Annotated in this window: 53 protein-coding genes (2 of these 53 only partly in view); 21 read left to right on the top strand and 32 right to left on the bottom strand. The window is 72.3% G+C overall.

From position 1 onward, the window contains the following. The 3 genes from ACIBEJ_RS28585 to ACIBEJ_RS28595 all read right to left on the bottom strand — a co-directional run. Positions 1-1,732, bottom strand: the 5' portion of a protein-coding gene (locus tag ACIBEJ_RS28585; protein ID WP_397185913.1) for a M9 family metallopeptidase. The gene continues 494 nt to the left of window position 1, outside the view; 1,732 of the gene's 2,226 nt are visible here — the first part of the coding sequence; its start codon is at positions 1,730-1,732; its stop codon lies beyond the left edge, outside the window. Between the two features lie 208 nt (positions 1,733-1,940). Beyond that, a complete protein-coding gene (locus ACIBEJ_RS28590; protein WP_397185914.1) occupies positions 1,941-2,687 on the bottom strand; it encodes a class I SAM-dependent methyltransferase in 747 nt (248 codons plus the stop codon). A 262-nt stretch (positions 2,688-2,949) separates the two neighbouring features. Continuing rightward, the gene (locus tag ACIBEJ_RS28595) at positions 2,950-5,010 is read right to left on the bottom strand and encodes a SufS family cysteine desulfurase (RefSeq protein WP_397185915.1); all 2,061 of its coding nucleotides are present in this window, start codon (positions 5,008-5,010) and stop codon (positions 2,950-2,952) included. Between the two features lie 197 nt (positions 5,011-5,207). Between ACIBEJ_RS28595 and ACIBEJ_RS28600 the strand changes: the two genes are divergently transcribed. Then, complete coding sequence (locus ACIBEJ_RS28600; RefSeq protein WP_397185916.1) at positions 5,208-6,419, top strand: helix-turn-helix domain-containing protein; 1,212 nt, start codon at positions 5,208-5,210, stop codon at positions 6,417-6,419. Here the strand turns inward: ACIBEJ_RS28600 and ACIBEJ_RS28605 are convergent. Continuing rightward, the gene (locus ACIBEJ_RS28605) at positions 6,376-6,861 is read right to left on the bottom strand and encodes a methylated-DNA--[protein]-cysteine S-methyltransferase (protein WP_397185917.1); all 486 of its coding nucleotides are present in this window, start codon (positions 6,859-6,861) and stop codon (positions 6,376-6,378) included. The genes ACIBEJ_RS28600 and ACIBEJ_RS28605 overlap by 44 nt on opposite strands. A 16-nt stretch (positions 6,862-6,877) precedes the next feature. Further along, the gene (locus ACIBEJ_RS28610) at positions 6,878-7,690 is read right to left on the bottom strand and encodes a TetR/AcrR family transcriptional regulator C-terminal domain-containing protein (RefSeq protein WP_397185918.1); all 813 of its coding nucleotides are present in this window, start codon (positions 7,688-7,690) and stop codon (positions 6,878-6,880) included. Between the two features lie 69 nt (positions 7,691-7,759). On the opposite strand from ACIBEJ_RS28610, the gene ACIBEJ_RS28615 reads away from it, so the two are divergent. Beyond that, positions 7,760-9,397, top strand: coding sequence for a right-handed parallel beta-helix repeat-containing protein (locus ACIBEJ_RS28615; RefSeq protein ID WP_397185919.1), 1,638 nt, complete (start codon positions 7,760-7,762; stop codon positions 9,395-9,397). Here the strand turns inward: ACIBEJ_RS28615 and ACIBEJ_RS28620 are convergent. Continuing rightward, positions 9,394-9,792 (bottom strand): nuclear transport factor 2 family protein, encoded by a 399-nt coding sequence (locus ACIBEJ_RS28620; RefSeq protein WP_397185920.1) that lies wholly within the window; start codon positions 9,790-9,792, stop codon positions 9,394-9,396. The genes ACIBEJ_RS28615 and ACIBEJ_RS28620 overlap by 4 nt on opposite strands. Before the next feature lie 64 nt (positions 9,793-9,856). On the opposite strand from ACIBEJ_RS28620, the gene ACIBEJ_RS28625 reads away from it, so the two are divergent. Continuing rightward, a complete protein-coding gene (locus tag ACIBEJ_RS28625) occupies positions 9,857-10,420 on the top strand; it encodes a TetR/AcrR family transcriptional regulator (RefSeq protein ID WP_397185921.1) in 564 nt (187 codons plus the stop codon). On the opposite strand, the gene ACIBEJ_RS28630 is transcribed toward ACIBEJ_RS28625, so the two are convergent. Together ACIBEJ_RS28630 and ACIBEJ_RS28635 are read right to left on the bottom strand one after the other, a co-directional pair. Next, positions 10,417-12,186: an NAD+ synthase gene (locus tag ACIBEJ_RS28630; protein WP_397185922.1), complete on the bottom strand. Its 1,770-nt coding sequence runs from the start codon at positions 12,184-12,186 to the stop codon at positions 10,417-10,419. The two genes, ACIBEJ_RS28625 and ACIBEJ_RS28630, sit on opposite strands and share 4 nt — an antisense overlap. A 68-nt stretch (positions 12,187-12,254) precedes the next feature. Further along, positions 12,255-13,472 carry an MDR family MFS transporter gene (locus ACIBEJ_RS28635; protein WP_397185923.1) on the bottom strand — a complete coding sequence of 406 codons (1,218 nt, stop codon included), beginning with the start codon at positions 13,470-13,472 and terminating at the stop codon, positions 12,255-12,257. A gap of 59 nt (positions 13,473-13,531) precedes the next feature. Here ACIBEJ_RS28635 and ACIBEJ_RS28640 point away from each other — a divergent pair, with 59 nt between their 5' ends. Further along, a complete protein-coding gene (locus ACIBEJ_RS28640) occupies positions 13,532-14,521 on the top strand; it encodes a DUF5937 family protein (protein WP_397185924.1) in 990 nt (329 codons plus the stop codon). On the opposite strand, the gene ACIBEJ_RS28645 is transcribed toward ACIBEJ_RS28640, so the two are convergent. Genes ACIBEJ_RS28645 through ACIBEJ_RS28655 form a run of 3 tightly spaced genes read right to left on the bottom strand, consistent with a single transcriptional unit; the run spans position 14,465 to position 16,500 of the window. Beyond that, positions 14,465-14,953, bottom strand: a complete 489-nt coding sequence (locus ACIBEJ_RS28645; RefSeq protein ID WP_397185925.1) for an expansin C-terminal domain-related protein — start codon at positions 14,951-14,953, stop codon at positions 14,465-14,467. The genes ACIBEJ_RS28640 and ACIBEJ_RS28645 overlap by 57 nt on opposite strands. A 30-nt stretch (positions 14,954-14,983) precedes the next feature. Continuing rightward, positions 14,984-15,940, bottom strand: a complete 957-nt coding sequence (locus ACIBEJ_RS28650) for a terpene synthase family protein (protein WP_397185926.1) — start codon at positions 15,938-15,940, stop codon at positions 14,984-14,986. 14 nt (positions 15,941-15,954) lie between these two features. Further along, positions 15,955-16,500, bottom strand: coding sequence for an EF-hand domain-containing protein (locus tag ACIBEJ_RS28655; RefSeq protein ID WP_397185927.1), 546 nt, complete (start codon positions 16,498-16,500; stop codon positions 15,955-15,957). Between the two features lie 152 nt (positions 16,501-16,652). On the opposite strand from ACIBEJ_RS28655, the gene glnA reads away from it, so the two are divergent. Next, complete coding sequence (gene glnA / locus ACIBEJ_RS28660; protein WP_397185928.1) at positions 16,653-18,014, top strand: type I glutamate--ammonia ligase; 1,362 nt, start codon at positions 16,653-16,655, stop codon at positions 18,012-18,014. A gap of 4 nt (positions 18,015-18,018) precedes the next feature. Here glnA and ACIBEJ_RS28665 read toward each other — a convergent pair whose 3' ends face one another. Next, positions 18,019-18,783 (bottom strand): intradiol ring-cleavage dioxygenase, encoded by a 765-nt coding sequence (locus tag ACIBEJ_RS28665; protein ID WP_397185929.1) that lies wholly within the window; start codon positions 18,781-18,783, stop codon positions 18,019-18,021. Between the two features lie 148 nt (positions 18,784-18,931). Here ACIBEJ_RS28665 and ACIBEJ_RS28670 point away from each other — a divergent pair, with 148 nt between their 5' ends. From ACIBEJ_RS28670 to ACIBEJ_RS28695, 6 genes are all read left to right on the top strand, one after another. Beyond that, positions 18,932-20,470 carry an MFS transporter gene (locus ACIBEJ_RS28670; RefSeq protein WP_397185930.1) on the top strand — a complete coding sequence of 513 codons (1,539 nt, stop codon included), beginning with the start codon at positions 18,932-18,934 and terminating at the stop codon, positions 20,468-20,470. Between the two features lie 7 nt (positions 20,471-20,477). Next, entirely contained in the window at positions 20,478-21,080 is a 603-nt protein-coding gene (locus tag ACIBEJ_RS28675) for a TetR/AcrR family transcriptional regulator (RefSeq protein WP_397185931.1), read from the top strand. A gap of 334 nt (positions 21,081-21,414) precedes the next feature. Further along, complete coding sequence (locus ACIBEJ_RS28680) at positions 21,415-23,883, top strand: hypothetical protein (RefSeq protein ID WP_397185932.1); 2,469 nt, start codon at positions 21,415-21,417, stop codon at positions 23,881-23,883. Beyond that, the gene (locus tag ACIBEJ_RS28685; RefSeq protein ID WP_397185933.1) at positions 23,880-24,269 is read left to right on the top strand and encodes a hypothetical protein; all 390 of its coding nucleotides are present in this window, start codon (positions 23,880-23,882) and stop codon (positions 24,267-24,269) included. Before ACIBEJ_RS28680 ends, ACIBEJ_RS28685 begins: the two co-directional genes overlap by 4 nt. Then, the gene (locus tag ACIBEJ_RS28690) at positions 24,266-25,489 is read left to right on the top strand and encodes a hypothetical protein (RefSeq protein WP_397185934.1); all 1,224 of its coding nucleotides are present in this window, start codon (positions 24,266-24,268) and stop codon (positions 25,487-25,489) included. Before ACIBEJ_RS28685 ends, ACIBEJ_RS28690 begins: the two co-directional genes overlap by 4 nt. Beyond that, the gene (locus tag ACIBEJ_RS28695; RefSeq protein WP_397185935.1) at positions 25,486-26,058 is read left to right on the top strand and encodes a TetR/AcrR family transcriptional regulator; all 573 of its coding nucleotides are present in this window, start codon (positions 25,486-25,488) and stop codon (positions 26,056-26,058) included. The genes ACIBEJ_RS28690 and ACIBEJ_RS28695 overlap by 4 nt, the downstream gene beginning before the upstream one ends. Here the strand turns inward: ACIBEJ_RS28695 and ACIBEJ_RS28700 are convergent. From ACIBEJ_RS28700 to ACIBEJ_RS28715, 4 genes are all read right to left on the bottom strand, one after another. Continuing rightward, positions 25,999-26,574, bottom strand: a complete 576-nt coding sequence (locus tag ACIBEJ_RS28700) for a vitamin K epoxide reductase family protein (protein WP_397185936.1) — start codon at positions 26,572-26,574, stop codon at positions 25,999-26,001. The two genes, ACIBEJ_RS28695 and ACIBEJ_RS28700, sit on opposite strands and share 60 nt — an antisense overlap. Beyond that, positions 26,555-27,271 carry a DsbA family protein gene (locus ACIBEJ_RS28705; RefSeq protein WP_397185937.1) on the bottom strand — a complete coding sequence of 239 codons (717 nt, stop codon included), beginning with the start codon at positions 27,269-27,271 and terminating at the stop codon, positions 26,555-26,557. The genes ACIBEJ_RS28700 and ACIBEJ_RS28705 overlap by 20 nt, the downstream gene beginning before the upstream one ends. Positions 27,272-27,427: 156 nt before the next feature. Continuing rightward, entirely contained in the window at positions 27,428-28,462 is a 1,035-nt protein-coding gene (locus ACIBEJ_RS28710; RefSeq protein WP_397185938.1) for a M56 family metallopeptidase, read from the bottom strand. Positions 28,463-28,631: 169 nt separating this feature from the next. Further along, a complete protein-coding gene (locus ACIBEJ_RS28715) occupies positions 28,632-28,994 on the bottom strand; it encodes a BlaI/MecI/CopY family transcriptional regulator (RefSeq protein ID WP_397185939.1) in 363 nt (120 codons plus the stop codon). A 115-nt stretch (positions 28,995-29,109) separates the two neighbouring features. On the opposite strand from ACIBEJ_RS28715, the gene cutA reads away from it, so the two are divergent. Then, the gene (gene cutA, locus ACIBEJ_RS28720; protein ID WP_397185940.1) at positions 29,110-29,433 is read left to right on the top strand and encodes a divalent-cation tolerance protein CutA; all 324 of its coding nucleotides are present in this window, start codon (positions 29,110-29,112) and stop codon (positions 29,431-29,433) included. A gap of 19 nt (positions 29,434-29,452) precedes the next feature. Here the strand turns inward: cutA and ACIBEJ_RS28725 are convergent, their stop codons facing one another. Next, on the bottom strand, positions 29,453-30,664 hold the full coding sequence (locus ACIBEJ_RS28725; protein ID WP_397185941.1) for an MFS transporter: 1,212 nt from the start codon (positions 30,662-30,664) through the stop codon (positions 29,453-29,455). 129 nt (positions 30,665-30,793) lie between these two features. Here ACIBEJ_RS28725 and panB point away from each other — a divergent pair, with 129 nt between their 5' ends. Next, positions 30,794-31,615, top strand: coding sequence for a 3-methyl-2-oxobutanoate hydroxymethyltransferase (gene panB / locus ACIBEJ_RS28730; RefSeq protein ID WP_397185942.1), 822 nt, complete (start codon positions 30,794-30,796; stop codon positions 31,613-31,615). A 67-nt stretch (positions 31,616-31,682) separates the two neighbouring features. Next, positions 31,683-32,330 (top strand): NADPH-dependent F420 reductase, encoded by a 648-nt coding sequence (gene npdG, locus ACIBEJ_RS28735; protein WP_397185943.1) that lies wholly within the window; start codon positions 31,683-31,685, stop codon positions 32,328-32,330. Between the two features lie 24 nt (positions 32,331-32,354). Here npdG and ACIBEJ_RS28740 read toward each other — a convergent pair whose 3' ends face one another. The 6 genes from ACIBEJ_RS28740 to ACIBEJ_RS28765 form a co-directional block, all read right to left on the bottom strand. Beyond that, a complete protein-coding gene (locus ACIBEJ_RS28740) occupies positions 32,355-32,960 on the bottom strand; it encodes a DNA-binding response regulator (protein WP_397185944.1) in 606 nt (201 codons plus the stop codon). After that, entirely contained in the window at positions 32,957-34,042 is a 1,086-nt protein-coding gene (locus tag ACIBEJ_RS28745; protein ID WP_397185945.1) for a sensor histidine kinase, read from the bottom strand. The genes ACIBEJ_RS28740 and ACIBEJ_RS28745 overlap by 4 nt, the downstream gene beginning before the upstream one ends. Before the next feature lie 12 nt (positions 34,043-34,054). Then, entirely contained in the window at positions 34,055-34,780 is a 726-nt protein-coding gene (locus ACIBEJ_RS28750) for an ABC transporter permease (protein ID WP_397185946.1), read from the bottom strand. Further along, complete coding sequence (locus ACIBEJ_RS28755; protein ID WP_397185947.1) at positions 34,777-35,658, bottom strand: ABC transporter ATP-binding protein; 882 nt, start codon at positions 35,656-35,658, stop codon at positions 34,777-34,779. Before ACIBEJ_RS28755 ends, ACIBEJ_RS28750 begins: the two co-directional genes overlap by 4 nt. 19 nt (positions 35,659-35,677) lie before the next feature. Beyond that, positions 35,678-36,382, bottom strand: a complete 705-nt coding sequence (locus ACIBEJ_RS28760) for an alpha/beta hydrolase (RefSeq protein ID WP_397185948.1) — start codon at positions 36,380-36,382, stop codon at positions 35,678-35,680. A 232-nt stretch (positions 36,383-36,614) separates the two neighbouring features. Then, positions 36,615-38,036, bottom strand: a complete 1,422-nt coding sequence (locus tag ACIBEJ_RS28765) for a PLP-dependent aminotransferase family protein (protein ID WP_397185949.1) — start codon at positions 38,034-38,036, stop codon at positions 36,615-36,617. Positions 38,037-38,095: 59 nt separating this feature from the next. Between ACIBEJ_RS28765 and ACIBEJ_RS28770 the strand changes: the two genes are divergently transcribed. Beyond that, on the top strand, positions 38,096-39,265 hold the full coding sequence (locus ACIBEJ_RS28770; RefSeq protein ID WP_397185950.1) for a trans-sulfuration enzyme family protein: 1,170 nt from the start codon (positions 38,096-38,098) through the stop codon (positions 39,263-39,265). A gap of 43 nt (positions 39,266-39,308) precedes the next feature. Further along, entirely contained in the window at positions 39,309-40,223 is a 915-nt protein-coding gene (locus tag ACIBEJ_RS28775) for a serine/threonine dehydratase (RefSeq protein ID WP_397185951.1), read from the top strand. 241 nt (positions 40,224-40,464) lie between these two features. On the opposite strand, the gene ACIBEJ_RS28780 is transcribed toward ACIBEJ_RS28775, so the two are convergent. Then, entirely contained in the window at positions 40,465-41,595 is a 1,131-nt protein-coding gene (locus ACIBEJ_RS28780; protein ID WP_397185952.1) for a lipase family protein, read from the bottom strand. 127 nt (positions 41,596-41,722) lie between these two features. On the opposite strand from ACIBEJ_RS28780, the gene ACIBEJ_RS28785 reads away from it, so the two are divergent. Then, a complete protein-coding gene (locus ACIBEJ_RS28785; RefSeq protein WP_397185953.1) occupies positions 41,723-42,301 on the top strand; it encodes a hypothetical protein in 579 nt (192 codons plus the stop codon). Here ACIBEJ_RS28785 and ACIBEJ_RS28790 read toward each other — a convergent pair. After that, complete coding sequence (locus ACIBEJ_RS28790; RefSeq protein ID WP_397185954.1) at positions 42,242-43,204, bottom strand: LysR family transcriptional regulator; 963 nt, start codon at positions 43,202-43,204, stop codon at positions 42,242-42,244. The two genes, ACIBEJ_RS28785 and ACIBEJ_RS28790, sit on opposite strands and share 60 nt — an antisense overlap. A 73-nt stretch (positions 43,205-43,277) precedes the next feature. Here ACIBEJ_RS28790 and ACIBEJ_RS28795 point away from each other — a divergent pair, with 73 nt between their 5' ends. Next, positions 43,278-43,529: a hypothetical protein gene (locus tag ACIBEJ_RS28795; RefSeq protein ID WP_397185955.1), complete on the top strand. Its 252-nt coding sequence runs from the start codon at positions 43,278-43,280 to the stop codon at positions 43,527-43,529. Further along, positions 43,526-44,176 (top strand): cyclase family protein, encoded by a 651-nt coding sequence (locus ACIBEJ_RS28800; RefSeq protein WP_397185956.1) that lies wholly within the window; start codon positions 43,526-43,528, stop codon positions 44,174-44,176. Before ACIBEJ_RS28795 ends, ACIBEJ_RS28800 begins: the two co-directional genes overlap by 4 nt. A 1-nt stretch (position 44,177) precedes the next feature. On the opposite strand, the gene ACIBEJ_RS28805 is transcribed toward ACIBEJ_RS28800, so the two are convergent. From ACIBEJ_RS28805 to ACIBEJ_RS28815, 3 genes are read right to left on the bottom strand one after another with little or no spacing between them, the layout of a single operon-like run. Next, complete coding sequence (locus ACIBEJ_RS28805) at positions 44,178-44,357, bottom strand: hypothetical protein (protein ID WP_397185957.1); 180 nt, start codon at positions 44,355-44,357, stop codon at positions 44,178-44,180. A 42-nt stretch (positions 44,358-44,399) separates the two neighbouring features. Further along, on the bottom strand, positions 44,400-47,030 hold the full coding sequence (locus ACIBEJ_RS28810) for an AAA family ATPase (protein WP_397185958.1): 2,631 nt from the start codon (positions 47,028-47,030) through the stop codon (positions 44,400-44,402). Between the two features lie 3 nt (positions 47,031-47,033). Next, positions 47,034-47,858: an NAD(P)H-binding protein gene (locus ACIBEJ_RS28815; protein WP_397185959.1), complete on the bottom strand. Its 825-nt coding sequence runs from the start codon at positions 47,856-47,858 to the stop codon at positions 47,034-47,036. A 73-nt stretch (positions 47,859-47,931) separates the two neighbouring features. Here ACIBEJ_RS28815 and map point away from each other — a divergent pair, with 73 nt between their 5' ends. After that, positions 47,932-48,780, top strand: a complete 849-nt coding sequence (gene map, locus ACIBEJ_RS28820; protein WP_397185960.1) for a type I methionyl aminopeptidase — start codon at positions 47,932-47,934, stop codon at positions 48,778-48,780. On the opposite strand, the gene ACIBEJ_RS28825 is transcribed toward map, so the two are convergent. The 4 genes from ACIBEJ_RS28825 to ACIBEJ_RS28840 all read right to left on the bottom strand — a co-directional run bounded on the left by ACIBEJ_RS28825 (position 48,767) and on the right by ACIBEJ_RS28840 (position 53,218). Then, positions 48,767-49,156, bottom strand: a complete 390-nt coding sequence (locus ACIBEJ_RS28825) for a sensor histidine kinase (protein ID WP_397185961.1) — start codon at positions 49,154-49,156, stop codon at positions 48,767-48,769. The two genes, map and ACIBEJ_RS28825, sit on opposite strands and share 14 nt — an antisense overlap. A 176-nt stretch (positions 49,157-49,332) precedes the next feature. Continuing rightward, complete coding sequence (locus ACIBEJ_RS28830) at positions 49,333-51,318, bottom strand: cytochrome c oxidase assembly protein (protein WP_397185962.1); 1,986 nt, start codon at positions 51,316-51,318, stop codon at positions 49,333-49,335. Beyond that, positions 51,315-51,881 carry a copper resistance protein CopC gene (locus tag ACIBEJ_RS28835; RefSeq protein WP_397185963.1) on the bottom strand — a complete coding sequence of 189 codons (567 nt, stop codon included), beginning with the start codon at positions 51,879-51,881 and terminating at the stop codon, positions 51,315-51,317. The genes ACIBEJ_RS28830 and ACIBEJ_RS28835 overlap by 4 nt, the downstream gene beginning before the upstream one ends. Before the next feature lie 53 nt (positions 51,882-51,934). Further along, positions 51,935-53,218: a helix-turn-helix domain-containing protein gene (locus ACIBEJ_RS28840; RefSeq protein ID WP_397185964.1), complete on the bottom strand. Its 1,284-nt coding sequence runs from the start codon at positions 53,216-53,218 to the stop codon at positions 51,935-51,937. A gap of 374 nt (positions 53,219-53,592) precedes the next feature. On the opposite strand from ACIBEJ_RS28840, the gene ACIBEJ_RS28845 reads away from it, so the two are divergent. Further along, positions 53,593-55,593, top strand: the 5' portion of a protein-coding gene (locus tag ACIBEJ_RS28845) for a BTAD domain-containing putative transcriptional regulator (protein ID WP_397185965.1). It continues 813 nt past the right edge of the window; the window shows 2,001 of its 2,814 coding nt (coding positions 1-2,001); the start codon lies at positions 53,593-53,595; the stop codon falls past the right edge of the window.

The following is a 55,593-nucleotide window of genomic DNA, read 5'->3' on the forward strand; positions in this document are numbered from 1 at the left end:
TTTCGAACATGTAGCGCACCGCGAGGTAGCCCCACCGGTAGACGCGCTGGGTGTCGTGGTCGTAGGTGGTGTCGAAGACCGTGCTCAGCGAGTACGTGTGCTTGGCCGCCTCCGCGATCGCCGCGTCGTAGGCCAGGCGGCGGTAGCCGTAGGAGACGAACTCGGCGAAGCCCTCGATCCACCAGATCGTCGGCGTGCTCACGCCCGCCTCGAAGTCGCCGTGCATGTTGAAGCGGCCGTCGAGGTAGTGCGTGTACTCGTGGTTGAGGTTCCAGATGTGGAACGCCGGGCGCAGCCACTCGGCCTCGTAGGCGATGAACCTGGGCAGGTTGCCCGCGGCCGACGGGTCGCCCTCCAGGTACATGCCGCCGTTGTTGGTGTCGATGCCGAAAATGGCGCCGGCGTAGGTCTGGTAGTCGTCGCTGGAGTCGAACGCGTTGACCTCCAGCGTCGTGTTGTTGTCGCCGGCGACCGGGCCGCGGTCGGCGGCGAGGTTGTGGAAGTAGGCGTCCTGGCCGCTGAGGCTGGCGCACGTGCTGCTCAGCTCGGCCGAGGTCATCTGCTGGGCGCGGATCCGCAGCGTGGGGCCGCAGGTGTGGCGCACGGGCAGGGCCGCGGCGGTCAGGCGGTTCTGCAGGTCGCAGGTGTCGTAGTAGGCGCAGTTGGCGCGGTCGTAGAAGTCGGCCATCTCGGCCACGCCCACCCAGAGCTTGGCGGTCGGGCCGGTGATCCGCGAGCGCTGCAGCAGGTCGCGCAGCATCGGGCGGACCGTCGCCCTGAGCTGGGCGTGCTGCACGAAGCGGGCCAGTTCCCTTCCGGCGTTGCCGGTCAGGTAGGCGCGGTCGGTGCTCAGCAGGTCCAGGTGGTTGACGGCGAAGTCGCGCAGCGTGGTCAGGGTGGCGGGGTCGTTCTGGACGGCGGTGACGAACTCGGGGAGCTGGTGGCCGCGGAACAGGACGGTGTAGACGCTGTTGACCGCGTTCACCATGTACCACGAGGCGTCGTAGGAACTGTTGTAGGCGGTCAGCAGGCGGCGTACGACGGACAGGTAGCGGGCGTTCTCCTGGGCACTGTCGATCAGGATGACCGCCTCGCCCAGCACCTCGCCGTTGGCGTCGCTGACGGTGCCGGAGCGGGGGCTGCCGTGGAAGGCGTCGAGCCCGGCGCGGATCGCGGTCCTGAGCGTCGTCCCGTACTGGCCGACGTCCTGCGGGTAGTACCACTGCACGTAGTAGCCGGCGCGCAGGTACAGGACCAGTTGGAGCGTCTTGGTGCTGTTGTCGCCGGGGTAGGCGGCGGAGTTGTCGCGCAGGGCGTGGGCGATGGTCGCCATCTGCGACTCCTGGAAGGCCGCGCGGGCCCGGGAGCCGGTGAGCGAGAACAGCCCGTTGAGACAGTTCAGGTCGGCGGCCTTGACGGCGGCGACGAGGGCAGCTCCGGTACGGCCCTCGACGTCACAGGCGGCCAGCGTGCGGTTCTGCTGGGGGGCGGGTTCGTCGTAGTCCTGCTTGAGGTGGTCGTCGGTGGCGGGGAGGGGTGGGCGGGCGTCGGCCTTGAGAGGTTCGTCCTGCTGGTGCCGGGCTTCGGTGGCCTGAGTGGCGGGTTGGGGGGCGGGGCGGGGGTCCGTGCGCTGGGTGACGGCCTGGGGGGTGGCCGTCTGAGCGCTCGCTGGTACGGCGAGGCCGCCGAGCACCAGCCCGGCCGCCACGAGTAAGGATCCTGCGACTCGCATCGCATACTCCTGGGATGGGGGGTGGGTAATGTGATATGTAAAATTTCACATGGCGCGCAACTGAATCAAGGCCCAATCCCACGGAAAAATCCGCCCCGCTCCCCGGCCCCCTCCCAAGCCGCCCAACCCCACCCCACCCCACCGCCCGTCCCACCCACCCCAGTACCCGCCCCCGACCACCTCCCAGCCACCCCGGTCCCCCGCCAAGTTAGGTGGGAATTTGGGCGGTTAGGGCGAAGCGGTGGGCGGTGGTGGTCAGGGGGTGGCCGGTGCGCATCTGGTCGTGCAGGGCGCGGAGGCGGTCGCCGTACCGGATGACGTCGAAGTCGGGAACGTGCCACGGCGTGATGCGCAGGAACAGGACCAGCGCCCCCACGTCAAGGAACGTGGACTCCACCAACGTCTCGGTCTGCCACGAGATCTCGAACCCGGCCTCGGTCAGTTCCTCCACCGCCGCGGCGAGGTTCCACTCGGTGTACTCGTGTGCGGGCGCGCCCAGGACGCGGTTGACGTCGGCCAGGTCCTGCCCGCCGACCTGTTGCGTGATGAACGTCCCTCCGGGCTTGAGCACGCGCCGCAGCTCGGCCGGATCGTAGGACTCGTGCCGGCTGACGATCAGCTCGAACGACGCGTCGGTCAGCGGCAGCCGATCATCGTCGCCCACCTCCACTACCTCCACGCCCAGCGGCTCCAGCCGCTTCCTGGCCACCGGGACGTTCGGCGCGTATCCCTCGGTGGCCGCCGTCCGAGCGGGCAGCGGCCCGAGCGCGGCCAGGAACTCGCCCCCGCCCGTCCCGAGGTCCAGCAGCGATCCCGTGTACGGCAGGCGCTCCCTCACCAGCTCCCCGTAATCCCAGGGCAGCGCCTTCTCGGTCATCCGCCCCTGGAACACCCCGAAGTCCCACCCCTCGAACGGCGTGGTCAGGCCCTGTGCGATCAGTTCGTCATATTCCACGACCCGATCCTCCCAGGCCACGGCCGAGGAGGCGCCACGGCGGCGCTCCCCTCCGGCCGCTGAGGTCCGCGCTGCACGGCCTTGGCCATCACCACCAAGGCCCGTGTTGGGCGGCCGTCCGCAAGGCCCGCGGTGGACGGCCGTGGCCGTCAGCGCGAAGGCCGCCAGACGGCCGTGGCCGTCACCACAAAGGCCCGCTACACCGCTGTGGCCGTCAGCGCGAAGGCCGCCAGACGGCCGTGGCCGTCAGCACCAAGGCCCGCTACACCGCCGTGGCCGTCACCACGCTCGACGCCGTCAGCGCGTGCACCCCGTCCTCGTCGGTGCGGTCGGCGAGGTTGGCGCGGACCGTGTCCAGCAGGGCGGCACGCCGTTCACCCCCCAGCCCCGCCACCTCAGCCCCCACCGCCGAGAACGAGAACAGGCACGACAGCGCCTCGGCCCCACCCGCGACGGTCACGGGCACGGTCCACTGGTCCAGCCGTACCTGCCCGAACCCGGCGAACGCCACCAGATCCGCCACCTCCTCACCCGGCAGCGACCACGGCTCCTCGAACAGCGCCGCCGCCTCCTCCCCCAGTACGGAGGCCAGCGCCGCGTGCAGGGCCTGGAAGAGCGGGTTGCGGTCGAGCGGAAGCCAGGTGGCGATCGCGATCCGCGCCCCCGGCCGCACCGCACGGCGGAGTTCGGCGACGGCGGCCCGGCGGTCGGGGACGTACTGGAGCACCTGCTGCATGGTGACCAGGTCGAACGCCTCGTCGGAGACGTGCAGCGGCGCGGCCCCGCACTCGACGTACTGGATGGCCGCGCTCCCCTCGGCAGGCGGCTCCTCCTTGGCGAGGGCGAGCATGGCGGGGCTGATGTCGGTGCCGACCACGGCTCCGGTGGAGCCGACGGCGGCGGCCAGGAGACGGGCGACCGTACCGGGGCCGGTGCCGACGTCGAGGGCCCGCGAGCCGGGCGCGGGAGCGAGCGCGCCGACGAGCGCGTGGCCCCACGGCTCGAAGATCCCCGGCATGAGGATCTCCTTGTACGGGCGGACCGGCCGCGTGTCGGTCAGCTCGGGCGGGGTGGCGTAGACGGTGGTGGTGGAGCGGGTGCGCTCCAGCGTGTCGGCCAGGTGGTCGACCTCGGCGGGGGTGTTGTAGAGGTAGAACGAGGCGCGCACGGCGGCGGGGATGCCGAACCGGCTGCAGGCGAGCTGGGCGCAGTGGTGCCCGGAGCGTACGGCGATGCCGGCCTGGTCGAGGGCGGTCCTGACCTGCTGGAGCGGCACGCCGTCCAGGACGAAGGACATGAGCGGCAGCCGGTCGGCGGTGTTCTCTGGGCCGATGAAGCGGATGCCGGGCACCTGGGCGAGCCGGTCGAGCGCGTACTCGATGAGGGCCTGGTCGTGGGCGGCGATGGCGTCCATGCCGATGGAGTCGAGGAAGTCGCAGGCGGCGCCGAGCCCGACGGCCTGGGCGACCGGCGGCGTGCCGGCCTCGAAGCGCAGCGGCGGCGGCGCGTAGGCCATGGCGTCCAGGGTGACGGTCTCGATCATCTCGCCGCCGCCGAGGAAGGGCGGCAGCTCGGCGAGCAGGTCGTACTTGCCCCACAGGACGCCGATGCCGGTGGGCCCGCACATCTTGTGCCCGGAGAACGTCACGAAGTCGGCCCCGAGCGCGTTCACGTCGACGCTCATGTGCGGCACCGACTGGGCGGCGTCGACCACGAGCAGCGCGCCCACCTCGGCGGCGCGGGCGGCGATGGGCGCGATCGGGTTGACGGTGCCGAGGATGTTGGAGGCGTGGACGACGGCGACGAGCTTGGTGCGCTCGGTGACCCGCTCCTCGAGGGCGGACAGGTCGAGCCGGCCGTCGTTGGTGATGCCCAGGTAGCTGATCTTCGCGCCGGCCCGCTCGGCGAGCAGCCGCCACGGGATGAGGTTGGAGTGGTGTTCCATCTCGGTGACGACGATCTCGTCGCCGGGGCCGATGCGGTGCTCGTCGGTGGCCCACATGAGCGAGTTGGACAGCAGGTTGACGGCTTCCGTCGCGTTCTTGGTGAACACGATCTCCTCGCTGCGCCGCGCGCCGACGAAGGCGGCGACCTTGGAGCGCGCGCCCTCGTACAGCTCGGTGGCCTCGACCGCGAGGCGGTAGACGCCGCGGTGGACGTTGGCGTTGGATCGTGTGTAGTAGGCGTTGAGCTGGTCCAGCACCGCCGCCGGTTTCTGCGTGGTCGCCGCGCTGTCCAGGTAGACCGGTGGGCGGGAGCCGTCAGCGGCCGGGTCGAAGAAGGGGAACGACTTCCGAATCGTTTCGACGTCCAGTAGCCCCATCGTGATCTCCTTCTGCCGAAAGGTGTAGGGGCAGTCTGGGCGTGGGAGATCGGGCTAGATCCAACTGCTGTTGTACGGCAGGCGATCCTTTCCACGGTAACCCGGATCCGCCCCGGCCGAACCGGCAGCAAGTGGCCGCCTTTCCTGGCCGATGGGAGCCGAAGGGCGCCGCCCGATCCTCGGCCTACGGTGAAATCATGACCAGCGACTTCATGGTCGACGGAGCCAGGATCATGGCCGTACGCCGCTCGCGCGGCATCTCGCGGCGGATCCTGGCGAACCTCGTGGGCTGCAGCGAGGAGTGGCTGCGCCTCATCGAGAACGGCGCCCGGCCGCTGGACCGGCTGTCCACCATCCTGCGCATCGCCGACGTCCTGCGCATCAGCGACCTGTCGGAGCTGGTCGGCGGCGAGGTGGCGCTGCCGTCGATGGGCGGGCAGGGCGAGTACGACGAGATCGGCCACGCGCTGCTCTACCCCAGGCGGTTGTCGGGCGAGCCGAGGGAGAGCGCGCACCGGATCGCCCGGCACGTCTCGGCCGCGTGGGACGTCTGGCAGCGTTCCCCGCGCCGCTACTCCGAGGTGCGCAGGCGCCTGCCCGAACTGCTGGTGATGGCCGAGAGCGCGCCGCTCGACGAGGAGCCGGCGGCGGCCGGGCTCACGCAGGTCTACCGGCTCTTCTCCACGTTCTTGCGCGGCTGCGGCCAGTACGCGCTGGCGTTGCTGGCCGCCGACCGTGGCGTGGCCGCCGCCGGGCGCGCGGGCGATCCCCTGCTGTCGGCGGTGGCGCGCGGCGAGCAGGCCGAGGTCCTCATCCACCTGCGCAGGTACGGCGACGCCCGCGAGCTCTGCCTGGCCGCGATCGACGGTGTGGAGGCGGCGGAGCCGTCCGCGATCGCCGTGGCGGGCGGCTGCTACCTGACCGCGGCGCAGGCCGCGGCGGAGGAGAACGACGTCCCGCACACCGAGGAGTTCCTGCACCGCGCCAGGAAGATCGGCGAGTCGCTGGGCGAGGACCGCGACGACCTGCACGCCCCGTTCGGCGCGGCCGAGGTGGAGGCGCAGGCGGTGACCGTGGCGGTGCGGCTGGGGCGCCACCGGCAGGCCATCCGCCTGTCCGGGGAGATCGACGCGGCCCGCCTGCGCGCCAGGGACCGGCAGGCGCGCTACTTCCTGTCGCTGGCCAGGGCCCACTCGATGGAGCGCGACGCGGCCAGCGCCACTGCGATGCTGCGCCGGGTGCTGGACACCTGTCCCGAGGAGCTCGCCTACAACCCGCAGGCCGCCCGTGTCATGGAGCAGCTCCGCCTGGTGGACTGCGCCGCCACGCGCGGGGAACTGCGCGAGATCACACTGTCGACGCGGCTCAGAAGAGCGTCCCCCGCTCCAAGTCGAGCAGGTAGCGCTTGACGGGCAGCCCGCCGCCGTAGCCGGTCAGGCCGCCGTCGGCGCCCACGAGCCGGTGGCAGGGGATGATGACGCCGACCGGGTTGTGGCCGTTGGCCAGCCCGACCGCGCGGGCGGCGGAGGGCGGCCGGCCGAGCCGGCCGGCCAGCCCGCCGTAGGTGAGGGTCTCGCCGTAGGGGATCCGCGTGAGCGCCGTCCAGACCTCCTTCTGGAACGGCGTGCCGACCAGGTTCATCGGCAGGTCGAACTCCTTCAGCTCACCGGCGAAGTACGCCCCGAGCTGGGCGGTCACCTCGCCGAAGGGTTCGGGGTCGGGATGGCCGAAGAACTCCTGGGGCGGCCGGTAGCGCTGCTCGCGCATGTAGAGGCCGGTCAGCAGCCCGTCGAGGGCGACCAGCGTGAGCGGCCCGACGGGGCTCTCGATGACGGTGTGCGTGCGGATCATGACATGTGACAGCGTGTCACACTTTGCGGCGACGATAGGCCTTCTGCTGGCAGGCCCGCGAGCAGTATGCGCGGGGCCGGCCGGTGGCGCCGGCTTCGATCGCCTTCCCGCACACCGGACATCGAGTTTCGTCACGCAATTCATCACGGATCAGGACCTCGATCCCGTCGAGCACCCGCTGCAGCCCGAACTCGAAGGGATCCAGCGGCGCGTCGTAGCCGCCCTGCTCATAGATGCGCGTGAGCGTGGGATAGCGGTCCAGGTGCTCGTAGAGCGAGTCGCGCGCGCCCCACCACTCGTCGTGGCCGACACCGGTGCGCCGCTCGATCCTGGCCGTCTCGACCACCTGGCGGGCCGCGCTCTCCACGAAGGCGCCGACCAGTTCGACCACCGCGGCCACCTGGGCCGGCGCCAGCCCGGTCGGCGCGATGACCGCCAGCGCCCGCTCGTACGACGCGACGGAGTTCGGCCCCGGCACGTGCCGCACCCCCGCCGACTCCAGCAGCCACGGGTGACGCCGGTAGAACTCCAGTCCGGCGCGCGCCCATGCCTCGGTGTCCGCCCGCCACCCGCGCGGCGGCCCGAGGTCCGGCTCGTCCCCCATCACGGCGTCGCGCATCAGGTCCACGAGCTCGGCCTTGCCGGGAACGTGACGATAGAGCGACATCGTGGTGTAGCCGAGCCGCTCGGCCACCCGCCGCATCGACACCGCCGCCAGCCCTTCGGCGTCGGCCAGCTCGATCCCGGCGCGCACGATGCGCTCCAGGTTGAGTCCGCCGCGCCCCTGGGCGCCCCACAGCAGTCTCGTACTGCGTTCTGGATCGGCCACCTCTTGACTCCCTTCCCTGTATATGCTGTATACCAGATGTGTACACCGCATACCTCGAAGGGACTACACATGATCTTCGTCGACCCCTCCGGCGACGACTCGGGACCCGGCACGATCGAGCGCCCCTTCGCCACCCTGGAGCGCGCCCGCGCCGCGGGTGGCGTGATCACCCTCAGGGCCGGCGTCCACCGGCTGACGGAGACCCTCCGGCTCACCGAGGCCGACTCGGGGATCGTGATCCAGGCCCACGGGTACGGCACCGCCGTACCGGAGAAGGTGGTCGTCAGCGGCGGCACGCCGATCACCGGCTGGCGGGAGGGCGCGGACGGCGTGTGGCGGGCGGCGGCGCCCGCCACACCCGTGCGCCAGCTCTACGTGGGCGGACGCCGCGCCGAACGGGCCTCGATCTCGCTCGCCGAGACCGCGATCACCGCCACGGAGACCGGCTACGTCCTGGAGGAGGCCGTGGACTGGCCGGGCGCGGTCGAGTTCGTCTACCGCGGCGCCTACCCCTGGTCGGAGGCGCGCATCCCGGTGGCCTCGATCTCCGGCACGACCGTCACCATGGCCGAGCCCGCCTTCGGACGGGCGCGGCGGCTCTATCACTCGATCATCACCTGGGAGGGCGGCGGCGAGCACTACGCCGTGGACGCGCCGACCTCGGCCGAGAACAGCCCGGCCTTCCTGACCCCCGGCACGTTCGCGGTGAGCGAGGGCGTGCTGCACTATTTGCCGCTGCCGGGCGAGACCCTGGACGAGGTGGTGGCGCCGGTCCTGGAGACGCTCGTGCGGGCCGAGGGCGTACGCGGCGCGGCCCTGCGCGGCATCACCTTCGCCGAGGCGGCGTGGACCGGGCCGAGCGGGCCGGAGGGCTTCCTCCACTACCACGGCAACGGCTACTACGCCGGAGGCGACCTGCAGGTCGTCAGGTTCGACGGCGGCCAGGTCACCGTGCCGGGCGCGGCGGTCGAGATCCCCGGCAACGTGGTCGTCGACGGGTGCTCCGACGTGCTCGTGGAGGGCTGCGCGTTCACCCGGCTGGGCGGCGTCGCGCTGGAGTTCCGCGGCGGCGGCGCCGGCAACGTGCTGCGCGACAGCGAGATCGCCGAGGTGGCGGCGGGCGGCGTGGTCATCCGCGACGGCGCCCGCGACCACCGGATCGAGCGCAACCGCGTGCGCCGCGTCGGCCTCGACTACCACGGCTCACCGGCGATCCTCATCGCCGGGACCGAGTCGGCGGTCGTGGCGCGCAACGTCGTCGCCGAGACGCCGCACAACGGCGTCGTCGTCAACGCGGGCCGCGGCACCCAGGTCGTCGGCAACCTGATCCACGACACGATGCTGGTGCTGGCCGACGGCGGCGGCCTGTACGTCTCCGGCCCCCAGGGCTCCTCCTACGCCAGCGGCGCCCAGATCAGGGGCAACGTGATCAAGGACACGCGGACGCCGTACAACTACGGCCTCTACACCGACTACGGCGCCGCCTGGGTCACCGTGCAGGGCAACCTGGTGACCAGGGCCGACAACCCGGTGGTGCTGCAGGTGTCGCCGCCACTGGAGCACGTGGCGTTCGTCGGCAACTTCTGGGACGCCGACCCGGGCGAGCCCCCGAAGGGCGTGACGCTGTCGGACAACACCGTGCTCGGTGAGGGCGCGCTGGATTCGGACCCGGTGGTGGCCGACATCGTGGCGCAGGCCGGGATCTAGGCGGCCAGCGCCTCGCGCCAGCGGGCCGTGTCGGTGTACTGGTGCAGCCAGGAGATCCGGCCGTCGGCCACCCGCCACAGGTGGACGAACTCGGCCTCGTACGCGCGGCCCGTGGCGCGGGCGCGGCCCCGGTAGCGGCCGGTGACCACGACCGTCCCGTCGGCGGTCTCCTGCCAGGTCTCGTCGTAGGGCGCGGTGTCGTAGACGGCGAACACCGCGCCCCACACCCGGGTCAGCACCTCCAGCGGCCCGCTGAAGGCGCCGCCCGCGCCGCACGGCATGCCCGGCGCGGTGCGCGCCTCGAAGTCCGGATGCAGCAACGCCAGGATCGCGCCCCCGTCGGCGGCCTGCGCGGCGCTGTAGAAACCCTGGACGACGTGGCTGGCCTCGGACATGTCGCATCCTTCAATTAGATGATAGATTCTAGAACTCTTCCACTAATATCATCGAAGGGCGACCGTGGGAAGACCGGCCAAGTTCACCCAGGAGCAGATGCTGGACGCCGCCCTGGACATCCTCGGCGCCGACGGCCCCGCCGCCGTCACGATGGCGGCCGTCTCGGCGCGCACCGGCGCCCCGATCGGGTCGCTCTACCACCGCTTCGCCTCGCGCGACCTGCTGCTGGCGCGGCTGTGGCTGCGGTGCGTGGAGAGCTTCCAGGAGGGCCTGCTCGCCGCGATGGCCGCCGACGACGTCGAGGCGGCCGTCCTGCACACGCCGCGCTGGTGCCGCGCCCACCCCGCGGCGGCGGCCGCCCTGCTCCTGCACCGCAGGGAGGATCTGGCCGCCGAGTGGCCCGGCCCGCTGGGAGCCGAGCTGGCGGAGGTCAACGGGCGGCTGGCCGCCGCCCTCGACGCCTACCTGCGGCGCCACCCGGGCGCGGACCGGGAGCGGCTGATGTTCGTGCTGGCCGACGTGCCCTATGGCGCCGTGCGCCGCCATCTCCTGGCGGGGCGTACCCCTCCCCCGGAGCTGGACACCCTCATCGTGACGGCCTGCCGGGCCGTCCTGGCCGCGGGTTAGGCCTCCTCGCGCCAGCGGCTGGTGATGGGCAGGCGGCGGTCGCGGCCGAAGTTCTTCGGGGTGATCTTGGGGCCCGGCGGGTACTGGCGGCGCTTGTACTCGGCCAGGTCCACCAGCCGGATGATCCTGGTGACCAGGGCGGGGTCGTGCCCGGCGGCGATCAGCTCGGCCGAGCCCATGTCCTTCTCCACGTAGTCGTCCAGCAGCCGGTCCAGCACCTCGTACGGCGGCAGCGAGTCGGTGTCGCGCTGGTCGGGGCGGAGCTCGGCGCTCGGCTCCTTGGTGATGGAGTTCTCCGGGATCGGGGCGGCGGCGTCCATCGCGAACAGCGGGCTGCGGTGGGCGTTGCGCCAGCGGGCAAGCTCCCACACCATCGTCTTCGGCACGTCCTTGATGGGCGCGAACCCGCCCGCCGAGTCGCCGTAGAGGGTGGAGTAGCCGGTGGCCAGCTCGCTCTTGTTGCCGGTGGTCAGCACCAGGTGGCCGTGCTCGTTGGACAGCCCCATGAGGATCATGCCGCGTACCCTGGCCTGGAGGTTCTCCGCGGCCAGCCCCGACAGCTCGATCTCCTTCTCGAAGGCGCTCACGATGTCGCCGATGGGGACCACCTGCGCGTGGACGCCCTGGCGCCGCACCAGCTCCTCCGCGTCGCCGATGGAGTGCTCGGAGCTGTAGCGCGAGGGCATGAGCACGACGTGGACCCGCGAGGGGCCGACGGCGTCCGAGGCGATGGCGGCGGTCAGGGCCGAGTCGATGCCGCCCGACAGGCCCAGGATGACGGACTGGAAGCCGTTCTTGGCCACGTAGTCGCGTACCGCCAGGACCAGGGCGTGGTAGACCTCGGCGGGCGCGTCGAGCGGCGCGGCCAGCGGGGCGGGCGCGGGCTCGTAGGGCGCGACGGGCTCCTCCGACAGCACGAACCGGTCGACGGTGATTGTGGAGCCGTCGCCGGCGTCGTAGGCGACCCGCGCCGGCGGCGCGTCGGACGCGGCCAGCTCCAGGTCCACCACGAGCAGGTCCTCCTGGAACTGCGTGGCCCGCGCCACCAGCGCGCCGCTCGCGTCGACGACCAGCGAGTCGCCGTCGAAGACCAGCTCGTCCTGCCCGCCGACCTGGTTGACGTAGACGAGCGGGCAGCCGGCCTCACGGGCGCGCCGCGCGCACAGCTCCAGCCGCACGTCGTCCTTGTCCTTCTCGTACGGCGAGGCGTTCGGCGCGACCAGCAGCCCGGCCCCCGCCTGCCCGACGACGGCCACGGGACCCCCGTCCTGCCAGAGGTCCTCGCAGACCGCGACGGCCACGTCCACGCCGTGCAGCCGGAAGATCGGCAGCCGGTCGCCGCGGACGAAGTAGCGGTACTCGTCGAAGACGCCGTAGTTGGGCAGGTGGTGCTTGGCCGTACGGAAGACGACCTTCCCGCGGTGCAGCAGCGCGGCGGCGTCCAGCGGCGCGCCCTTCGGCTGGCCGGCGCGCGGCGCGAGCCCCGCGCGGTCGACGTAGCCGACGAGCACCGGCAGCTCGCCCAGGCCCTCCTCGGCCAGCCGGACGGCGGACTCCTCCAGCGTGCGGATGCTGGCCTCCACGAAGGAGGTGCGCAGCACCAGGTCCTCGACCGGGTAGCCGGTGAGGAACATCTCGGTGAAGACCGCGAGGTGGGCGCCACGCCCGGCAGCCTCGCGGGTCCACGCGAGCAGCTTGTCGGCGTTGGCGGCCAGGTCGCCGACCGTCGGGTTCGTCTGGACGAGCGCGATGCGCAGTTGAGCCACGCGACCAGCCTAGTCTGCGTCGCATTCGTACCTGCGGAAGCCTTGCCGTCCCGGGATGTCCCGAGCCCCTACTCCGCCAGCGCGCTCCTGCGCCGGACGGCGGGGCCGAGCGCGATCATCCCGGCCGCCGACAGGACGCCGACGCCGCCGAGCGTGAACCACAGGGCCGCCGCGCTCACGCCGAGCAGCGCGCTGCCGAGCAGGGGCGCGAGCACGGCCGAGGCCGACCAGGCGAAGCCGAACAGCCCGGAGTAGCGTCCGCGCAGGTGCGCCGGGGCGAGGGCGGCGACGATCGTGCCGACGATGCCCGCGGTCACGATCTCGCCCGCGGTCCACACGGCGATGGTGAGCGCGAGCATGCCCACGTTGGTGACGTACGCGGTGAGGGCGAAGCCCGCGCCCATGACCGCCAGCCCGGCGGCCAGCGTGATCGGCGCGTCCAGGCGGCCGAGCCAGTTGGACACCAGTGGCTGCACCACGACGATGAGCACGCCGTTGAGCGCCATGGCCAGCCCGTACTCGCCGGTGCTGAGCCCGACGACCTTCGTCATGGCGACGGGGAGCATGGTGACCGTCTGGGAGTACATGAGCGCCTGGCCGAGCACGACGAGCGTGAAGCCGAGCATGACGCGGTCGCGCAGCACGGTCCCGAACCCGCCCCCGCCGGCCGGGCCCTCCGCCGGGGGCGGCGCGGTCTCCGGCACCGCCCGCCACACCAGGACGGCGAAGCCCACGCTGGTGGCGGCGTTGATCCAGAACAGCCAGACGAACCCCAGCTCGGCCAGCCAGCCGCCGGCCGTCATGCCGACCGCGTAGCCGAGGTTGATCGCCCAGAACAGCAGCCCGTAGGCCCGGGGCCGCTCCGCGGGCGAGACCAGGTCGGCCACGAGCGCGTTGGAGGCGGGCCGGTAGGCGTCGATGACGACGCCGAGCACGAACATGGCGGCCAGGATCGACGGCATCGACGTGCTGTAGCCGAGCCACATCATGGCGGCGGCGGTGGCCAGCATGCCGCCGGTCAGCGTGGCGCGCCGGCCGATCCGGTCGGTGAGCACCCCGGCCAAGACCTGGGAGATCAGCGAGCCCGCGCCGAAGACGGCCATCACGAGTCCGGCGGCGGCCAGCGACAGCCCGCGCGCCTGCGTCAGGTAGACGCCGGTGAAGGGCAGCACCATCGTGCCGAGGCGGTTGACGAGCGTGCCGCTCCAGAGCGCCCAGAACGGCCTGGGCAGCCCGCCGACCTGTGACCGCAGAAAGGACGGCTTCTCAGCAAGTGCGTTACTCACCCCCAGAGCATGAAATATCCGGTTTTGGGGCTCCAACGATTTAGGGCAGACTAAAACCTATGGGAGTGGCCTGGACGCTGAAGAGCGAGGACATGGCCAGGATCCGCTTCGGCTTCTCGCCGCTGTGGGAGCTCGTGGCCAGCCTGCGCACGCTCCAGGACCCCGCCCGCCAGTCGGTCCACCTGCCCTGGATCAAAGCCGTCCGCCCACGCCTGGCCGAGCTCGACCTGGCCGAGGTGTTCGCGCTGATCCCCGCCGACGGCTACCTCGCCGACTTCCTCACGCCGCCGCCGGACACGCCGCTGCCCGACTTCGCGCAGGAACTCGACCGGGTACGGCGCACGCCGCCCGAGACCGCCGCCGCCGAGGCGGAGAAGGTCAGGAACGTCGACAGGGCGGTCAACGCCCGCTTCCGCGCCGACCCCGCCGCCGGCCTGCGGAGGGTGACCGAGGCGCTCCACGCGTACTGGGAGTCCTGCTTCGCCGAGTACTGGCCGCGCGTCTACGGCCTGCTCGAACGCGACGTCCTTCGCCGCTCGCGGCAACTGGCCACCGGCGGTGCCCGCGAGCTGTTCGCCTCCCTGGACCCCGCCGTCGTCTGGACCGGCGAGCGGCTGCTCGTCGACCGCCCGTGGTGCAACGAGGGCGGCGGCCTGCACGGCGACGGCCTGGTCCTGGTGCCCAGCGCCTTCTACTGGCCGTCGGTGGCCGTCATGACCGCGCCCGACCAGTCGGCGCTCATCTACCCCGTCCTGGGCGTCGGCACCCTGTGGGAGGACGGGCCGCCGCCCGCACCCGGCGCGCTGGCCGCCCTCATCGGCAGGAGCAGGGCGCAGATCCTGCTCGCGCTGGCCGAGCCCGCCACGACCTCGGCGCTGGCCCGCCGCATGGCGCTCACCCCGGGCGCGGTCAGCCAGCACCTCGGCGTGCTCAGCGACGGCGGACTCGCGGTCGGGATGCGGGTCGGCAAGCAGGTCGTCTACCGGCGCACCTCAACAGGCGACGCGCTGGCTGTCGGCAGCGGCGGGAGCCGGCGTGGGAGTGGGTGAGGGGCGGGCGGGGCCGTACAGGAAGACGCCGGTGCGCTGGACCTCGCCGGGGGCGAGGTCGAGATCGTCGACGGTCCTGCGGTGCGCGCGCACGTCGGTCACCCGGAACGCGAACGGGCCGTCGCCCGCGCCGTCGCGCGCCACCCAGTAGCCGTCCGCGCGCCGCCGCAGGTCCCGCCAGCGCCCGTCCACGCGGACCTCGACGCTGCGCAGCGGCCCGCCGTGATCGAGCACCCGTACGGCCAGCCACTCCTCGTCCGAGCCCGGCTTCACCACGAAGCCCAGCGGCCGCTCCGAACTCGGATCGGCCCGCGGCGCCGCGCACGCGGGCCCGTTCAGCAGGTTGACCGTCCACAACACCACGCCCGCCGCGCACAGCGCCGAGATCGCGCTGAGCCCCCGCCTGCGCCTACGCCGTCTGTGCCGCGCCATATGAATACATAGGGAAATCGAGCCGTCACGTTACGTATAGCGCGCCGACTCCAGCAACCAGTCCAGGTGGGCCCGCGGCGCGGCCAGGTAGGCGCAGGCCACCTTGCTGGCGTCCCGGGCCTCCTTGGGCTCCAGCTCGTCGAGCGGCAGCATGCGGGCCGCCGCGCGCATGTCCGCGCAGCGCTCCTCGACGCGGTCGAGCACCCACGCGGTCGCCGCCCGCTCGTCCAGGTCCATCTCGTGCATGGCGATGACGACCAGGTTGTGCGCGTCGCCCTGCTCCTTCGGGCGCGAGGCCACGTCGTTGCACCAGGCGATCGTGTCGCTGCACGCCTCCACCAGGCCGCGCCAGGCGTCGCAGGCGTGCACCCAGTCCGGCACCTCCACGCGCAGGCACGGCTCGACCAGGTCGTACAGGTAGGGGCCGACGGTGCCCCTGCGCAGCGCCGGGTACTCCTCGATCGTCGGTATCCGGCCCGTCGCCCGGTTCCTCGCCTCGGTACGGCAGGCGTCGTGCTGGCGCTGCAGCCCCATCGCGAACCTGGCCCGCCACCGGTCGCTCATCCTGGCACTGGTCACCCGCCACAGATCGGCGAACGCCGACTCCAGCGGATGCTGCGCCGTACCCTGGAGCAGGCCCTGGAAGATCTCCAGCGGGCACGGACCCTCGTCGAGCTCGTCGTCGAAGTGGAACAGCCACGTCAGCCACTGCGCGAACAACGCCGCCGCGGCCGCGTCGAACTCCGCGAACGCCCGCCCGGCCATCCGGTGGAAGCCGACGCCCGGATCGGCGCGCAGCCCGGTCCGCCTGGCCCAGTCGAGCACGGCGGCCTCGATCGCATACACCGACGGGTGCATGCGGCACGGCTCGGCCATCGCCGGCACCCGCTCGACCAGCGGCAGCAGCGCCTCGGCGGGGACGCCGCCGCGGCGCGGCGCGGGAAGCACCGGCTTCCTCGCGAGCACGGAACGCAGCGCGTCCCTCATGGAGGCGATCACCATCACAGGGGCCCGAAGAGCCAGTTGCCGCAGGCGTGCGGGTCCTCGCCGGTGTAGTACTCCCTGGCCGCCTCGACCAGCTCGTCCACCGACAGCACCCCGCGCCCGGCGCGGTCGAGGCGGTCGAAGGCCTCGTCCACGTCGTCGTAGGCGGTGCCGAACGCGCTCAGCATCGTGCGGAACTCGCCCGGCCCGACGAACCCGTCGCCGTCGGCGTCGCACAGCTCGGCCACCGCCTGGATCGCGGGGCGGAAGACCGGCTCGTAGCGCTCCCCGTCGATGAAGGCCGCCGCCATCGCCTTGTGGAAGTCCTCGCGGGTCATGCGCGCGTCCACGTCGCGGCCCAGCACTCCGGACAGAGCGGCCCAGATCCCGTCGAAGCTGTCGACGAGCTTGGTGCCGGTCGCCGAGGTGGGCGACTCGCCGAACCCCACCAGGATGCGCGCGCCCAGACCCAGCAGGTCCGCGCGCTCGATCTCGCCGCCGCCGCTCACGTCGATGTGGTCGAAGGCGCGGTCGAGTTTGTGATTGCGCAGGTCGATAGCCACGAAATGCCTCCCCCGAGACTGATCTGCGTGCTCACATTAGGTCGGCGCGGGTGGTTTGTCAGTGAGCCACGCACCGGAGGGGCACGTAACGTGTGCGAAACACGGACACGGCATCCTGTATGCGACCACCGAAGTCTTCACAAGGGGCTGCCTTGGACCGCCAGCAGGAGTTCGTGCTCCGTACGCTTGAGGAACGCGACATCCGGTTCATCCGGCTGTGGTTCACCGACGTCCTCGGCTTCCTCAAGTCGGTCGCCATCGCCCCCGCCGAGCTCGAAGGCGCCTTCGCCGAGGGCATCGGCTTCGACGGCTCGGCCATCGAGGGCTTCGCCCGCGTCTACGAGTCGGACATGCTGGCCAAGCCCGACCCCTCGACGTTCCAGATCCTGCCCTGGCGCAGCGAGAACCCGGGCGCCGGCCGGATCTTCTGCGACATCCTGATGCCGGACGGCTCGCCCTCCCACGCCGACCCGCGCTGGGTGCTGAAGCGCACGCTCGCCAAGTGCGCCGACATGGGCTTCACCTTCTACACCCACCCCGAGATCGAGTTCTTCCTGCTGAAGAACCGCCCGGTGGCCGGGGAGAAGCCGGAGCCGATCGACGCCGGCGGCTACTTCGACCACACCCCGCACAGCTCCGGCCACGACTTCCGCCGCCAGGCGATCATGATGCTGGAGTCGATGGGCATCTCGGTGGAGTTCAGCCACCACGAGGGCGCGCCCGGCCAGCAGGAGATCGACCTGCGCTACGCCGACGCCCTCACCACCGCCGACAACATCATGACCTTCCGCCTGGTCATGAAGGAGGTCGCGCTGGAGCAGGGCATCTGGGCCTCGTTCATGCCCAAGCCGTTCACCGAGCACCCGGGCTCCGGCATGCACACCCACATGTCGCTGTTCGAGGGCGACCGCAACGCCTTCTACGAGGCCGGCTCGGAGTACCAGCTCTCCAAGACCGGCCGCGCCTTCATCGCCGGCCTGCTGCGCCACGCCGCCGAGATCACCGCGATCACCAACCAGTGGGTCAACTCCTACAAGCGGCTCTGGGGCGGCGCCGAGGCCATCGCCGGACAGGGCGGCGAGGCCCCCTCCTACATCTGCTGGGGCCACAACAACCGCTCGGCTCTGGTCCGCGTCCCCATGTACAAGCCGCTCAAGCCCGGCTCGGCCCGCGTCGAGTTCCGCTCGCTGGACTCCGCCTGCAACCCCTACCTCGCCTTCGCCCTCATCCTCGCCGCCGGACTGAAGGGCATCGAGCAGGAGTACGAGCTGCCGGCCGCCGCCGAGGACAACGTCTGGACCCTGACCAGCGCCGAACGCCGCGCCCTCGGCATCAGGCCGCTCCCCCAGTCGCTGGACGAGGCCATCGGGGTCATGGAGCAGAGCGAACTGGTGGCCGAGACGCTCGGCGAGCACGTCTTCGACTTCTTCCTGCGCAACAAGCGGACGGAGTGGCGCGAGTACCGCCGCCAGGTCACCGAGTTCGAGCTGGGCCGCTACCTGCCCGTGCTTTAGCCTTTCAGACGCCCAAGGTCATGGTCAGGCTGTAGCCGTCCGGGGTGGCGGTCATGGCGGGGACCATCGTGTCGGGCTCGTCGGCCCTGGAGTAGACCATGTCGTCGGCCAGCTTGGCGGGCTCCAACTGGTGGCGGGTGTACGGCTCGCGGGTCCGCACGGCGGCCATGACGTCGTCGGGGAACAGGATCTGGGTGGTCTGGACCGTCGTGCCGCCCTCGTAGGTCTTGCCGACCTGGCCGCCCTTGTGGACCTTCACGTGGATGTGGATGACGCGGTCGCCGTACCAGCCGGGCAGGATCGTGGTGAAGCGGGCCACGCCGTCGGCGCCGGTCACCTGGACGCCGCGCAGGAACGTGCGGTCGTCGCCCACGCCGTCCTCGGGCGGGACCGTTCCGCCGGGTGAGCGGTCCACGAAGCCCGAGTAGTAGCCGATCGCGTCGCAGTGCCAGATCTCGACCGGGGTGCCGGGCTGGGGCGCGCAGCCCGCGTCCACGTCGACCACGGTCAGCGCCATGTCGAGGACGAGGCCGGGCTTGCCCTCCCTGATGTCGCGGCGGACGAGCTGGTTGGCCAGGTAGTAGGGCCCTTCCGTGACCTCGGGGGTCGTCACGCAGACCGGGGCGGCGGCCGCGCCGCCCGAGGCCGTGCCGCCTGGGCTCGCACTGCCCGTGGCCAGGCTGTCCGAGGTGGCCGGGGCGCAGGCGCCGAGGCCCGACGCGGCGAGTACGGCCAGCGCCGTCCTGCGAGTGGGGTGCGAACGTTGCATGCCATGAACACTGCGCCCCGATCCTCAACCTCGCATGGGGGGCACATGAGATTTTCCCTTACGAAACGACACCGTTGCGTATCGGAACCTCTTGCGATACGGTGACGTTGCGAAACTTTCCCGTATCGAAATTGAGGACCATTCCCCCATGGAAACCACGAACGGACACCCCCGCAGATGGGCGATCCTCAGCGTTCTCGTGTTCAGCCTGCTGGCGGTCGTGCTCGACAACACCATCTTGAACGTGGCGATGAAGACGATCGCCGATCCGGTCCACGGACTGGGGGCGACACAGAGCGAGCTGGAGTGGGCGATCAACTCCTACACGCTCGTGTTCGCCGGCCTCCTGTTCACCTTCGGCGTCATCGGTGACCGTACCGGGCGCAAGAGGATGCTGTTCATCGGCATGCTGCTGTTCGGGCTGGCCTCCCTGGCCTCCGCCTACAGCCAGGATCCGATGCAGTTGATCCTGGCCAGGGCGGCGATGGGCATCGGCGGTGCGGCGATCATGCCGGCCACGCTGGCCATCATCTCCAACGTGTTCCCGCCCCACGAGCGCGGCAAGGCCATCGGCGTGTGGGCCGGCGGCGTCGGCCTGGCGGTGGCGATCGGCCCCATCACCGGCGGCCTGCTGATCGAGCACTTCTGGTGGGGCTCGGTCTTCCTGATCAACGTGCCCATCGTGATCGTCAGCATGGTCCTCATCGCCACGATCGTGCCCGAGTCGCGCGACCCCAAGCCCTCCAGGCTCGACCCGGTGGGCGTGATCCTGTCGATCATCGGTCTGGTCGCGATCGTCTACGGCATCATCCGCGGCGGCGAGCTCGGCTCCGTCGCCCACGCCGAGGTGCTGCTGCCGACCCTGTTCGGCGTGCTGGTGCTGGGCGCCTTCGTCTGGTGGGAGCGCCGCGTCGAGCACCCCGCCTTCGACGTCCGCAACTTCGCCAACGTCCGCTTCAGCTCGGCCATCGGCATGATGGGCATCGTCTTCTTCGCGATGATGGGCGGGATGTTCTTCCTGACCTTCTACCTGCAGATCGTGCTCGGGTTCAGCGCGCTGCAGGCGGGGGCCATGATGATCCCGTTCGCCGCCGCGCAGCTCATCTTCGCCCCGCTCAGCCAGCGGATCAACGAACGCTTCGGCGCCAAGCTCTCCTCGACCGTCGCCATGGTGATCATCGCGGTGATCCTGGCCAGCTACGCGCTGTTCGACCAGAACACCCCGATCGTGCTCATCGAGATCGTCTTCTTCGTCCAGGGTGCCGCCATGGCCAACATCATGCCGCCCGCCACGACCGCGATCATGGAGGCGCTGCCCAGGGAGAAGGCGGGCGTCGGCTCCGCGATGAGCAACACCGTCCGCCAGGTGGCCGGCGCGCTCGGCGTCGCCGTCCTGGGGGCCGTCCTGTCGTCGGCCTACCGCAGCGAGGTGGCCCCCGCTCTCATCGCCCTTCCCGAGGCGGTACGGCACGCGGCTGGCGAATCCATCACCAACACCGTCGCCGCGGCCCAGGGCAACCCGGCGATCCTCGGACCGGCCTTCAACGCCTTCATCGACGGCATGCACGTGACTGCCCTGGTCTCGGCCGCCATCGCCCTCGCGGGCGTCGTGGTGGTCGCCAAGTGGATGCCGGGCAAGGCGCAGCCGGTCCTGCCCGTGGAAGACAAGGAACCAGCGGTAGTGTGAGGCCGCGATGACGATTCAGGATGCAGCGACGGCCCGTCCAGCGGGCCGGCCGCGTAGCGAAAAGGCCGAGAAGGCCATTCTCGAGGCCACCCTCGACCTCATCGGCGAGGGCATGGGCATCTCCGAGCTGTCGATCGAGGCGATCGCGGCCAGGGCCGGGGTCGGCAAGACGACGATCTACCGGCGCTGGTCCAACAAGGAGGACCTCGTGGTCGACGCGCTGGCCACGCTGAAGGCGCCGGTGCCACCGCTGGCGGGCGAGTCGGTACGCGACGACCTGGTGACGCTGCTCGACCAGATGCGCAACGAGTCCGGACACGTCCGGACCAAGTGCGTGATGAACATCGCGCTGAGCGAGTCGGACCGGTATCCGCACCTGTTCGAGAAGTTCAGGAAGATCGCGATCGAGCCGCGCCGGAGGGCGATGCGCGAGGTGCTCGAACGCGGCGTGGCGAGCGGCGAGCTCCGGTCCACGCTGGAGGTCGAGCTGGCGATGGCCATCCTGACCGGGACGATGGTCTGGTTCACCAAGTGGGGCGACACCGCCGACCGCGGCCCCGACCTGGCCGAAAGCATCGTCGACCAGGTCCTAGCCGGAATCGCCCCCTAACCCCGCCCCAACCCCCGGCCCGGCCTATTCGGCACGGCACGGCACGCAGGTCGGCAACCCGCAACCTCCTGCGCGAACCGCGCGGAGCGGCGCTCGCGGCCTCGTTGCCAAGGGGATCCCGGATGGAGTGCCCCCGCACCCAGGCGTCTGGAGGGCGGGTCACGGGAGCGGTGCCGGTGCGTAGCCCATCGGGCAAGCGACTGGTCTTGCGTGTGCAGCCTGGGGGATCTTGGGCGGTTGGCGACGGCGTTGGGGTTGGCGGTGGAGGGGTGGGACCGGACGGTGGGCGGGTTGGGGGTGGGCAGAACGTGAGCAATGTTCTAGTCTCGCGGCCATGCCCCCCATGCGCAGGATCGTGGCCTTAGGCGCCCTGACCGCCGGGCTCCTGTTACCCGCCACCGCCGCACTGGCCCACGAGGAGCGGAAGGTCACGCTCCCCGACGGCAGCGGCAGTGTCCCGGCCTACCGCCAGGCCGAGCCCGATCTGCTGGTCTGCAAGAACGACCGGCCCGACTTCGAGCGCCGCATCGAGAACTTCCCGCAAGCCCTCAAACAGCGAAATATCCAGCTGTATGAGTTATGTCAGCAGAAGGGCTTCAGGAACCTCCAGGAAGCCGTGGACAAGGTCGACAGACCGGGCATGGCAATCGCCATCCTCCCCGGGCTCTACCTGGAAGAGCCCAGCAGGGCCGCCCCCTCCGGCGCGTGCGCGAACCTCCCCGCCCGCTGGTCCAGTTGGGGCTACCAGATCCTCTCCTTCGAACAACAGCAGGCCTGCCCGCACAACCAGAACCTCGTCGCGATCCTCGGCAAGAAGGACCTGCAGATCGAGGGCACCGGCGCCGGGCCGCTGGACGTGGTCATCGACGCGGAGTACCGCAAGCTCAACGCGATCCGGGCCGACCGCGCGAACGGTATCTACTTCCGCAACTTCACCGCCCAGCGCACCACCTTCAACTCCCTGTACGTCCTGGAGACCGACGGCTTCGTCATCGACAGGGTGCTGACCCGCTGGAACGACGAGTACGGCTTCCTCACCTTCGCCAGCGACCACGGCCTCTACACCGACTGCGAGTCCTACGGCAACGGCGACGGCGGCCTCTACCCCGGCAGCGCCTCCAACATCAACGACGGCCGGGGCCACGACGTGCCCCGCTACGCCATCGAGATCCGCCGCTGCAAGAGCCACCACAACGCGCTCGGCTACTCGGGCACCGCGGGCGACTCGATGTGGGTGCACGACAACGAGTTCTACGACAACATGGTCGGCGCCACGATGGACAGCCTCTGGCCCGACCACCCCGGACTCCCGCAGAATCACGCGAAGTTCGAGAACAACAAGATCTACAACAACAACCGCGACTACTACCGGTACACGCGCGACGGCACCTGCGCGAAGCCGCCCGCCGAACGCGGTTACGAGAAGGGCGTGGTTTGCCCCCAGGTCGGCGTGCCACCGGGCACCGGCATCCTGGTCGCGGGCGGCAACTACAACGTCTTCAGGAACAACCGGATCTGGGGCAACGACAACAGCGCGTTCCACCTGTTCGGGGTTCCGGCGTTCATCAGGGGCGAGGAGTCGCTCGCCAAGCAGGCCGACACGTCCAACTACAACCGCTACGAGGGCAACGTGTTCGGCGTCAGCCCGACCGGCGAGCGGCGTCCCAACGGGCGGAACGTGTGGTGGGACGGGCAGGGCACGGGCAACTGCTTCCAGAGCGACACCGGGGCGTCCTCGCCGCAGGTGCTGCCGGTGTGCGCGGCCTCGGCGCCCGGGGTGTCGGGCGGATCGCACCGGATGGTGGCGGAGCCGGTCAAGGTGCTCAAGCTGTATCTGTGCGCGGACTTCTCGGCCCAGGACGCGCGGCTGCCCGCGGGGTGCGACTGGTTCGGGGCGGCGGGGCTGGCCAAGGTCGAGACGCAGCTCGCGCTGGGCGGGTCGCTGGTGCTGGGGTTGCTGGCGCTGCTGTTCTGGCTACGCGGCCCCGCCCGGCCACCCGCCGCCCCTTCCACCCCGAAACACCCTTCCTCCGGGAAACCGGAAACACAGGCTCTGCACATGCCACCGCCCGACGCACCGAGCCCCGAGGAGAGCACTGTCCCGGCGACCGACGGCCCGGCGGCGGCGGTCCCGGGTGCAGACGGGCCGGTAGCGGTGGAGGCCGCAGGCCATGACGGGCCGGTAGCGGTGGAGGCCGCAGGCCACGGCGGGCCGGTAGCGGTGGAGGCCGCAGGCCACGGCGGGCCGGTAGCGGTGGAGGCCGCAGGCCACGGCGGGCCGGTAGCGGTGGAGACCGGAGGCCACGGCGGGCCGGTAGCGGTGGAGACCGGAGGCCACGGCGGGCCGGTCGTGGTGGAGGCTGCGGGTCGTGGCGGGCCGGTCGTGGGTGGGGGGCGTGGGGTTTTGGTGGTTGTGGGGACGGTGGCCGGGGTTGGCGGGCTGGTGCTCGACGTGGTGGCCGCCGCCCTCGACTCGCCCCTTCTGACCGCCGTCGCCCTCGCCCTGGTCGCCGCCTGGCTGCTTTGCCTGGGTGTGGTGGCGCGGCGGGTCAGGCCGGTGTTCGGGTGGTTCACGGTGCTGCTCGGGGTGCTGACCGCGGCCGACGCCTTCGACCGGGCGGTTCACCTCATTCCGTTCGTGCCGCTGGGGCCGGGCTGGGTGCGGGGGCTGCTCACCGGGGTGTGGGTGTTGTGGGCGGTGGTGGTGCTGGCGCCGCGCCGCCGTACCGAAGAAGGTGCTCGCGAAGAAGGCGCTCCGGGAAAGGCCGCTACCGCTGGTGGAGAAGGGGTGGTGGCCGGGTGAGGGGCGTGCGGGGGCTGCTGGTGGTGGCGGTGCTGGTGGCGGGGTGTGGGCAGTTGTCTGATACGCACCATCGGCCCGGTAACAGCCATGAGGTGGCCACCGCGCCGCCCCGCGCGGTCAGCGGCGAGGTGGCGGTGCCGATCACGATCGCGCGCGGGCAGGTCAGCCCGCCGTCGGGCTGGGTGGAGATCAGGAAGGGGCAGCCGGTCGCCATCACCGTGACCAGCGACGTCGCCGACGAGCTCCACGTGCACGGCTACGACGTCGAGGCCGACCTGCTGGCCGGGAAGGCGGTCACGGTGCGGTTCACGGCGGACGTGGCCGGGGTGTTCCAGGTCGAGACCCACGAGAACAAGCTGGTGCTCACCCAGTTGGCGGTGAAGTGAGCGGCATCCTGGCGCACGGGGTCGGCAGCCGCGGTGACCTGCCGATCCCGGTGTTCTACGCGTATGCGGGGGCGTTCGCGGCGCTGGTGGTGTCGTTTCTGGCGCTGGGGCTCCTGTGGCCGGACTCCCGGTTCCGGGGGGATATCGCGGGACGGGTGCTGTCGGTGCGCCTGCCCGCGATGTCGCGGCTGGTGCGCGTGCTCACGCTTGTGGTGGTCGCGTACACGGTGGGGTGGCTTGTCCTCGGGCCCGAGGAGGGCAACGCGGGGCCGCATCTGGTCTACGTGATCTTCTGGGTGGGGCTGGTGCCCGCTTCGCTGGTGTTCGGGCCGGTGTGGCGGGCGCTGAGCCCTCTGCGGCTTCTGCCGGATCGGGCGCGGCGGCCGCTGCCGCCCCGGCTCGGGTACTGGCCCGCCGCCGCGGGGCTGCTGGCGTTCACGTGGGTGGAGCTCGTCTCGCCGGAACCGGCCGCGCCGTACACGCTGCTGGTCTTTCTGCTCCTCTACGGCGGCGCGCAGATCCTCGCCACCCTCCGGTACGGCCACGCCTGGCTGGCCCGAGGCGAGGCGTTCGAGGTGTATTCGACGCTGATCGGGCACCTCGCCCCGTTCGGCCGGAGGGCGGACGGGCGGCTCGTGCTGCGCAACCCCTTCGACGGCCTGGACGCCGTCCGGCCGGAGCCGGGGCTCGTCGCGACCGTGTGCGTGCTGCTGGGCAGCACCGGTTACGACGGGTTCTCCAGCGCGCCGGTCTGGGTGGACGCGCTGCAGTCCGGGGCGGGCCGGGTCGTGCTCGGCACCGCCGGGCTCGTGGGGGCGATCGTGCTGGTGGCGGCGCTGTACGCGGGCTGCCTGTGGCTGGCGGGCCGCATCGGCGGCACGCGCGGGCTGGCGCCGGGGTTCGCGCACTCGCTGGTGCCCATCGCCGTCGGGTATCTGGTCGCCCACTATTTCTCGCTGCTGGTCATCGAGGGGCAGCGCGCGTTCGTGCTGGCGCTGGGGCTGAGCGCCGAGGTGGACATGGAGGCGGTAGGGCCGGGGACGATCGCCGCGGTGCAGGTGCTGGCCATCGTCATCGGGCACGTGGCGGGGGTGGTGGCCGCGCACGACCGTTCGGTACGCCTGCTGCCACCCGCGCGGGCGGTCGCCGGTCAGATCCCGATGTTCGTGCTCATGATCTGCTACACGCTCGGCGGCCTGACCCTGCTGCTGGCCGCATGAGGCGGGCACCGGTTCAGCGGCGCAGCGCCGAGCGGGTCGAGCGCATCCTCGACGCCGCCGCGCGACTGCTCGACGAGAGCGGCTACGAGGGGCTCAGCACGCGGCGGGTGGCGGCGGTGACCGGGCTGCCGATCGGCTCCGTGTACCGGTACTTCCGCGACAAGCGCGAACTGGCCGACGCGCTGGCGGCGCGCAACCTGGCCGCGTTCGTGGGCCGGGTGCGCGGGCGCGGGATCACCCACTGGGAGCCGCTGGTGGAGGCGGTGGTCGACGAGTACCTGGAGATGAAGCGGACCGTGCCGGGGTTCGCGGTGGTCGACTTCGGGGCGAACGCGGAGGTGGCCGAGGCGCTGGCGGAGGTGCTGGCCGTACAGGCTGGGCTGGTTTGTGACAGCGGCGTGCTGCTCGTCGCGGTCGAGGCGGCGGACGCGCTGCTGCGCGCCCACCACGACGAGCCGCGCCTGGTCGCCGAGACCAAGGTGATGCTGTGCGCCTACCTGGCGCTCCGGCTAGACCAGGCTGCTCCAGTACGTCCAGAAACGGGCGGTGATGAGCGCGAGGACGGCTAGGTACCAGAGCGTCAGCACGATCACGTGCTGACGGGCGAAGGGGCGGGCGAGGTTCCTGAGCGTGACGTAGAGGAAGATCGGGATCATCACCGCCCACACCACCATGCAGTACGGGCACAGCGCGCCGATCACGTAGAGGCTCTGGTAGATCAGCCAGTGGACGAACACCACGCCCGCGGTGACCCCGGCCTGCAGCCCCGCCCAGAACCAGCGCTTGAGCACCGCTCCGGCCAGCAGCGCGGCGCCGGTGGTCGTGACGATCGCGAACCCGGCCACGCCCAGCAGCGGGTTCGGGAAGCCGAACAGCTCCGCCTGCGGCGTGGACATGATCGAACCGCACGACAGCACCGGGTTGATGCTGCAACTCGGCACGTACGCCGGGTTCTTGAGCAGCGCGATCTTCTCCACCGCCAGCACGAACGCGGCGACCAGCCCGATCCCGCCGCCGATCAGCAGCAGGTACGGCAGCAGCCGCGGGAACGGCTCCCCCGCCCGTTCACTTGGCGAGAGCCGCATCGATGGCCGCCTTGATGTCGTCGGTGGACTTGGGCTGGAGCTTCTGGCCGTTCAGGAAGAACGTCGGGGTGCCCTCGACGCCGAGCGCCTGCCCGTCGGCGACGTCCTTCTTGATGCGGGCCAGCGTCTCGTCGGCGGCGTAGGCCTTGTCCCAGGCGGCCATGTCCAGGCCCATGCTCTGCGCGAACTCCCTGAACAGCCTGTCCGCCGGGACCTGCTGCTCGCCCCACTGCTTCTGCGTCTGGTACATGCGCTGGTACATCTGGTCGAAGCGGCCCTGCCCCGCCGCCGCCTCGACCGCCCGCGCGGCGCGCTCGGCGTTGAAGTGGCTGGCGATCGGGAAGTAGCGGGCGACGAAGGTGACCTTGCCCTGGTACTGCTTGCGCAACTGCTCGATCACCGGGAACGCGGCGGCGCACGCCTCGCACTCGAAGTCCAGGAACTCCACCAGCGTGACCTTGCCGTCCTGGGCGGTCTGGAGGCGGTGGCTGTCGGGGCGTACCACCTGGGCCTGTCCGGCGGGTTCGCCTCCGGTCCTGCTGACCACCAGGACCGCGGCGACGACGACCGCGAAGACGGCGATGGCGGACAGGACGAAGGCGAGGTTGCGCTTTCTGGCACGCAGGCGGTCGTCTTCCTCGCGCATGGCCTCGACCTTGGCGCGACGCGCCTGGGCCCGATCCTGCTGGTCCGACACGGGGCCTCCCTGGAGTTTCTACGTCACGTAGAACATTGGATTTCTACATAGCGTAGAAGATGAGGGCAGTGGTCGGTCCCCCGGTCGTCCTGGGGCTTGATGGGGTCACCGGGGGCTCGTTCGGGGTCGTTCGGGGTCGTTCGGGGTCGTTCGGAGTCAGACGGCGCCGCAGACCGGGGCGACCATGACGCCGCAGACGACCGGGGCGATCATGATGGCCACGGGGCCGCTCATCAGAGCCAGCGCGGCGGCGTACACGGCGGCCGGGACCCACCTCCCGCCCCGCGACGTGCCGAGCAGCCGTTCGACCCGCTGCACCGCGCCCTCGTCGGCCAGCCCGAACCCCGGGCCCTTCGGCGCGGCCATGAGCACGATCGCGCGGGCCAGCGTGCGATCGCCGCTCACCTGCCGTGCCCGGTCGTCGGCGAGCATCTCCAGCAGCACCGGTACGGCCCGCCGCGCCGCCTTCACCACCGGCAGCCACGGAAAGGCGGCGGCCAGCCCCTGGAACGGCATCAGGAACAGGTCATGCCTGCCCCGCGCGTGGGCCCGCTCGTGGGCGAGCACCGCCCGGAGTTCGGCGGGGTCCAGCAGTTCGAGCGCCCCCCGGCTCAGCACCACCCGCGAGCGCCAACCGGGCACGCAATACGCCACGGGCTCGGCGCCCGGCAGCACGTACACCCCCTCACCACGATCCCGCGCAACCCCTCTCGCCCGGTCGCCACCGCGCTCGGGAGGCAGAGCCGACTCGCGGTCGGGCAGGAGACCCATCTCGTGCTCGTCGATCCGGTCGGCCAGGACGTCCACGAGGGTGCGCTGGCGGCGCTGCCTGGCCACGGTGCGGAGGGCGGTGCGGGCCGTGTGGGCCACCAGCCAGGCGATCAGCGCCGCCGACCAGGCCAGGGCCAGGCTGTGCACGGGACCGAGCCCGGCCAGGCCGCGCCCGTCGGCCACCTGGTGCCCGAACGTGTGCATCCCATGCGGAAAGGCCGCCGCCAGCGGGGCGACCGCCGCGACCAGCCCCACCCCGACGGCCCCGAGCCCACCGGCCAGCCCGATCGCCTGCCAGAGCACCAGCGCCGCCCGGGGATGCCGCCGCACCCACTCCGCCTCCGCCAGCATCGCGGCCACCCGCCCGCCGAACACCACGGGCACCAGCGCCACCCCGGCCACAACCAGCCAGACCGTCACAACTCTCCACCCCCGCCCGGACGCGCCGTCCCGCCCTGGGATGCCACTGCGTCCTGACGCTCGGGCCCGGCAGGACGCTCGGGCCCGGCAGGACGCTCGGGCCCGGCAGGACGCTCGGGCCCGGCAGGAGGCTCGGGTCCGGTGGGGTGTTCCGTTCTGGAGTGGGGTGTCATGGTGTCGTGGGTTGGTCGGGGCGGTCGGTCAGGGCGGCGCGCAGGGCTGCGGCCACCTCGGGGGACACCGCGCCCACGAACCGGTTCACCGCCGCCTCCACGTCACCGGCCTCGTCCAGCGCCTCCCGCATGGCCTCGGCCACGAAGGCGTCCTTGCCCGCCGCCGCCCGGTACAGGTGCGCCCGACCGGCCCGTTCCCTGGTCGCCAGGCCCTTGCGGGACAGCCGGACCAGCACGGTCAGCACGGTCGTCACCGCCGGGGAGGAGGGCAGCGCGGCGGCGAGGTCCTGGGCCAGCATCCCCTCCGGATGTTCCCAGAGCGCCTCCATGACCGAGCGCTCCAGGTTGCCGAGCCGCACCGCCGTACCCCCTTTCGCGAGATCCAGGCTCTACGGTAGACGCTCCCCCGAGATGGCCGGAGCAGGCCACCACAACAGGCCTTTCATATGGGGATAAATCCGGAAAACTGGGTGCATGACCGGCTATCTGCACGTGTACACGACAGTGGACAGCGCCGATGCGGCGGAGAGCCTGGCCCGGAGCATCCTGGGGGCGCGGCTGGCCGCCTGTGTCCAGATCATCGGGCCGGTCCGGTCCCTGTACTGGTGGGAGGGGGTGCTGGACGCCGCCCAGGAATGGCAACTGGTCATCAAGACGCCCGCCGCCGACTACCCCGCCCTCGAAGCCCACCTCACCGCCGGGCACAGCTACACCACCCCGGAGATCGTGGCCACCGAGATCGTGGCGGGCAGCCCCGCGTACCTGCGCTGGCTGGACGCGCCCGACCAGGCCGTATGACGTTCAGGCCGGGTGACGCTCAGGTCGTGGTGACCGCCTCCTCGCGGACCGGCGCGGGGGCGAAGGTCGCGGGACGGCGCCGCCACAGCGGCAGCGCGATCAGCACCATGACCACGCCCACCAGGCCAGCCGCGACGAACGCCCAGGCCGGGCCGTACCCGTCGATGAGGGCGCCGGCGATCGGCGCGGACGACGCGCCCCCGATCAGCAGCGCGGTGCCGTGGAAGCCCATCGCCTCGCCCCTGGCCGCGGCCGGGACCCAGCGGCTGACCGTGTCGACGGTGCTGGACAGGGCGGGCGCGCACAGCACGCCCGCGGGGACCAGGGCGAGCAGCAGCAGGCGCCAGTCGCCGCCCGCCAGCCCGACCGGGATCGTCAGCGCGCCCATCAAAGCGATCAGCAGCAGCGGCGAGAAGCCCCGCGACAGGCCGCCGTAGACGAAGCCTCCGGCCAGTGAGTAGAGGCACCAGATCGCCACGGCGAGGCCGACCCAGCTCACCTGCTCGGCGTTCTTCATCGTGGCCACGAGTGCGAGCTCGGAGGCGGTCAGGATGAACGTCGCCGCCGCGGTCGTGCCCAGCAACGCCACGAACGCGGGCGTCAGCCACCGGCGCCTGGGCACCTTGACCTGCTCGGCGAGCAGTTCCTCGGCCGAGCGGGTGGGCGGGTTGAGCAGGGTCAGCGCGGTGCCCGAGCCGACCAGGCCGACGGCGACGACGGTCATCGTCCACGTGCTGCCGAGCGTGGTGACGCCCGCGACGGCGAGCGCGGGCCCCGCCATGTACGCCAGCTCGACCAGCATCGAGTCGAGCGAGAAGCCCATCCGGCGCTGCTCCGGCGGCACCATGGCGGCCAGGCACTGCCTGATCACGCTGAACACCGGCAGCGCGAGCAGCCCCGCCACCGCCGCCGCGACCACCAGCACGGGGTACGGCAGCGCCCACGCCGTGGCCCAGAACACCGCCTGGGCGAGGGTGGTGGTGATGAGGACGGGGCGCAGGCCGTACTTGTCGACGAAGCGCCCGGACAGCGGCGAGCCCACCGCCATGCCGATCGTGCTGGCCATCGTGACCAGCCCGGCCCAGGTGAATCCGAGGTCGAGGGTGTAGGCCACGTGCAGGGTCAGGGCCATGCCTGTGGCCGTGGACGGGATGCGGGCCAGCAGCCCGATCAGCAGCAGGGTACGGACACCGGGCAGCCGGAGCAGGCGCCGGTAAGGCTCGATCGCCATGATGATTGCTTACCTCCGACCCCTATTGTGACGGGCCGGGCTGACACTTTCCGCGCCGGGTGAGGCATCATCGATGGTGTCCGGGTACGCCACTGGGGCGACTCGAGGCTTTGTTCAGGAGGGTTGTCCATGTCCTCTCTGTATGGCGGCGTCACGGGCCGCCGCGTCACCGTCCGCGACCTGGCCCAGGCGAAGGAGCGGGGCGAGAAGTGGCCCATGCTCACCGCGTACGACGCGATGACGGCCCGCGCGTTCGACCGGGCCGGGGTGCCGGTGCTGCTGGTCGGCGACTCGGCGGCCATGGTCGTCTACGGCTACGACTCCACCCTGCCGGTCACGGTCGACGACCTGCTGCCGCTGACGGCGGCGGTGGTGCGCGGGTCCACGCGCGCGCTGGTCGTCGCGGACCTGCCGTTCGGCTCCTACCAGGCCTCGCCCGCGCAGGCGCTGGAGTCCTCGGCCCGCTTCATGAAGGAGGCGGGGGCGCACGCGATCAAGCTGGAGGGCGGGCGCCGCGTGCTGCCGCAGGTGGAGCTGCTGGTGTCGGCCGGGGTTCCGGTGATGGGGCACCTGGGGCTGACGCCGCAGTCGGTCAACGCGCTCGGCGGCTACCGCGTCCAGGGGCGCGGCCAGTCGGGCGACGAGCTCATGGCCGACGCCAAGGATCTCGAACGGGCCGGGGCGTTCGCGGTGGTGCTCGAATGCGTGCCGGCCGAGCTGGCCGAGCGGGTCACCACGTCGCTGTCCATCCCGACGGTCGGGATCGGCGCGGGATCCGCCACCGACGCCCAGGTCCTGGTATGGCAGGACATGATGGGACTCACCGAGCGTCCTGCCAAGTTCGTCAAGGCGTACGGCACGCTGGCCGCCGACCTCGACCGGGCCGCCAGGGCGTTCTCCGACGAGGTCGTGTCGGGCGCGTTCCCGTCCGCCGAGCACACCTACACCTGACGGCGGCGGTTCCGCAGGGCGGTACCTGGAGGCGGCTCCCGGCGGCCGGACTGGCATGATCTGAGCCATGACAGACGTGAGCGGGCTTTCGATCGGCATTCTGGGCGGCACCGGAGACCAGGGCAAGGGGCTGGCGCGGCGGTTCGCGCTGGCCGGGCATACCGTGCTCATCGGGTCGCGCAGCGCGGAACGGGCACAGCAGGCGGCCGAGCCCCTCGGGGCGCGCGGCGCGGGCAACGCCGAGGTGGCCGCCCAGGCGGACGTGGTGATCGTGGCCGTCCCCTGGGACGGCCACAAGGAGCTGCTGGAATCCCTCCGCAGCGAGCTGTCCGGAAAAATCGTGATTGATTGCGTCAACCCGCTGGGCTTCGACAAGCAGGGCGCCTACGCGCTGCCGGTCGAGGAGGGCAGCGCCGCCCAGCAGGCCGCCGCCGTGCTGCCCGGCAGCCGCGTGGTGGCGGCCTTCCACCACGTCTCGGCCGTGCTCCTGCTGGACGAGAGCGTGGAGAAGGTCGACCTGGACGTGCTGGTCCTCGGCGACGACCGCGAGGCCACCGACACCGTGCAGGCGCTGGCGGCGGTCATCCCGGGCGTCCGCGGCATCTACGGCGGCCGCCTGCGCAACGCCCACCAGGTCGAGGCGTTCACCGCGAACCTGATCTCCATCAACCGCCGCTACAAGGCCCACGCCGGCCTGCGCATCACCGACGTCTGATCCCGCGCGCCGCGGCCGGGTGGTTCACAACCACCCGGCATCCTCCGCGATCCGCACGGCGTCGATCTTGTTCCGCGCCCCGGTCTTGGTGATGGCCGAGGTCAGATAGTTGCGTACCGTGCCCGCTGACAGATGCAGCCGCCCGGCCGTCTCCTCCGCGCTCACCCCCTTGGCCGCCTCCCGCAGGACCGTGGTCTCGCGCTGGGTCAGGGGGCTCTCGCCGTACTCCATGGCCGAGCTCACCAGTTCGGGGTCCAGCACGCGCAACCCCGCGTGGGTTCTGCGGACCGCGTCGGCCAGCCGTTCCCCCGGCGCGTCCTTGACCAGGAAGGCCGTGATGCCCGCGGCCAGCGCCCGGCGTACCTGGCCTGGGCGGCCGAGCGCGGTCAGCACCAGCACGCGGCACTCCGGCAGCCGTTCGCGCAGTTCGGCGGCGGCGGTGATGCCGTCCACGACCGGCAGGTCGATGTCCACGATCGCGACGTCGGGCCGGTGCTCCAGCGCGGCGGGCACGATCTCGTCGCCGCGCGTCACCTCGGACACCACCGTGAGGTCGGTCTCCAGCCGCAGCAGCGCGGACAGCGCGGCGCGGATCATCAGCATGTCCTCGGCCAGCAGCACCCTGATCACGCCGGGACCTCCACGACCAGCCGGAACGCGCCGCCGTCCGCGTGTGTCCCGGTGGTGCCGCCTGCCTGGCCGGCTCGTTCCGCCAGGCCCGTCAGTCCGCCGCCGGGCTCGCGGGGCCGCTCGGCCGCGCCGTCGTTGACGATCTCCAGGCGGAGCCGGCCCGCGTGGACCGCCGTGGTGATGGTGCAGGTCGTGGCGGCGCTGTGGCGCAGGACGTTGGTGACTCCCTCGCGTACGGCCCAGGCCAGCGCCTCCTCCGAAGCCCGGGGCGGCGTGAGATCGGCGAGGTTGACCTGCACGCTCACCCCCGACGCCTCCAGCAGCGAGGCGGCCCGTTGCGTCTCGCCCCGCAGCGTCAGCTCCCGGTAGCCCCGGGCCACCTGCCGCACGTCCTGGGCCGCCTCCCTGGCCACCTTGACCAGGTCGCCGACCTCGGCGCGAGCCGTACCCGGATCGCGGTCCATGAGACGGGCGGCCAGGTCGCCCTTCAGTGCGATCGCGGTGAGGCTGCGGCCGAGACCGTCGTGCAGGTCGCGTGAGATGCGCAGCCGCTCCTTCAGCACGGCCGCCTCGGCCAGTTCGGCGCGGGCAGACTCCAGGTCGCGGCTGACGGCGACCAGGCGGACCACCACGTACACGATGATGCCGCTGATCGGGATCGTCACCGCGTAGAGGGCGGCGACGACGGGGATGTTCAGCGTGACCATGATGCCGCCCGCCTGCACCAGCGTCATGAGCGCGAGCAGCGGGGCGGCCGCCCAGAGCGGCAGGTAGAGCAGGAGCGTGCCCGCGAGCAACTGCGCCGTCACCCCCGACCAGCCGCTCGGCAGGAACGGGTCGGGCAGGTAGGTCGCCACGGCCTGCACCACCACCGTGAGCGGGAACAGCGGGGGCCGCACGCCCCGCAGCGCGGCCCGCATGTTGAGGAACTGGGGTATCCAGCACCCGGCGAGCGCGGCGAGCACGACGGCGGTGACGTCCAGGCGGCCCGAGGTCAGGTAGATCAGGCCGAGCATCGGATAGCCGACGGAGATCACCGCGATCAGCCAGGTGGCGAGGCGTTGAGCGGAGGAAGCGGTCATGGTCCGACAAATCTATGAGCGCCGCGGCTCCCAGCGAAACCAGAGCCGGATCGCGACCAGCCCGGCGAGCGTCCAGAGCGCCAGGTTCAGGGCGGGCGCGGCGAACTCCCCGGTCCGCATCGCGTGTACGGCGGCGCTCGTCGGCAGCAGGTCGAAGGCCGCGCGCACCCAGGACGGCAGCAGGTCGAGCAGCGGCCCCATCGCGCCCGCCCCAACCCCGCACACCAGGAACACCGGCACCGTCATCGCCGCCGCCAGCTCCGCTCGCGGGATCGCCGCGGTGTAGGCGGCGCCCAGCACCGCCGCGCACACCGCTCCGCCGAGCGCCGCCGCGAAGAACACCACCGGATTCTCGGGAAACGGCACGTCGGCCACGAACCGCACCACCAGCAGGCAGCCCACCACGATCGCCACGGTCTGCGTGACCGTGCTGGCGATCTCCCCGGCGAGGATGCGCGCGTCGGTGAGCATGGTCGAGCGCAGCCGCTTGAGCACGAGCTGGTCGCGCCGCATGGACAGCGCCACGGCGATGTTCATGAACGCGGTGATCGACAGCACGATCGCGGTCGAGCCGTAGAAGATCTGGGTGGCCGCGGCGACCCCGTCGGGCTGGACGTGCCGCATGAGCAGCGGCATCCCCACGGTCAGGCCGACCGGTGTGATCACCGACCCGGCCAGCATGGACTTGTCCCGCCAGAACAGCCGGGCGCCGAGCTTGTAGGTGGCGGCGAGGCTCATGAGGTGCTCCTGTCGAGGAAGAGGTCTTCGAGGGTGGCGGCGCGCACGTCCAGCCCGGTCAGGCGCAGCCCGCGCCCGGCCGCCCAGCTCAGCAGCGTCTGCGCGGCCAGGTCGGGGTCGTCGGCCCGGCAGACGGCCAGGTCGCCGTCGAGCGTGACCGGCAGCGGCAGCTCGCCGGGGGCGACGCCGGGCGGCATCCGGAAGGCCACCCGGCCGCTCTGGGCGGCCAGCGTCTCGGCCATCCCGCCCGCGGCGACGATGGCGCCGCCGTCCAGGATCGCCAGCGACGCGGCCAGCCGCTGCGCCTCCTCCAGGTAGTGGGTGGTCAGCAGCACCGTGGTGCCCTCGGCGGCCAGGCTCCTGACCAGGCCCCAGGTGTCGCGGCGGGCCTGCGGGTCCATGCCGGTCGTCGGCTCGTCGAGGAACAGCACCTCCGGACGTCCCAGCGTGGCCAGCGCCAGGTCCAGCCGCCGCTTCTCGCCGCCGGAGAGCTGCCGCACCTTGGTGCCCGCCTTGCCTTCGAGCCCCGCCAGCCGCAGCGCCTCGTCGCGTGGGCGGGCCGCGGCGGTGAAGTCACGCCACGTGTCGACCGTGCGCGCCACCGTCAGGTCGGGGAAGAACCCCGCCTCCTGCAACATCACGCCGGTACGGCGCCGCGCCTCCCCCCGCTGCCCGACCGGGTCGAGCCCGAGCACCCGCACCGTGCCCGCGTCCGGCCGCTGGAACCCGGCCAGCACCTCGACCGTCGTCGTCTTGCCCGCGCCGTTGCGGCCGAGCAGCGCGAAGATCTCCCCCTCCGCGACCTCGAAGGAGACGCCCTTGACGGCCTCGAACGCGCCGTGGCGCTTGACGAGGCCGGATACCTGGATGGCTGTCATGCCTCCGATCGTCGTGGGGTCAGCGTTGCGGGAACAGTGAAGAATTCACGATCCGCAGCAGCGCGCCGGCCACGGCGTCCGGGTCGACGACCTGGTGGAGGTGGGCGCCGGGGATCCGGGCCACCGGCCAGCCGCGCGCCGCCGCCTGCTCGGCCACCTTGTCGTACGGCGGGCCGTACCAGAGACAGCCGCACGGAACCGCGTCCCAGCCGGACGGGACCGGGACGAGCTGGGTGTAGTAGTCGAGCGGCAGCCGCGGCTGCTCGTCGGCCACGCGCCGCCTGACCTCGGGGTCGGGCAGCATCGGCGCGACGTCCTCCTCGCTCCACCAGTCGGTCCAGCGCGGCAGCCGGCCGTCCGCGCCGGCCAGGTCGCGCAGGAACGGCAGGAACGCCTCCTCCGCCACCCTGACCAGCCCGTCGCGGGGCGGCAGGTGCGCGTCGGCGAACACGCAGGCCACCACCCGCTCCCCCAGCCCCTCCTTGACCACGGGCAGGAACAGGCCCGCGTTGCTGTGCCCGGCCAGCACGAACGGCCCTTCCACCGGCACCGCCGCCCGCACCTCCTCGACCACCCTCGGCCAGTACGGCGGGCCGCCCTCGGTCACCTTGGTCAGATCGGGCACCACGGCCCGCCGGCCCCGTCTGGCCAGCGCCTCCGCCACGGGCTGCCAGGTCGAGGGGCCTACCGAGGGGCTGTGCACGAGCACGAAGATCGCCTGCATGCCCGCCACCCTCCCACGCCCCCACCCCGTCCCGCCCCGCATATCGCTCCCGGCGTGCCCACCCGCACAGCCCGGAACCCGGCACAGCCCGGAACACGGCCCAGCCCGGAACACGGCACGGCCCGGAACCCGGCACGCTGAAACCGCCACCCCTGAGTGCGCCAATCCCGGCACAGGGCCGCGGCCCCACGGCGGACCACCCGAGATCGCCCGGAGGAGGGCCCAGGAGGGGTCAGACGATCAGGGCGTGGGTGGTGGTGGGGTGGTGGGTGCCGTCGTAGGAGTGCCAGGCGGCCGCCAGCCCCGAGACCGCCCGGCTGAGCTCGCGGGGCGTGAACAAAAAGTGCAGCCGCGTGTAGGCGCCCAGCCCGCCCACCGGGTCGAAGGCGCGCCCCGGCGGGATGGCCACCCCGTGCCGCAGGGCGAGCTGGGCGAAGGCGTCGGTGTCGCCGTGCGGCAGCCGTACCCAGAGCGTCTGGCCGCCCAGCGCGGGCTCGAACGACCACGACGGCAGCCGCTCGCGCAGCTCCGCGCACAGATGGTCGTGACGCTCGCGCAGGACGGCGGTGCGCTCGCGGCGGATCTCCGGCAGGCGGCGCAGCAGGGCGACGGCGGCCAGTTGCGAGACGGCCTCGCCCGCGAGGTCGTGGATGGCGCGCAGCCGGGCCAGGCGGGTGGCCAGCGGCGCGGCGGCGCGGATCCAGCCGATCCGCAGCCCGCCCCACACGACCTTGCTCAGCGAGGCGACGGTGACGATCTGCTCGCCCGAGGTGAACGAGGCCAGCGGCGGCGGGGTCTCGCCGGAGAAGCACAGCTCGGCGCAGACCTCGTCGTCGATGAGCGGCACGTCGTGCTCGGCGGCGAGCGTGGCCAGGCGGCGGCGGGCGGGCACGTCCATGACCGCGCCCGAGGGGTTGCTGGCGGTGGGGACGGTGTAGGCGAGGGCGGGCCGCGAGTGCAGCGCCCCGGCCACCCCGTGCTCGGCCCCGCGCACGACCGCGGCGCCGTGGCGGAAGACCTCCAGCGCGCCCGGGTAGGTGGGCGACTCGGTGAGCACGGTGTCGCCGGGCCGCACCAGCAGCGCGGTCAGCAGGGAGAGCGCCTGCTGGGCGCCGGTGGTGACGACGATCTCGTCGGCGGTGGTGGGCAGGCCGCGGGCGCGGTAGTAGGCGGCGACGGCCTCGCGCAGCGCGGGCTGGCCCGCCGGGTAGTAGCCGAGGTCGTGGGGGCGGGCGGCGAGCCGTTCCGCCGCCTCGGAGTAGGCCTCGACCATGAACGGCGGCGGCACGTCGGGCGCGGCGCAGGTCAGGAGCTGGACCCCGTCCGGCGGGTGGAGCATGTGCTGGATCAGCGGGTTGGCGGGGACGCCGTCGACGACGCGGGCGGCCGCGGACTGGGCGGCGGCGACGCGGGTGCCGCTGCCCTGGCGGCGTACGACGCGTCCTTCCTGCTGGAGCAGGTCGTAGGCGGCCACGACGGTGCCTCGCCCGACGGCCAGGAGCCTGGCCAGCACGCGGTCGGGCGGGAGCAGGTGGCCGGGCGGCAGCACGCCGTCGTCGATGAGCGCCCGCAGCCGGGCTGTGAGCAGCAGGTACAGCGGCCCGCGCCCGGTCGCCCACCGGCCGAGCAGGTCCACCAGATTGGCTCCATCCATAGACCAATTCTCCACCATTGGATCTGACATTGCCGGACATTTCTGGAGATGCTGTTGACATGGAACTTCGTCCAGAAACGCGTGCCGTACACCCGCCCCATCCGGAAGTCACCGGCAGCCGGCCCATCACCATGCCGATCTACCAGACGTCCGGATTCGTGTTCGAGGATCCCGCGGTGTTCGCCGACGGGATGGGCCGCCCCGACGGGGCCTTCGTGTACGGCCGGCTCGCCAACCCCACGGTCCGCGCCCTGGAGGACGCGGTGTCCGGCCTGGAAGGCGGCGTCGCGGGCCTGGCCACCGGCTCGGGGATGGGCGCCATCAACAGCGTGCTGCTCGGCCTGGTCGGCCCCGGCGACCACGTCGTCTCCCAGAAGGCCATCTACGGCGGCACCGCCGCCATGCTCAACGAGCTCGTCCACCGCTTCGGCATCACCGTCACCTACGTCCCCGAGGACGACCCGGAGGCGTTGCGCGCCGCCGTACGCCCGGAGACCAAGCTCGTCTACCTGGAGACGCTGGCCAACCCCGCCCTCCAGGTGGCCGATCTGCCCGGCATGTGCGCGGTGGCCCGCGAGCTCGGCATCGTCTCGGTCGTGGACAACACCTTCGCCACGCCCCTGCTCTGCCGCCCGATCGAGCACGGCGCGGACATCGTCGTCCACTCCACCACCAAGTACCTGTCCGGCCACACCGACGTCGTGGGCGGCCTCGCGGTCTTCGCCGACGACGCCCTCTACCGCAAGGTCTGGCACTTCTCGGTGGAGCTGGGCGCGACGCCCGACCCGTTCGCCGCGTGGCTGACGCTGCGCGGGCTGCAGACCCTGCACCTGCGCATGGAACGGCACTGCTCCAACGCCCGCTTCCTCGTCTCCCGCCTGGCCGCCCACCCGGCCGTGTCCACGGTCAACTGGCCCGGCCTGCCCTCCCACCGCTCCTACGAGCTGGCCGGCAAGCTGCTGCCCGACTTCGGCGGCGTCTTCTCCTTCGAGCTGGCCGGCGGCCGCCCCGCGGGCGAGAAGTTCATGAGCGCGGTACGGCTGGCCCTCCTCGCCCCCTCCCTGGGCGGCGTCGAGACCCTGATCATGCACCCGGCCACCACCTCCCACCGCTCGCTCAGCCCGGAGGAGCTGACCCGCCACGGCATCGGCGAGGGCACCATCCGCGTGGCCGTCGGCATCGAGCACCCCGAGGACCTCTGGGCCGACCTCGAACAGGCGCTGTCCTAGGGTCGATGGGACGACGACCGCACGACGACGGCAGGAGACGACGATGACGGTGACGCGGGCCGAGGTGCAGGCGGCGGGGGAACGCATCGCGGGACACGTGCTGCGCACCCCCGTCCTGGAGGTCTCCCCCGGGCTGTTCTTCAAGCTGGAGCAGGTGCAGCGGTCCGGCTCGTTCAAGGTGCGCGGGGCGTTCAACCGCATCCTGTCGGCGGGTACGCTGCCGGCCGCGGGCGTCATCGCGGCCAGCGGCGGCAACCACGGCCTGGCCGTGGCCTACGCCGCCCGCGCGCTGGGCGTGCGCGCCGAGATCTTCGTGCCCACGGTGACCAGCCCGGTGAAGCTGGCCGGGCTGCGCGCCCTGGGCGCCGAGATCACCCAGACCGGCGCCATCTACTCCGCGGCCGCGGAGGCCGCCGCCAAGCGCGCCGCCGAGACCGGCGCCCTGCCCGTGCACGCCTACGACCAGGCCGAGGTGATCGCCGGTCAGGGCACGCTGGCCCGCGAACTGTCGGAGCAGGCGCCGGACCTCGACACGGTCCTGGTAGCGGTGGGCGGGGGCGGGCTGGCCGCGGGGGTGGCGCTCGGCCTGCGCGAAGGCGTGAGGCTGGTCGTCGTGGAGCCCGCGCTGATCCCGGCCCTGCACCGGGCGCTGGCGGCGGGCCGTCCCGTGCCCGTCGAGGTGAGCGGGGTGGGCGCGGACGCGCTGGGCGCCACCCAGGTGGGCGGGCTGGCCTTCGAGGTGCTGTCGGGTGCGGGCGTCGAGAGCGTGCTGGTGTCGGACGAGGCGATCATCGAGGCCCGCCGCCTGCTGTGGTCGGAGCACCGGCTGGCCGTCGAGCACGCCGGCGCCGCCGCCTACGCGGCACTGCTCAGCGGCGCCTACCGGCCGCGGGACGGGGAACGCGTGGCCGTGGTGGTCTGCGGCTCCAACACCGACCCCGCCACCCTGACCACCTGAAACCCCGCAAGGCAGAAGAGGGAACCCCCAAGGCGGAACCAGCCAGGGAAATCAGCCAAGGCGAAAACCCTGCCAACGGAACCGGCAACGGGAGAACTCCGCCAAGGGAGAACCGGCCTCGGGGAGCCGGAAACCGGAAAGGCGGACCGAGGAAGGGAACGGGAAAGGCGGACCGGGGAGAGGACCCGGGGAAGGGGCCGCGCTTGGGGGGTGTGGGAGCGCGGCCCCTTGGTTCGCCGGTTCAGCAGTTGCCGAAGGCGGGCAGGCCGTACATGCGCAGGGCCAGCCACTCGATCGCCACGGGTCCGCCCTCGACGGCGCCCAGCACGTGCGTGCCGCCGGGGATCGACAGCCAGCGCGCGTTCACGCCCGCCCGGCAGTACTCCGAGCGCAGCGTGGCGCCGACGGCGTGCGGGATGATCTCGTCGCCGCGGGCGTGGTAGAGGAAGACGGGCACGCGCGGGGTCCGGGCGCCCAGGCGGTTCTCGGCCAGGCGGGCCTGCCACTTGGGCTGGTTCATGAGGTCGATGGGCGACAGGTCGGAGAAGCGCAGGCCGGCGAGCTTGCCGAGGTCGCCCACGCAGTCGTCGGCGGCGTCGGTCATCAGGGCTCTGCCGCGGTCGTTGAGGTCGTTGAAGAGGTCGAGCTCGTCGTAGGCGGCGTCGAAGCCGACACCGGCCGCGGCGGCGAGGCCGAAGTTGGGCCCGCCGTCGAGGCTCTGCGCGACGGCCCTGAGGTCGGCGGGCACGCCGCCCGCGGCGACGCCCTTCAGCCGCAGGTCGGGGGCGTAGGAGGGCTGGAGCTGCCCGGCCCACCCGGCGGAGGCGCCGCCCTGCGAGTAACCCATGACGCCGACGGGCGCGCCGGTGGACAGGCCGGAGCCGGGCAGGCGGATGGCGGCGCGCACGGAGTCGAGGACGGCGTGTCCCTGCGAGATGCCCGCCATGTACGTGTGCTGGCCGGGCGTGCCGAGCCCCTCGTAGTCGGTTATGGCCACGGCGAAGCCCTTGAGCAGGAACAGGCTGACCAGGGCCAGTTCGGCCTCCCTGCCCTCCCGCATGGCGAGGGACGGGGCGCACTGGTCGCCGAGGCCGTGGGTGCCGACGGCGTAGCCGATGACGGGACGGCGGCCCAGCGGGTAGGAGGCTTTGGGCACGAGCACGGTCGCGGAGACGGCGTTGGGCGCGCCGGTCGCCGAGGTGGAGCGGTAGAGCACATTCCAGGCGTTGACCGGGACTTCGAGGAGCTTGCCCGGCAGCAGGTACACCGTGGTCGGCTGGGCGGAGATCACGTCTCCGGCCGAGGCCGCCTGGGCGGGTACCGGGAGCAGGATGAGCGAGATGACCAGGGATAAGATCACGGACAGTCTCATGGCGCCGTCCTCCCGCGCGAAGACCACGCTGACCGCGTGGAAACCACGCCGATCGTTACCCGGCGGTAACCTTCTGTCAAGGCCCGAAATAACGCCGGTCAGGACATCCGTCCGGCAGTATGGTCGGATGGACTCAGGGTCTGTGGCCTTCCTCCGCGAGCTCCTCTCCGACACGGGCTGGATCGAGCGCACCCGCGAGCTGGGCATGGCCCTGCGGGCGACCCGCTCCCCCGGCGGCCTGCTCCTGGTCGGCACCCCCGACGACGAGCCGTGGCATCTGACCGCGCACCTGGGCGACGAGGCGCGGCTGTCGGGCCTGCCGCAGCTCGCGCCCACGCTGGTGCGCTGGCAGCCGCCCGCCGACGCCCCCGCCCACCTGCGGATCGGGCTGGAGCGCATCGAGGCGGCGCGGCGCGGCGAGACGCTATTCGTGGTGGCCGGGCAGCGGGCGCCGGTGCCGCTGCTGGAGCGGGTGGACGACGCCCGCCGTACCGGGGCGACGATCCTCGCGCTGGAGAGCGGCGACCCCGAGCTGACCGGGCTCGCGCACGACGCGCTGGCGATCCCGCAGCACGGGCTGATCACCTTCGACGGCGCGCAGCACCTGGTCAGCACCGCCGCGGGCGAGATCCCGCAGCGGCCGAGCCTACGCGACAGGCTCGCCAGGCTCCTCGACCGCGTGAGCGGACCGCAGGTGGCCGACTAGCTCCCGCGTCGCGTCCTCGATCGCGCCGATCACGACGGCCTGCACGGGGTCGGGCTCCCCCGACCGGGTACGGCTGACGCGCGTCACCGCGTCCAGCCGCCGGGCCCCGACGTCCTTGATGTAGCTGACCCGCACCTCGCCCTCGGGCACGTCGAGCAGCGCCAGCTCGGGCACGATGGCGACCCCGTGCCCCGCCACGACCAGCGCCAGCGTCGGGCCGAACTCGGTGATGACGTGCACCTTGCGCGGCTCGAACCCGTGGATCGCGGCCAGCCGGTCGAGCGCCTGCCCGCACGCCTGCGAGGGCTCGCCGGCCACCCAGGGCAGCTCGGTGAGCTCGCCGATCGTACGCGGCGCCTCGGGCCAGCCGGGCGGGGCGACGATGCGGTACTCGTCGACGTAGAGGGTGCGCGTGTTCAGCGACGGCTGGGACAGTCCGGGCAGGCTCATGTCCTGCTCGGTGATCAGCACGTCGACCTGGCCGAGCCTGAGCTCCTGGAGGGCGGGCGGGCCGTACACCTCGTGGATGATCGGAATGATCTTCGGATGGTGTACGGCCAGCCGCCGCATCGCCGGCACCAGGATGTGCTTGATCACGGTCGGGAAGGCGGCGATCCGCACCGGCCCGGCCAGCCGCTCGGTGAAGCGGGTGAGCTCTCTGCGCGCCTCGGCGAGCTCGTCCTCGACGCGTTCGGCGTATCCTGCCAGCACGCGCCCGGCGGGCGTGAGCGACACGCGGCGCTGGGATCGGTCGATGAGCGCCAGGCCGACCTCGCGCTCCAGATGGGACAGTTGCTGAGAGACCGCGGAGGGGGTGAGGAAGAGCGCCTCGGCCGCGCGCATGACGCCGCCGCGGCGGGCCACCTCGTGCAGGACACGCAGGCGCCGAGGGTCGATGTCCATGCAGCTCAGCTTACGCGCAGATTTAGATTTCTTTAATTGTGCTTTAGCTCAACAAATCCGGACAATGTCCGCCATGGAGCTCCTCCTTGACGCCCTCGGCTGGTTCGGCGCGGCCGCCCTCCTGTACGGCTACGCCATGATCTCAACGGGCAGGATGTCCGGGGAGGGCCTGCCGTACCAGGTGATCAATCTGTTCGGCTCGGTGAGCCTGATGGCCAACAGTGGGTACAAGGCGGCATGGCCGTCGGCGGCGCTGAACCTCATCTGGGCGGGGATCGGTATCGTCGCCCTCGTCAAGATCTACCGGTTGGGAGTAGCACGATGATCGTCGAGCTGAGCCACCGCATCGTCGAGGGCATGACCACCTACCCCGGGGTGCCGGGACCCGTGCTCGGCCTCCACCTGAGCAGGGAGGACTCCCGCGAGGTCTACGCGCCTGGCACGGAGTTCGAGATCGGGGTGATCACGATGGCCGCCAACACCGGCACCTACCTCGACACCCCGCACCACCGCTACGCCGACGGCGCCGACCTGGCGCGGGTCCCGATCGAGAAGCTCGCCGACCTGCCCGGACTGGTCGTCCCCGCCGAGGGCCGCCGCTCGATCGGCGTGGACGCCTTCGACGGCCTCTACGTGCGTGGCCGCGCCGTCCTCGTGCGTACCGGATGGGACGCGCACTTCGGCACCGAGACGTACGCCAGCGGCCATCCGTTCCTGGCGCCCGAGGCCGCCGCGTGGCTCGCCGAGCAGGGCGCCGCGCTGGTCGGCATCGACTCGCTCAACATCGACGACACCCCGCCACGCGGCGAACGCCCCGCGCACACGATCCTGCTCGGCGCCGGCATCCCCGTCGTCGAGCACCTGACCGGCCTGTCCGCGCTGCCGACCGGCGGCTTCCGCTTCCACGCCGCGCCGCCCATGGTCTCCGGCATGGGCACCTTCCCGGTGCGCGCCTACGCCGTCATCCCGTAGCTCAGTCGTCCTCGTCCTGGTCGGCCTCGTCCCACGCCTTGTTGCGCGCCGCGGCCCGCTCAAGCGCGCCCGCGGCCTCCTGCTCGGTGGCGTAGGGACCCATCCGGTCCTTGTTGGGACATCCCTGGTCGGGTTCCACCCTCATGTGCTTGAGGCAGAACCACCACTGGCCTTCGCTCACGTGAGCAATGATGCCCCTTTGATCCCTTCCCAAGCATGAACATCACAGGCCGAGCCCGGCCAGTTCCCCGCGCGAGGCCACGCCCAGCTTGGGGAAGGCGTTGTACAGGTGGTAGCCGACCGTCCGCGGGCTCAGGAACAGCCGGGCGCCGATCTCCCGGTTGCTGAGTCCCTGGGCGGCCAGGCGTACCGCCTGGAGCTCCTGGGCGGTGAGCCGTTCCGCCAGGCCGGGCGCGTGGGTGCGCACCGCGCGGTGCTCGCCCGTGGCGCGCAGCTCGCCCCGCGCCCGCTCGGCCCACGGCCGCGCGCCCAGGGTCTCGAACGCCTCGGCCGCGGTCCGCAGCCACGTGCGGGACTCGCTCATCCTGCGCTCGCGCCGCAGCCGCTCGCCGTACAGGAGCGCGGCTCGGGCCCGATCCATGGGCAAGGACTCGTGGTGTACGGCCCGCGCGTACAGGGCCAGGTCGTCGCTCAGCAGCGCCCGGTTGCGCAGGGCCACCGCCTCGGCCCAGGGCTGGCCGCTCTCGCGGGCCCACTGCTCGTAGGTCGTGGCCGGGTCGGCGGCGTCGGTGTGACGGCCGAGCCGTACGGCGGCTTCGACCAGGATGGGCAGCGCGGCGAGCGTCCCCGCGGGCCGCGCGCCCGCGAGGACGGCGGCCAGGCGGTCGAAGGCCGGCTCGTGGCGGCCGAGCCCGAGGTCGAGCAGGCTGAGCGCGGCGGCGGCGGGCATGGAGCCGGGAGCGGCGCCGTGCTCGGGCGCCTCGGCCGACAGCTCGCGGCAGCCTTCCTCGTCGCCCTCGACGGCGGCCAGCTCGGCGAGGATCGCGCGCAGCTCCTGCACGGGCCTGGTGTGGCCGGTGTCGGCGGCGATGCGCAGCCCGTCCTCGGCGGTGAGGCGGGCGTCACGGTGCGCGCCGGTCAGGAGCTGGCAGCGGGCCAGGACCACCTGGACGGCGGGCAGCGTGCCGAGCGCGCCGTGCTCGCGGCAGTCGCGTTCGAGCCAGGAGACCTCGCCGTAGGCGCCAGCGACGTCACCGGCGATCAGCCGCATCCTGGCGAACAGCAGCCGGTCGCGCACGTCGGCGTCCTCGCCCGGCGCTCCGGCGAGCAGGTCGCGCAGCGCGGCCATGCCGGCCGCGACCTCGCCGCGCTCGATCCGGTCGGTGGCCAGGGCGGCGGCGGCCAGCGTGGTGACCGGGGCGCCACCGGCCAGCGTGCCGGCGAAGCCGCCCATCATCTCCACGCACGCGAAGTCGTTGTTGCGCCAGGCCGCCGCGACCGCGTCGCGCAGCAGGACCACGGAGTCGCCGGGGGCCGACGCGTCGGTCTCGTGCAGCAGGATGCGGTAGGCGTCCTGGGCGTCGTCGCGGGACTCGGCCAGCACGGCGCGCAGCTTGGCGGCGCTGACCCGCTGCTCCATGCCGGTCAGCCGCAGCAGTTCCCCGGCCCGCTCGAACTGCCCCGCGTCGGTGGCCGCGCGGGCGGCGGCGACGTGGCGGCGCGAGCGTACGGCCGGGTCGGGGGTGAGCTCGGCGGCCCGCGCGTAGGCGGTGGCGACGGCCGCGTAGCCGCCGCGGGCCCTGGCCCGCTCGGCGGTGGCCGCCAGCGCGGCGGCGACCTCCTCGTCGGGTTCTGGGGTGGCGGCGGCCAGGTGCCAGACACCGCGGTCGCCGCCGAGTACGCCGGCCAGCGCCCGGTGCGCGGCCATCCGCCTGGCCAGCGGCGCGCGTTGGTAGACGGCGCTCCTGATCAGCGGATGGCCGAAGGCCAGGCGGGCGCCGGTGGCGGTGAGCAGGTGGGCGTCCTCGGCCGGTTCGAGGTCGGCGGGCCCGGCGCCGAGCTGCGCGGCGGCGGCGAGCACGGTGGCCGCCTCGCCGGTGTCGTCGGCGGCGGCCACCAGCATCAGCGTGCGGGTGGCGGCGGGCAGGGCGGACACCCGTTCGGCGAACCCCTGCTGGATCCTGCTCTGCACCGGTGCCGCCCCCATCGAGTACGGCCCCGGCCTCCGCCGCGCGGCCGACAGCTCCAGCAGGGCCAGCGGGTTGCCCGCCGACTGGGCCAGCACCTCAACACGCTCCCGGGCCGACAGCCCGCCCGCGCGCTCGGCCAGCAGCGCCTGGGCGCTGTCGTCGGCCAGGCCGTCCAGGCGCAGCTCGTCCAGGCCCGCCGCGGGGAAGCCGGGGGCGTGCGGCTCGCGTACTGCCAGCAGCATGACCACCCCCTCGGCCGCCAGCCGCCGCGCGGCGAACAGCAGCGCCGCGGCGGAGGCCTGGTCGAGCCACTGCGCGTCGTCGACCAGGCAGAGCAGCGGCCCCGACTCGGCCAGCAGCGTCAGCACGGCCAGCCCCACCAGGAACGGGTCGCCCTCCCCCGCGGGCCCGGTGCCGAGCGCCGCGGCCAGCGCCCTGGCCTGTCCCTCCGGCAGCCCGTCCAGCCGCTCGGCGGTACGGCCCAGCAGCAGACTGAGACCGGCGTAGGGCAGCTCGTGCTCCGACTCGATCCCCGCGCCGCGCAGCACCGTCAGCCCCTCGGCGCGGGCGGCGGCGGCCTCCAGGAGCGCGGTCTTGCCGATGCCCGCCGGGCCCCTGACGACCAGCGCCGCGCTGGCGCCCTCCCGGGCTCCGGACAGCAGCCGCTCGATCATGGCCGTCTCGTCCGTCCGCCCGTGCAGCATGTCTCAGAGGCTACCGGCGAAGTCGGCGCGGTGGTCGGCCACCCACTCCCGGTAGGGGCGGGCGGGCCGCCCGGTGACCTCCTCGACCGCCGCCGAGACGCCCTCGGGCCGCGAGGTGACCTCCCGCAGCATCCTGAGCGTGTCCTCGACCGCCTCGGGCGGCAGCCACGCCGCGAAGCGGGGCCTGGCCTCCTCCTCCGACAGCTCCTCGAAGCGCAGCGGCCGCCCGATCACCTCGCCGATGATCGCCACCCGTTCCTCCTGGGTCAGCGACTCGGGCCCGGTCACGTCGTACGCCGCACCGGCGTGCCCGTCGTCCAGCAGCGCCCGGACCCCGACGGCGGCCAGGTCGGCCTCGTGCACCAGCGACCTGGCCCACCCGCCGAACGGCTCCCGCACCACCCCGCCGCCCCGGATGTCGGCCGCCCAGCCCAGGTCGTTGCTCGCGAAGCCGCCGCCCCGCACGAACGTCCACTCGACGCCCGACTCCCTGATCAGGCCCTCGATCATCCGGTGGGAGGTGTTCACCGGGTCGGTGCCCTCCTCCGCCCCCGCCGACGACAGGTAGACCACCCTGCGTACCCGCCCGGTGATCAGCTTCAGCACCTCGGTGGCCCGCTCGTCGGCGGCCAGCGTCGGCCAGACGAGGAACACGCGGTCCACGCCGTCGAGCGCGGCGTCCAAAGTGGCGGGGTCGGCGAGGTCGCCGTACACCTGCCCAGGACGCCGCGGATCGCGGGTCAGCTCCCGCGCCTCGACACCCTCTTCACGCAACTGGGCGACAACCTGGCCGCCGACTTTTCCCGTGGCTCCCGTAACAAGAATCATGGTGTAGACGGTAGGAGCCGCCCCCCGGACGCAGCATCTGTCAACCGACTGGGGCTCGGTAGACTCGTGTCCCATGACGACACTGCTCCAGCCCGGGCGGATCTCGCCCATGCGCAAGGTCCCCGCCCACATCGAGCGGCCGGAGTACGTCGGCAAGAAGCGCCCCAAGACCGGAGAGTCCGACGTGAAGACGCCGGAGGTCATCGAGCGCATGCGGATCGCCGGCAGGCTCGCCGCCCAAGCCCTCGACGAGGTCGGCAAGCACGTACGGCCGGGCGTCACCACCGACGAGCTCGACCGGGTCGGCCACGAGTTCCTGCTCGACCACGACGCCTACCCGAGCACGCTCGGCTACAAGGGCTACCCCAAGTCGCTGTGCACCTCGATCAACGAGGTCATCTGCCACGGCATCCCCGACGACACCGTGCTGCGCGACGGCGACATCGTCAACGTCGACATCACCGCTTTCATCGGCGGCGTCCACGGCGACACCGACGCCACCTACCTGGTCGGCGAGGTGGACGAGGAGTCCAGGCTGCTGGTCGAGCGCACCCGCGAGGCCATGATGCGGGCCATCAAGGCGGTCGCCCCCGGCCGCCAGCTCAACATCGTCGGCCGCGTCATCGAGTCCTACGCCAAGCGCTTCGGCTACGGTGTCGTGCGCGACTTCACCGGCCACGGCATCGGCACGAGCTTCCACTCCGGCCTGATGGTCCCCCACTACGAGGACCCGTCGCTGCGCGTGGAGCTGCGCCCCGGCATGACGTTCACGATCGAGCCGATGCTCACGCTCGGCACCATCGACTACGACATCTGGGCCGACGGCTGGACCGCGGTGACCAAGGACCGCAAGCGCACCGCCCAGTTCGAGCACACCATCCTGGTCACCGACACCGGCAGCGAGATCCTCACCCTCGCTTAGGCACCACGCCGGTCACCGTCGTGCCCTCGCCGCGGACGCTGTTGACCGACAGGCTGCCGCCGATCTCGGCGAAGCGGGCCCGCATCCGGGTGATGCCCCGGCCCGCGTTGGCCGCGTGGAACCCATCGCCGTCGTCGCTGACCGTCATCCGCAGGCCGCTCCTGCCGACGGTCACGGCGACGGAGACCACCCGTGCTCCGCTGTGCCGCTCGACGTTGGCCAGGGCCTCCTCGATCGCCGCGAGCACCGCCCGCGCGATGGGCTGCGGGACCTCGGTCGCCGGCAGCGCCCAGGTCTCCACGGTGATCCCGGTGCGTTCGCCCCAGTCGCCGAGAAAGCCCTCCAGCTCCTCGGCCAGGCCCCGCCCCCCGCGCATGCGCGTCTCTTCCGCCAAGTGATCTCGCCCTTCCGACAAGCGGGCAACGCACCGGACCTGACTCCGGCCTTCCCCGACCACGGCGATGCGGCCGTGGGACTGCCCGGCTCCCCCGCTGAAAAGCCTACTAGGGCAGGTGCCGCGCGTGGGGGTGACAAGGTTCTATGGCGCGGGGGTTACTCTCCCTTGTCCGCCTTGTCCGCCTTGTTCAGCCGCGCGAGATAGTCGTTGTACCGGTTGAGCTCGGTGTCCCCGCCCGGGTTGCGGTCCGCGCGCCGATCCTCCCGCCGCGCCGTGCGATCCTCGTCGCGATACCACTGTACGGCTATCGCCAGCAGAACGATCAAGGTCGGGATCTCCCCGAACCCCCAGGCGATGGCTCCGCCGTTGCTCTGGTCGGCCAGCAGCGGCCCGCCCCACGTGCGCCCGAGCTGCTCGTACCAGTCGGCGGCCAGCACCGTGCCCATCATCATCAGCGCGATGCCGAAGAACGCGTGGAACGGCATGGTCACGAACAGCAGCAGCAGCCGTCCCACGTACGGCAGCTTGTGCGGCGACGGGTCCACGCCGATGATCACCCAGAAGAACAGGCTGCCGCTCAGCAGGAAGTGCAGCGTCATCGCGATGTGGCCCAGGTGCTCCTCCATCGCGCCGGCGAACAGCGGGGTGAAGTAGAGCGCGTAGGTCGAGGCGATGAAGATCGCGGTGGCGATCGCCGGGTGGGCGATGACCTTCACCGCCCTGCTGTGCAGGATCGTCGTCAGCCACTCGCGCGGGCCCCTGTCGCCGCGGCGGGCGGCGGGCTTGAGCGCGCGCAGCGCCAGCGTCACCGGGGCGCCCAGCACCAGGAAGATCGGGACGATCATGGACAGCGTCATGTGCTCGACCATGTGCACGCTGAACATGACCTTGGCGTAGCGGGCCACGCCGCTCTGGGTGGCGATCACCAGGACGGCCACGCCGGCGAACCACGACACCGTGCGGCCCCAGGGCCACTTGTCGCCTCGCTTCAGCAGGCGGTGGACGGCGGCGCCGTACAGGATGGCGAGGGCGGCGGCGATGGCGGCGAAGAACAGATCGAACCACCACATCGAGGCCAGCGTGGACAGCGTCATCGGCGGCGGCATCGCGAAGCCCAGCAGCTCGAAGGCGCGGTCGGCGGGCAGGCTCACCACCGGCGGCGGGGTGCGCGAGAGTGCCACCGCGAGGCCGACGGTGGCGAACATCAGCAGCGCCTCGCCCGCCGCCAGCCTGGTGAACGCCCTCGGCTTGCCCGCCTCCAGGCTGACCAGGGTGCGCTGGCGGTGGTACCAGCCGATGTAGCCGAGCAGCACGAAGCCCACGGTCTTGGCGACGATGAGCACGCCGTAGCTGGAGGTCCACAGGTCGGAGACGGCGGTCAGCCGCGCCACGACGCTGAGCAGGCCGGAGGCGCCGACGACCACGTAGAACCACAGCGCGGCCCGGGAGAAGCGGGCGGCCGCCTGCTCCAGTTGCGGCGCCTTGCGCACCGCGTGGACCACGAGCACGACCAGCCCGCCCACCCACAGCGCGAGGCCGGTCAGGTGCAGCGACAGCCCGGCCGTGGCCAGGTCGTGGTTGGGCGAGGAGGAGGCGTGCCCGGTCAGCGCGGGCGGCAGCAGCGCGACCAGCCCGAGCACGAGCAGCCCCGCGGCGGCCCCCGCGGTGATGGCCCCGCGCGAGAACAGCGCGATGGCCACCCCGAACAGGATCACCAGCGTCAGCGCGATGCCGTTGCCGACCTGCGTGGCGTAGCTCGGGATGTAGTTCTTGAGAACGACGTTCGCCACCGAGTCGGTGTAGAGGTCGGAGAGCTGGAAGAGCATCAGCAGGAACGCGAAGCCCGCCCACGACAGCGCCGTCCACGAGGCGGCCTTGACGTAGCCGAGCGCGCTCTTGCCGAGCATCCCCTTGTCGCTGGGCAGCAGCAGCGCGGCCACGAGCAGCAGTCCGACGGTGGCCACGGCGGCGGCGTCCATGCCGAGCTTGGACAGCGGCAGCCCCCAGCGCGTCAGCGGCCCTGCCACCGGGATGCCGGGGATGATCCGGGGGAAGGCCGCGCCGCCCACGATCAGCGCCACGACCAGCCCGGCTACGGCGGCGGCGACGGATCCGAGCGCCACCCGGGCGGTTCTGCTCACGGCTTCTTTCTCCGCATGCTCAACAGGAATCCGATGCCGATGCCGACCAGGCCGCCGACCACGATGATCAGCCAGATCGGGAACGTGGCCTGTCCCTCCCGCTCGGCGCCGACCGGGGTCTGCTCCGGCGTCTGCACCTGCTCCGCCGGCGAGGGCGGCGGGGCGGCGCTCGCGCTCTGCGACGGCGTCGCCTCCGGCGTGGGGGCGCCCTTCACGGTGAACGGGATCTCACCCTCGATCGGGTGCCCGTCGGAGGAGACCACCCGGTAGGCGATCGTGTACTTCCCGTCCCGCAGCGTGCCCTTGAGCGCCTGCGTCACCACCTTGCCGTCGAGCGCCGGCTTGCCCTCGTGGAACTCGCCGCCGTCACCCCTCACGATGACGAACGGCATGCGCACCTTGGCGGTGAACTCCAGCTTCACCTGGTCCACGGACTCGACCGTGCTGCCCTTGGCCGGGTCGCTGGTCCGCAGCGCGTCGTGGGCCAGGGCGGGGGCGGCGGTGCCGAGGAGGATCAGGGCGGCGAGGATCGCGGTGAGTGCCGCGAGCGGGGATCTGTTCATGGCATCCCCAAGGCTACCCACGCCGCCGCCCGGTCCCGCCGCCGCGCCGGTGGCTACAGACCGGCCGAGGCCAGCGCCCGCTGATACGCCCCGACGGCGCCCTCGACGTCTCCGAGCTCCTCCATGCCCTCGGCCGCGGCGTACCAGGTGCTGGCGACCTTGCTGGAGTCGGGCATCGGGCTCAGCCACGCGCGCACCGCGTCGATCTCGCCAGAGGCGTCGTCGAACCTGCCCAGCCCGATGTAGGCGCGGCTCATCAGCAGGTGGGACTCCGCGCCCGCCGCCCGCGCGGTGCCGGGAGCCGCGTCGCGGCCCATCGCCGCGTGCGTGAGCGCCTCCTCCAGACGACCGCCGACGATCTCGCTGCGTGCCAGCTCCATCAGTCCGTGGGCCTTGTCGAAGGTGCTCGCGGAGGTCTCCGAAAGCTCCTGGTTGGCACGCAGCACGATCTCGCGCGCCTCGCCGCTGGCCTGCGGGCGCACCCGCAGCAGCAGGGCCGCGTAGGCCAGCCGCATCCGGGCGAGGTTACGCGGCTGCCCGGTCTCGGACTGCACCGCGAGCGCGCGCTCGGCCAGCGACATGGCCTCCTCGCCCTGGCCCATGGCCAGCGCGACGAGGGAGGCGTTCCAGTTGGCGGCGACGACGGAGCGCGGGGTGCCGAGGGCGTCGGAGGCGTTGAGGAGCTCGGCGGCGTACTGGCGGGCGCGCAGCAGGTCGCCGCGGTAGAGGTAGGCCGCCAGCAGGTTCGCGCCCAGCTCGATGAGGGGGTCGGACCAGGAGGGGCGGCTCGGGGAACCGAGGACGGCCTCCCCGACCTCGACCGCCTCGGTGAGGCGGTCGCTGACCTTGTAGACGCGCACCAGCGCGCTGGCGACCTCGATCTGACGCTCGGGCGGGAGCTCGTCCTCGCGCAGCCTGCAGAGGATCTGCGCGGCGCCCTCCAGGTCGCCGGACGCCTCCGTGGCCAGAGCAAGTCCGAATTGTACGTCTTGACGCAGTGAAGCGAGACCTGTCAGGTTATTGTCGGCCAGCAGCTCGGCGAACCGGGTTCTGGCCTCGGTGACCTCACCGTTTTCCAGCGCCAGACGGGCGTAGCCGAGTGCGAGCTCGATGTCCTCCATCTGCTCGGCGGTTACACCGTTGACCAGATAGGAGAGTGAGCAGTCGAGCTTCTGGGCGAGGAGCTCAAGGACCGCAGGAGTCGGGGTACGCTTGCCACTCTCGATCAAGGAGACGTAGCTGTCGGACAGTTCGGGATGCGCCAGTTGGGCCTGCGACAGCCCCCGCTGTCGCCTGACGGTTTTAATCCGCAAGCCGACCAGGTCAGATGTGGTCACCGCTGACGCTCCCTGAAATGATAGATCCCAGTATCACCCACAGGCGAGGGAGAACCCCCATGCGCACGCGACTTGCCATGTCCGCACTAGCTGTAGTGATTGCGACCATTTCGGTCGCTGGAGGCAATGCTACGGCGGCACATGCCGAATCGCCATCCATCCCTCAAGTCAGCGCCTCGTTCGACATTCCTTCCTGCTGCTGACCGCATCGGCAGTTCGCGCCACCCACTTGCTCAGCCGCACTCTGTGCGAGTGGGCGGCGTTGTCCCCGTCCTGTTGATGCGCCCCACGCGCACCCCGTGCAAACAGGCTAGATCGCGCGTCTACATTTCACCTACATTCGGAGCCTGGCTCCGACGTGGTGGGGGATCCGAGTGACGTCCGACGTTCGCATCCGCCTTCTCGGCGTGGTAGGCGGGTCGACGACACGTGGTGCCATCGACCTGGGGCCACCTCGGCAGCAGGCGGTCCTGGCGATGCTGGCCTGCCACGCGCCCCAGCCGGTCGGCATCTCCGACCTGGTCGACGGACTGTGGAGCGGCGACCCGCCGCGTACCGCCCAGCAGAGTATCTACACCTACATCGCCGGCCTGCGCCGGGTCCTCGACGACTCCCGCGCACCCCGGGCGCAAGGGTCCGTCATTCTCGCCGCCGGACGCGGCTACCAGCTCCTGCTCGACCCGAGGCAGATCGACGCCCGCCTGTTCGCCCTCCATCTCGAGGAAGCACGCCTGCTGCAGGGCGGTGACCGCCACTCGGAGGCGCTCCCGCTGCTGGAGCGCGCCCTCGGACTCGCGCAGGGACCGCCGCTCAGCGGCGTGCCCGGCCCCTTCGCCGACGCCGAGCGGGCCCGGCTGCGCGAGCTCCACCTCTCCGCGGTCGAGCGCCGGGCCGAGTCGCTGCTGCGGCTGGGCCGAGCCGGCGACGCGCTCCCCGCGCTCCAGGAGTCGGTGGCGCGCCACCCTTCCCACGAACGGCTGCGCGAACTGCTCATGCTGGCGCTCTTCCAGGACGGCAGGCAGGCGGAGGCGCTGGCGGTCTTCGCCGAAGGGCGCCGGGTCCTCGCCGAAGAGCTGGGCGTCGACCCCGGAGAGGGTCTGCGTGCCGCGCACGAGCTCGTTCTGCGCGGGGTGGCGGCGCCCCGCCCCGGTGTGCCGCGCGAGCTGCCCCGCCCGCTGTCCGGCTTCGTCGGCAGGGACGCGGAGATCGTCCGGCTGCGGTCTCTGCTCGATCCCGAGGGCGGCGGGACGCCCCACCCGTTCGTCGCGATCTGCGGCCCGCCCGGGGTGGGGAAGTCGGCCCTGGCCGTCCTCCTGGCCGACGCCGTCAAGGACCGCTTCCCCGACGGGCAGCTGTTCGTCAACCTTCGCGGGGCGACTCCGGAGCTCGCGCCGCTGTCGCCGGTGGACGTGTTCGGCCGCTTCCTGCGGGCGCTGGGCGTCGCCGGGCAGGTCGTCCCGGCCGATGCCGACGAGGCGGCCGCGCTGTGGCGTACCCACATCGACGGCAGGCGGCTGCTGATCGTCCTCGACGACGCGGCCGGCCTGCGGCAGATCCTGCCCCTGCTCGGCGTGCCCCTCGGCACGTCGGTTCTGGTGACCGGCCGCGAGACGCTGTCGGGCGGCGACGACTGCGAGCAGCTCGTGCTCTCCGGCCTCTCCTCGGCGGAGTCGGCGGAGATGCTGGCGAAGCTCGCCGGATCCGAGCGGGTGGCGGCGCAGCCCGCCGACGCCGCGCGGGTGGCGCACATGTGCGGCGGCCTGCCGCTGGCCCTGCGCATCGCCGGGGCGCGGCTGGCGGAGCGGCCGGAGTGGAGCCTGTCCGCGCTGGCCGCGCGGCTGAGCGACGAGCGGACCCGGCTGGACGAGCTCCAGATCGGGACGCTGGCGGTCCAGCCCAGCATGGCGTCGAGCTGGACCGCGCTGCGTGACGCCGGGCGGGCGCGCGACAGCGCCGCCGCCCGCCTGCTGGCGCTGCTCGGCGTGCTTCACCTCCCCGACGTGACCGCCGAGATCGCGGGCGCCCTGCTCGGCGGGCCGGCGGCCGCGGCTCGCGGGGCGCTCGACCGGCTGGTCGAGGTTCACCTGCTGGAGCCGGTCCAGGACGACCGCTTCCAGATGCACGACCTCGTCCGGCTCTTCGCGACCACCTTGCGGCCGGAGGGAGCGCGCGAGACGGTCGTGCGGGTCCTGACGTGCCTGATCGCCACGACGCGCCGGGCGGTCAACCTGACCGATCCCCAGCGGGTGCTGGCGCCCCTGCCGGAGCTGGACGCGCCTCCCGCGCCCCTGCGCGACGCCGGTCAGGCCCGGCGGTGGCTGCTCGACGAGGAGGCCAACCTCCTGGCCGCCACGAAACAGGCGATGTCGGACGAC

The organism is Nonomuraea sp. NPDC050790, from assembly GCF_044456745.1.
Taxonomy (GTDB): Bacteria; Actinomycetota; Actinomycetes; order Streptosporangiales; family Streptosporangiaceae; genus Nonomuraea.

What these genes read in the sequence shown, in the direction of transcription:
- ACIBEJ_RS28725 (WP_397185941.1), bottom strand. Translation starts at nt 30,664, where the DNA reads ATGGCGATCGAGCCTTACCGGCGCCTGCTCCGGCTGCCCGGTGTCCGT.
- ACIBEJ_RS28775 (WP_397185951.1), top strand. Translation starts at nt 39,309, where the DNA reads ATGACGGTGACGCGGGCCGAGGTGCAGGCGGCGGGGGAACGCATCGCG.
- ACIBEJ_RS28665 (WP_397185929.1), bottom strand. Translation starts at nt 18,783, where the DNA reads ATGCAACGTTCGCACCCCACTCGCAGGACGGCGCTGGCCGTACTCGCC.
- ACIBEJ_RS28650 (WP_397185926.1), bottom strand. Translation starts at nt 15,940, where the DNA reads ATGAGGGACGCGCTGCGTTCCGTGCTCGCGAGGAAGCCGGTGCTTCCC.
- ACIBEJ_RS28605 (WP_397185917.1), bottom strand. Translation starts at nt 6,861, where the DNA reads ATGATCCGCACGCACACCGTCATCGAGAGCCCCGTCGGGCCGCTCACG.
- ACIBEJ_RS28755 (WP_397185947.1), bottom strand. Translation starts at nt 35,658, where the DNA reads ATGACAGCCATCCAGGTATCCGGCCTCGTCAAGCGCCACGGCGCGTTC.
- ACIBEJ_RS28785 (WP_397185953.1), top strand. Translation starts at nt 41,723, where the DNA reads ATGGACTCAGGGTCTGTGGCCTTCCTCCGCGAGCTCCTCTCCGACACG.
- ACIBEJ_RS28760 (WP_397185948.1), bottom strand. Translation starts at nt 36,382, where the DNA reads ATGCAGGCGATCTTCGTGCTCGTGCACAGCCCCTCGGTAGGCCCCTCG.
- map (WP_397185960.1), top strand. Translation starts at nt 47,932, where the DNA reads ATGACGACACTGCTCCAGCCCGGGCGGATCTCGCCCATGCGCAAGGTC.
- ACIBEJ_RS28780 (WP_397185952.1), bottom strand. Translation starts at nt 41,595, where the DNA reads ATGAGACTGTCCGTGATCTTATCCCTGGTCATCTCGCTCATCCTGCTC.
- ACIBEJ_RS28745 (WP_397185945.1), bottom strand. Translation starts at nt 34,042, where the DNA reads ATGACCGCTTCCTCCGCTCAACGCCTCGCCACCTGGCTGATCGCGGTG.
- ACIBEJ_RS28620 (WP_397185920.1), bottom strand. Translation starts at nt 9,792, where the DNA reads ATGTCCGAGGCCAGCCACGTCGTCCAGGGTTTCTACAGCGCCGCGCAG.
- ACIBEJ_RS28800 (WP_397185956.1), top strand. Translation starts at nt 43,526, where the DNA reads ATGATCGTCGAGCTGAGCCACCGCATCGTCGAGGGCATGACCACCTAC.
- ACIBEJ_RS28815 (WP_397185959.1), bottom strand. Translation starts at nt 47,858, where the DNA reads ATGATTCTTGTTACGGGAGCCACGGGAAAAGTCGGCGGCCAGGTTGTC.
- ACIBEJ_RS28640 (WP_397185924.1), top strand. Translation starts at nt 13,532, where the DNA reads ATGGGAGTGGCCTGGACGCTGAAGAGCGAGGACATGGCCAGGATCCGC.
- ACIBEJ_RS28835 (WP_397185963.1), bottom strand. Translation starts at nt 51,881, where the DNA reads ATGAACAGATCCCCGCTCGCGGCACTCACCGCGATCCTCGCCGCCCTG.
- panB (WP_397185942.1), top strand. Translation starts at nt 30,794, where the DNA reads ATGTCCTCTCTGTATGGCGGCGTCACGGGCCGCCGCGTCACCGTCCGC.
- ACIBEJ_RS28790 (WP_397185954.1), bottom strand. Translation starts at nt 43,204, where the DNA reads ATGGACATCGACCCTCGGCGCCTGCGTGTCCTGCACGAGGTGGCCCGC.
- npdG (WP_397185943.1), top strand. Translation starts at nt 31,683, where the DNA reads ATGACAGACGTGAGCGGGCTTTCGATCGGCATTCTGGGCGGCACCGGA.
- ACIBEJ_RS28600 (WP_397185916.1), top strand. Translation starts at nt 5,208, where the DNA reads ATGACCAGCGACTTCATGGTCGACGGAGCCAGGATCATGGCCGTACGC.
- ACIBEJ_RS28595 (WP_397185915.1), bottom strand. Translation starts at nt 5,010, where the DNA reads ATGGGGCTACTGGACGTCGAAACGATTCGGAAGTCGTTCCCCTTCTTC.
- ACIBEJ_RS28700 (WP_397185936.1), bottom strand. Translation starts at nt 26,574, where the DNA reads ATGCGGCTCTCGCCAAGTGAACGGGCGGGGGAGCCGTTCCCGCGGCTG.
- ACIBEJ_RS28615 (WP_397185919.1), top strand. Translation starts at nt 7,760, where the DNA reads ATGATCTTCGTCGACCCCTCCGGCGACGACTCGGGACCCGGCACGATC.
- ACIBEJ_RS28795 (WP_397185955.1), top strand. Translation starts at nt 43,278, where the DNA reads ATGGAGCTCCTCCTTGACGCCCTCGGCTGGTTCGGCGCGGCCGCCCTC.
- ACIBEJ_RS28675 (WP_397185931.1), top strand. Translation starts at nt 20,478, where the DNA reads ATGACGATTCAGGATGCAGCGACGGCCCGTCCAGCGGGCCGGCCGCGT.
- ACIBEJ_RS28770 (WP_397185950.1), top strand. Translation starts at nt 38,096, where the DNA reads ATGGAACTTCGTCCAGAAACGCGTGCCGTACACCCGCCCCATCCGGAA.
- ACIBEJ_RS28750 (WP_397185946.1), bottom strand. Translation starts at nt 34,780, where the DNA reads ATGAGCCTCGCCGCCACCTACAAGCTCGGCGCCCGGCTGTTCTGGCGG.
- ACIBEJ_RS28680 (WP_397185932.1), top strand. Translation starts at nt 21,415, where the DNA reads ATGCCCCCCATGCGCAGGATCGTGGCCTTAGGCGCCCTGACCGCCGGG.
- ACIBEJ_RS28765 (WP_397185949.1), bottom strand. Translation starts at nt 38,036, where the DNA reads ATGGATGGAGCCAATCTGGTGGACCTGCTCGGCCGGTGGGCGACCGGG.
- ACIBEJ_RS28670 (WP_397185930.1), top strand. Translation starts at nt 18,932, where the DNA reads ATGGAAACCACGAACGGACACCCCCGCAGATGGGCGATCCTCAGCGTT.
- cutA (WP_397185940.1), top strand. Translation starts at nt 29,110, where the DNA reads ATGACCGGCTATCTGCACGTGTACACGACAGTGGACAGCGCCGATGCG.
- ACIBEJ_RS28810 (WP_397185958.1), bottom strand. Translation starts at nt 47,030, where the DNA reads ATGCTGCACGGGCGGACGGACGAGACGGCCATGATCGAGCGGCTGCTG.
- ACIBEJ_RS28695 (WP_397185935.1), top strand. Translation starts at nt 25,486, where the DNA reads ATGAGGCGGGCACCGGTTCAGCGGCGCAGCGCCGAGCGGGTCGAGCGC.
- ACIBEJ_RS28645 (WP_397185925.1), bottom strand. Translation starts at nt 14,953, where the DNA reads ATGGCGCGGCACAGACGGCGTAGGCGCAGGCGGGGGCTCAGCGCGATC.
- ACIBEJ_RS28825 (WP_397185961.1), bottom strand. Translation starts at nt 49,156, where the DNA reads ATGCGCGGGGGGCGGGGCCTGGCCGAGGAGCTGGAGGGCTTTCTCGGC.